At 77.1% G+C, this 55069-nt stretch carries 62 protein-coding genes (2 of these 62 running past the window's edge); 29 read left to right on the top strand and 33 right to left on the bottom strand.

The features are described 5' to 3' along the window. A protein-coding gene (locus BUE37_RS12440; protein WP_083628591.1) for a hypothetical protein crosses the window boundary here: on the top strand, positions 1-689 show its 3' portion. Its footprint begins 283 nt before the window's first position; the window shows 689 of its 972 coding nt (coding positions 284-972); the start codon falls outside the window, past its left edge; its stop codon occupies positions 687-689. Between the two features lie 115 nt (positions 690-804). Continuing rightward, positions 805-1227: a hypothetical protein gene (locus tag BUE37_RS12435; RefSeq protein ID WP_073420416.1), complete on the top strand. Its 423-nt coding sequence runs from the start codon at positions 805-807 to the stop codon at positions 1225-1227. Positions 1228-1303: 76 nt separating this feature from the next. Here BUE37_RS12435 and BUE37_RS12430 read toward each other — a convergent pair whose 3' ends face one another. Then, positions 1304-1585 carry a DUF427 domain-containing protein gene (locus BUE37_RS12430; RefSeq protein WP_073420816.1) on the bottom strand — a complete coding sequence of 94 codons (282 nt, stop codon included), beginning with the start codon at positions 1583-1585 and terminating at the stop codon, positions 1304-1306. 150 nt (positions 1586-1735) lie between these two features. On the opposite strand from BUE37_RS12430, the gene BUE37_RS12425 reads away from it, so the two are divergent. Both BUE37_RS12425 and BUE37_RS23350 read left to right on the top strand, forming a co-directional pair. Continuing rightward, the gene (locus BUE37_RS12425; protein ID WP_073420415.1) at positions 1736-1975 is read left to right on the top strand and encodes a hypothetical protein; all 240 of its coding nucleotides are present in this window, start codon (positions 1736-1738) and stop codon (positions 1973-1975) included. A 112-nt stretch (positions 1976-2087) separates the two neighbouring features. Continuing rightward, entirely contained in the window at positions 2088-2609 is a 522-nt protein-coding gene (locus BUE37_RS23350; RefSeq protein WP_139252935.1) for an LppU/SCO3897 family protein, read from the top strand. A gap of 84 nt (positions 2610-2693) precedes the next feature. On the opposite strand, the gene BUE37_RS12415 is transcribed toward BUE37_RS23350, so the two are convergent. Then, complete coding sequence (locus BUE37_RS12415) at positions 2694-3101, bottom strand: PaaI family thioesterase (RefSeq protein ID WP_083628589.1); 408 nt, start codon at positions 3099-3101, stop codon at positions 2694-2696. 71 nt (positions 3102-3172) lie between these two features. Between BUE37_RS12415 and BUE37_RS12410 the strand changes: the two genes are divergently transcribed. Beyond that, the gene (locus BUE37_RS12410) at positions 3173-3718 is read left to right on the top strand and encodes a DM13 domain-containing protein (protein WP_217651224.1); all 546 of its coding nucleotides are present in this window, start codon (positions 3173-3175) and stop codon (positions 3716-3718) included. Positions 3719-3722: 4 nt separating this feature from the next. Here BUE37_RS12410 and BUE37_RS12405 read toward each other — a convergent pair whose 3' ends face one another. The 3 genes from BUE37_RS12405 to BUE37_RS12395 all read right to left on the bottom strand — a co-directional run bounded on the left by BUE37_RS12405 (position 3723) and on the right by BUE37_RS12395 (position 6016). Next, positions 3723-4160, bottom strand: a complete 438-nt coding sequence (locus tag BUE37_RS12405) for a GNAT family N-acetyltransferase (protein WP_073420413.1) — start codon at positions 4158-4160, stop codon at positions 3723-3725. Between the two features lie 9 nt (positions 4161-4169). Beyond that, positions 4170-5210: an ATP-binding cassette domain-containing protein gene (locus BUE37_RS12400; RefSeq protein ID WP_245794569.1), complete on the bottom strand. Its 1041-nt coding sequence runs from the start codon at positions 5208-5210 to the stop codon at positions 4170-4172. A 245-nt stretch (positions 5211-5455) separates the two neighbouring features. After that, on the bottom strand, positions 5456-6016 hold the full coding sequence (locus tag BUE37_RS12395) for a DUF6328 family protein (RefSeq protein WP_217651223.1): 561 nt from the start codon (positions 6014-6016) through the stop codon (positions 5456-5458). 147 nt (positions 6017-6163) lie between these two features. Here BUE37_RS12395 and BUE37_RS12390 point away from each other — a divergent pair, with 147 nt between their 5' ends. Then, positions 6164-6391, top strand: coding sequence for a hypothetical protein (locus tag BUE37_RS12390; RefSeq protein WP_245794567.1), 228 nt, complete (start codon positions 6164-6166; stop codon positions 6389-6391). A gap of 38 nt (positions 6392-6429) precedes the next feature. Next, entirely contained in the window at positions 6430-7212 is a 783-nt protein-coding gene (gene map, locus BUE37_RS12385; protein WP_245794565.1) for a type I methionyl aminopeptidase, read from the top strand. Positions 7213-7215: 3 nt separating this feature from the next. Here the strand turns inward: map and BUE37_RS12380 are convergent, their stop codons facing one another. From BUE37_RS12380 to BUE37_RS12360, 5 genes are all read right to left on the bottom strand, one after another. After that, positions 7216-8415: an FUSC family protein gene (locus BUE37_RS12380; protein ID WP_073420412.1), complete on the bottom strand. Its 1200-nt coding sequence runs from the start codon at positions 8413-8415 to the stop codon at positions 7216-7218. Positions 8416-8494: 79 nt separating this feature from the next. Next, positions 8495-8995, bottom strand: a complete 501-nt coding sequence (locus tag BUE37_RS12375; RefSeq protein WP_073420411.1) for a PGPGW domain-containing protein — start codon at positions 8993-8995, stop codon at positions 8495-8497. 41 nt (positions 8996-9036) lie between these two features. Beyond that, positions 9037-9567: a hypothetical protein gene (locus tag BUE37_RS12370; protein WP_073420410.1), complete on the bottom strand. Its 531-nt coding sequence runs from the start codon at positions 9565-9567 to the stop codon at positions 9037-9039. 129 nt (positions 9568-9696) lie between these two features. Further along, positions 9697-9966, bottom strand: coding sequence for a DUF2277 domain-containing protein (locus tag BUE37_RS12365; RefSeq protein ID WP_073420409.1), 270 nt, complete (start codon positions 9964-9966; stop codon positions 9697-9699). Between the two features lie 76 nt (positions 9967-10042). Continuing rightward, positions 10043-10663, bottom strand: coding sequence for a hypothetical protein (locus BUE37_RS12360; protein WP_073420408.1), 621 nt, complete (start codon positions 10661-10663; stop codon positions 10043-10045). A gap of 101 nt (positions 10664-10764) precedes the next feature. Here BUE37_RS12360 and BUE37_RS12355 point away from each other — a divergent pair, with 101 nt between their 5' ends. The 5 genes from BUE37_RS12355 (at position 10765) to eutC (ending at position 15806) form a co-directional block, all read left to right on the top strand. Further along, positions 10765-11166, top strand: coding sequence for a hypothetical protein (locus tag BUE37_RS12355; RefSeq protein ID WP_073420407.1), 402 nt, complete (start codon positions 10765-10767; stop codon positions 11164-11166). A 36-nt stretch (positions 11167-11202) separates the two neighbouring features. After that, a complete protein-coding gene (locus BUE37_RS12350) occupies positions 11203-12084 on the top strand; it encodes an SDR family NAD(P)-dependent oxidoreductase (protein ID WP_073420406.1) in 882 nt (293 codons plus the stop codon). Positions 12085-12196: 112 nt separating this feature from the next. Continuing rightward, positions 12197-13666, top strand: a complete 1470-nt coding sequence (gene eat, locus BUE37_RS12345; protein ID WP_175562855.1) for an ethanolamine permease — start codon at positions 12197-12199, stop codon at positions 13664-13666. After that, entirely contained in the window at positions 13663-15075 is a 1413-nt protein-coding gene (locus BUE37_RS12340) for an ethanolamine ammonia-lyase subunit EutB (RefSeq protein WP_073420405.1), read from the top strand. Before eat ends, BUE37_RS12340 begins: the two co-directional genes overlap by 4 nt. Continuing rightward, entirely contained in the window at positions 15072-15806 is a 735-nt protein-coding gene (gene eutC / locus BUE37_RS12335; RefSeq protein WP_073420404.1) for an ethanolamine ammonia-lyase subunit EutC, read from the top strand. Before BUE37_RS12340 ends, eutC begins: the two co-directional genes overlap by 4 nt. Positions 15807-15808: 2 nt before the next feature. Here the strand turns inward: eutC and BUE37_RS12330 are convergent, their stop codons facing one another. From BUE37_RS12330 to BUE37_RS12320, 3 genes are all read right to left on the bottom strand, one after another. After that, entirely contained in the window at positions 15809-16201 is a 393-nt protein-coding gene (locus tag BUE37_RS12330; RefSeq protein ID WP_083628586.1) for a nuclear transport factor 2 family protein, read from the bottom strand. A gap of 133 nt (positions 16202-16334) precedes the next feature. Continuing rightward, entirely contained in the window at positions 16335-17621 is a 1287-nt protein-coding gene (locus BUE37_RS12325; RefSeq protein ID WP_073420403.1) for a PP2C family protein-serine/threonine phosphatase, read from the bottom strand. Positions 17622-17650: 29 nt separating this feature from the next. Continuing rightward, positions 17651-17902 carry a hypothetical protein gene (locus BUE37_RS12320; protein ID WP_073420402.1) on the bottom strand — a complete coding sequence of 84 codons (252 nt, stop codon included), beginning with the start codon at positions 17900-17902 and terminating at the stop codon, positions 17651-17653. 40 nt (positions 17903-17942) lie between these two features. On the opposite strand from BUE37_RS12320, the gene BUE37_RS12315 reads away from it, so the two are divergent. The 5 genes from BUE37_RS12315 (at position 17943) to BUE37_RS12295 (ending at position 22181) form a co-directional block, all read left to right on the top strand. Next, entirely contained in the window at positions 17943-18584 is a 642-nt protein-coding gene (locus BUE37_RS12315; protein WP_073420401.1) for a hypothetical protein, read from the top strand. Between the two features lie 152 nt (positions 18585-18736). Then, a complete protein-coding gene (locus tag BUE37_RS12310; RefSeq protein ID WP_073420400.1) occupies positions 18737-19006 on the top strand; it encodes a hypothetical protein in 270 nt (89 codons plus the stop codon). 120 nt (positions 19007-19126) lie between these two features. Continuing rightward, on the top strand, positions 19127-20302 hold the full coding sequence (locus BUE37_RS12305) for a hypothetical protein (protein WP_139252933.1): 1176 nt from the start codon (positions 19127-19129) through the stop codon (positions 20300-20302). Between the two features lie 26 nt (positions 20303-20328). Next, a complete protein-coding gene (locus tag BUE37_RS12300) occupies positions 20329-21537 on the top strand; it encodes a sensor histidine kinase (RefSeq protein WP_217651222.1) in 1209 nt (402 codons plus the stop codon). Continuing rightward, positions 21534-22181 carry a response regulator gene (locus BUE37_RS12295; RefSeq protein ID WP_073420399.1) on the top strand — a complete coding sequence of 216 codons (648 nt, stop codon included), beginning with the start codon at positions 21534-21536 and terminating at the stop codon, positions 22179-22181. The genes BUE37_RS12300 and BUE37_RS12295 overlap by 4 nt, the downstream gene beginning before the upstream one ends. Here the strand turns inward: BUE37_RS12295 and cydC are convergent. Genes cydC through BUE37_RS12280 form a run of 3 tightly spaced genes read right to left on the bottom strand, consistent with a single transcriptional unit; the run spans position 22174 to position 28166 of the window. Continuing rightward, complete coding sequence (gene cydC / locus BUE37_RS12290; protein ID WP_073420398.1) at positions 22174-25566, bottom strand: thiol reductant ABC exporter subunit CydC; 3393 nt, start codon at positions 25564-25566, stop codon at positions 22174-22176. The two genes, BUE37_RS12295 and cydC, sit on opposite strands and share 8 nt — an antisense overlap. After that, positions 25566-26585 (bottom strand): cytochrome d ubiquinol oxidase subunit II, encoded by a 1020-nt coding sequence (cydB, locus tag BUE37_RS12285; protein WP_073420397.1) that lies wholly within the window; start codon positions 26583-26585, stop codon positions 25566-25568. The genes cydC and cydB overlap by 1 nt, the downstream gene beginning before the upstream one ends. Before the next feature lie 12 nt (positions 26586-26597). Beyond that, positions 26598-28166: a cytochrome ubiquinol oxidase subunit I gene (locus tag BUE37_RS12280; protein ID WP_245794563.1), complete on the bottom strand. Its 1569-nt coding sequence runs from the start codon at positions 28164-28166 to the stop codon at positions 26598-26600. 172 nt (positions 28167-28338) lie between these two features. Here BUE37_RS12280 and BUE37_RS12275 point away from each other — a divergent pair, with 172 nt between their 5' ends. Together BUE37_RS12275 and BUE37_RS12270 are read left to right on the top strand one after the other, a co-directional pair. Then, the gene (locus BUE37_RS12275) at positions 28339-28701 is read left to right on the top strand and encodes a BlaI/MecI/CopY family transcriptional regulator (protein WP_073420396.1); all 363 of its coding nucleotides are present in this window, start codon (positions 28339-28341) and stop codon (positions 28699-28701) included. A gap of 15 nt (positions 28702-28716) precedes the next feature. Beyond that, a complete protein-coding gene (locus tag BUE37_RS12270) occupies positions 28717-29646 on the top strand; it encodes a M56 family metallopeptidase (protein ID WP_073420395.1) in 930 nt (309 codons plus the stop codon). 61 nt (positions 29647-29707) lie between these two features. Here BUE37_RS12270 and BUE37_RS12265 read toward each other — a convergent pair whose 3' ends face one another. Continuing rightward, positions 29708-30598 (bottom strand): oxidoreductase, encoded by an 891-nt coding sequence (locus BUE37_RS12265; protein ID WP_073420394.1) that lies wholly within the window; start codon positions 30596-30598, stop codon positions 29708-29710. Positions 30599-30662: 64 nt separating this feature from the next. Between BUE37_RS12265 and BUE37_RS12260 the strand changes: the two genes are divergently transcribed. Continuing rightward, positions 30663-31244, top strand: coding sequence for a TetR/AcrR family transcriptional regulator (locus BUE37_RS12260; RefSeq protein WP_073420393.1), 582 nt, complete (start codon positions 30663-30665; stop codon positions 31242-31244). A gap of 15 nt (positions 31245-31259) precedes the next feature. Here BUE37_RS12260 and BUE37_RS12255 read toward each other — a convergent pair whose 3' ends face one another. The 6 genes from BUE37_RS12255 to BUE37_RS12230 all read right to left on the bottom strand — a co-directional run bounded on the left by BUE37_RS12255 (position 31260) and on the right by BUE37_RS12230 (position 35990). Then, positions 31260-33470, bottom strand: coding sequence for a heavy metal translocating P-type ATPase (locus BUE37_RS12255; protein WP_073420804.1), 2211 nt, complete (start codon positions 33468-33470; stop codon positions 31260-31262). A 29-nt stretch (positions 33471-33499) separates the two neighbouring features. After that, positions 33500-34387 carry a hypothetical protein gene (locus tag BUE37_RS12250; protein WP_245794561.1) on the bottom strand — a complete coding sequence of 296 codons (888 nt, stop codon included), beginning with the start codon at positions 34385-34387 and terminating at the stop codon, positions 33500-33502. 26 nt (positions 34388-34413) lie between these two features. Next, the gene (locus BUE37_RS12245; protein WP_073420391.1) at positions 34414-34623 is read right to left on the bottom strand and encodes a heavy-metal-associated domain-containing protein; all 210 of its coding nucleotides are present in this window, start codon (positions 34621-34623) and stop codon (positions 34414-34416) included. Between the two features lie 24 nt (positions 34624-34647). Further along, positions 34648-34956: a metal-sensing transcriptional repressor gene (locus BUE37_RS12240; protein WP_175562854.1), complete on the bottom strand. Its 309-nt coding sequence runs from the start codon at positions 34954-34956 to the stop codon at positions 34648-34650. A gap of 32 nt (positions 34957-34988) precedes the next feature. Beyond that, complete coding sequence (locus BUE37_RS12235; RefSeq protein ID WP_083628584.1) at positions 34989-35426, bottom strand: MerR family transcriptional regulator; 438 nt, start codon at positions 35424-35426, stop codon at positions 34989-34991. A 69-nt stretch (positions 35427-35495) separates the two neighbouring features. Then, positions 35496-35990: an Hsp20/alpha crystallin family protein gene (locus BUE37_RS12230; RefSeq protein WP_083628583.1), complete on the bottom strand. Its 495-nt coding sequence runs from the start codon at positions 35988-35990 to the stop codon at positions 35496-35498. Between the two features lie 159 nt (positions 35991-36149). On the opposite strand from BUE37_RS12230, the gene BUE37_RS12225 reads away from it, so the two are divergent. The 4 genes from BUE37_RS12225 to BUE37_RS12210 all read left to right on the top strand — a co-directional run bounded on the left by BUE37_RS12225 (position 36150) and on the right by BUE37_RS12210 (position 38973). Continuing rightward, the gene (locus BUE37_RS12225; RefSeq protein ID WP_073420390.1) at positions 36150-36599 is read left to right on the top strand and encodes an STAS domain-containing protein; all 450 of its coding nucleotides are present in this window, start codon (positions 36150-36152) and stop codon (positions 36597-36599) included. Between the two features lie 109 nt (positions 36600-36708). After that, positions 36709-37977 (top strand): YibE/F family protein, encoded by a 1269-nt coding sequence (locus BUE37_RS12220; RefSeq protein ID WP_073420389.1) that lies wholly within the window; start codon positions 36709-36711, stop codon positions 37975-37977. A gap of 68 nt (positions 37978-38045) precedes the next feature. Then, on the top strand, positions 38046-38654 hold the full coding sequence (locus BUE37_RS12215; RefSeq protein WP_245794559.1) for a class I SAM-dependent methyltransferase: 609 nt from the start codon (positions 38046-38048) through the stop codon (positions 38652-38654). Next, a complete protein-coding gene (locus BUE37_RS12210) occupies positions 38644-38973 on the top strand; it encodes a TraR/DksA family transcriptional regulator (protein WP_073420388.1) in 330 nt (109 codons plus the stop codon). Before BUE37_RS12215 ends, BUE37_RS12210 begins: the two co-directional genes overlap by 11 nt. Here BUE37_RS12210 and yczE read toward each other — a convergent pair. From yczE to BUE37_RS12175, 7 genes are all read right to left on the bottom strand, one after another. Continuing rightward, positions 38957-39598 (bottom strand): membrane protein YczE, encoded by a 642-nt coding sequence (gene yczE, locus BUE37_RS12205; protein ID WP_217651221.1) that lies wholly within the window; start codon positions 39596-39598, stop codon positions 38957-38959. The two genes, BUE37_RS12210 and yczE, sit on opposite strands and share 17 nt — an antisense overlap. A 314-nt stretch (positions 39599-39912) precedes the next feature. Beyond that, positions 39913-40434 carry a DinB family protein gene (locus tag BUE37_RS12200; RefSeq protein ID WP_217651220.1) on the bottom strand — a complete coding sequence of 174 codons (522 nt, stop codon included), beginning with the start codon at positions 40432-40434 and terminating at the stop codon, positions 39913-39915. A 9-nt stretch (positions 40435-40443) separates the two neighbouring features. Continuing rightward, on the bottom strand, positions 40444-41379 hold the full coding sequence (locus BUE37_RS12195) for a glycosyltransferase family 2 protein (protein ID WP_073420387.1): 936 nt from the start codon (positions 41377-41379) through the stop codon (positions 40444-40446). Further along, positions 41376-42194: a glycosyltransferase gene (locus tag BUE37_RS12190; RefSeq protein WP_073420386.1), complete on the bottom strand. Its 819-nt coding sequence runs from the start codon at positions 42192-42194 to the stop codon at positions 41376-41378. The genes BUE37_RS12195 and BUE37_RS12190 overlap by 4 nt, the downstream gene beginning before the upstream one ends. A gap of 74 nt (positions 42195-42268) precedes the next feature. Then, entirely contained in the window at positions 42269-43294 is a 1026-nt protein-coding gene (locus BUE37_RS12185; RefSeq protein ID WP_245794557.1) for a prenyltransferase, read from the bottom strand. 49 nt (positions 43295-43343) lie between these two features. After that, complete coding sequence (locus tag BUE37_RS12180; protein ID WP_073420384.1) at positions 43344-44132, bottom strand: class I SAM-dependent methyltransferase; 789 nt, start codon at positions 44130-44132, stop codon at positions 43344-43346. Next, positions 44126-45379 (bottom strand): glycosyltransferase family 4 protein, encoded by a 1254-nt coding sequence (locus BUE37_RS12175; RefSeq protein WP_083628581.1) that lies wholly within the window; start codon positions 45377-45379, stop codon positions 44126-44128. The genes BUE37_RS12180 and BUE37_RS12175 overlap by 7 nt, the downstream gene beginning before the upstream one ends. 53 nt (positions 45380-45432) lie before the next feature. Here BUE37_RS12175 and BUE37_RS12170 point away from each other — a divergent pair, with 53 nt between their 5' ends. From BUE37_RS12170 to BUE37_RS12160, 3 genes are all read left to right on the top strand, one after another. Then, positions 45433-45726 carry a Dabb family protein gene (locus tag BUE37_RS12170; protein ID WP_073420383.1) on the top strand — a complete coding sequence of 98 codons (294 nt, stop codon included), beginning with the start codon at positions 45433-45435 and terminating at the stop codon, positions 45724-45726. A gap of 55 nt (positions 45727-45781) precedes the next feature. Further along, on the top strand, positions 45782-46561 hold the full coding sequence (locus BUE37_RS12165; RefSeq protein WP_073420382.1) for a hypothetical protein: 780 nt from the start codon (positions 45782-45784) through the stop codon (positions 46559-46561). A 93-nt stretch (positions 46562-46654) separates the two neighbouring features. Continuing rightward, positions 46655-47740 carry a DUF4192 domain-containing protein gene (locus BUE37_RS12160; RefSeq protein ID WP_073420381.1) on the top strand — a complete coding sequence of 362 codons (1086 nt, stop codon included), beginning with the start codon at positions 46655-46657 and terminating at the stop codon, positions 47738-47740. Positions 47741-47810: 70 nt separating this feature from the next. Here BUE37_RS12160 and BUE37_RS12155 read toward each other — a convergent pair whose 3' ends face one another. Both BUE37_RS12155 and BUE37_RS12150 read right to left on the bottom strand, forming a co-directional pair. Further along, on the bottom strand, positions 47811-49904 hold the full coding sequence (locus BUE37_RS12155) for an alpha/beta hydrolase family protein (RefSeq protein ID WP_245794555.1): 2094 nt from the start codon (positions 49902-49904) through the stop codon (positions 47811-47813). A 177-nt stretch (positions 49905-50081) separates the two neighbouring features. Beyond that, entirely contained in the window at positions 50082-50789 is a 708-nt protein-coding gene (locus BUE37_RS12150) for an iron-dependent transcriptional repressor DtxR (protein ID WP_073420380.1), read from the bottom strand. A 240-nt stretch (positions 50790-51029) separates the two neighbouring features. Here BUE37_RS12150 and BUE37_RS12145 point away from each other — a divergent pair, with 240 nt between their 5' ends. Both BUE37_RS12145 and BUE37_RS12140 read left to right on the top strand, forming a co-directional pair. Continuing rightward, a complete protein-coding gene (locus tag BUE37_RS12145; RefSeq protein ID WP_073420379.1) occupies positions 51030-52211 on the top strand; it encodes an acetoin utilization protein AcuC in 1182 nt (393 codons plus the stop codon). A gap of 37 nt (positions 52212-52248) precedes the next feature. Next, a complete protein-coding gene (locus BUE37_RS12140; protein ID WP_083628580.1) occupies positions 52249-54951 on the top strand; it encodes a bifunctional acetate--CoA ligase family protein/GNAT family N-acetyltransferase in 2703 nt (900 codons plus the stop codon). An 18-nt stretch (positions 54952-54969) separates the two neighbouring features. Here BUE37_RS12140 and BUE37_RS12135 read toward each other — a convergent pair whose 3' ends face one another. Beyond that, positions 54970-55069, bottom strand: partial view of a dihydrofolate reductase family protein gene (locus BUE37_RS12135; protein WP_073420378.1) — the 3' portion only. It continues 545 nt past the right edge of the window; only the last 100 of its 645 coding nucleotides appear in the window; its start codon lies off the right edge, out of view; it ends in the stop codon at positions 54970-54972.

The raw sequence follows: 55069 nt of genomic DNA, 5'->3' as shown, positions 1-55069 counted from the left end.
TGCAGGACCTCTCGCTCGAGCACCAGCTGCACGACCGCGCCACCTACCTCAAGGTGCTCGGCCAGGCGGCCGGGCTCGCGAAGGTCGAGCGCCTCGCCGAGGGCCTCGTCGCCGCCCACGAGGCCACCATCGAGTGGCTGACCGTCGTGCTCGCCGAGGAGGCGCTGGGCGGCCCCGCCGCGCTGCAGGCCACCCCGTTCCAGCAGGTCGCCGGTGTCGCCGCCCGCGCCGCCAACGCGCCGTACCGCTTCGTCGCCAACCGGGTGAACGAGGCCCTCGACACCGCCCAGCAGCGCCGCGAGGCCGCGGGCGACCGGCTCGGCGAGGTGGCCGGCAAGGCCTCCACCCTCACCGACGCCGTCCGCGAGACCCTGAGCGTCGGCCGGGCCGCCACGCTGCGCCGCGCCGAGCGGATCGCCCGCCGCGAGGGCAACCGCGAGGCCGCCGACGCCGCCAAGGCCGCCCGCGAGGAGCTGGGCGACGTCACCGCCGACGAGCTGCCGGTGAAGGGCTTCGACTCGCTGTCGACCTCGGACGCCGCCAAGGCCGCCAAGGCCCTGCGCGACCCGCACGCCATCCGCGTGCTGATCCGCTACGAGGAGACCCACAAGAACCGGTCCAGCGTGGTCAGCGCCGCGCAGGTCGCCCTCGCCGAGGTCGCCAAGGAGGCCGTCGGCGTCGACAGCTGACGCCGCCACTCTCCGGAGGGCCCGCACCCACCCCGGGTGCGGGCCCTCCGCGCGTCCGTGAGATCCCGCTCGCAGCGGCTCGCCGCCGTCCGGTACCTCGGGGAAGGTGGGAGGCATGCAGATCACTCCCGAGGCCCTGGAGCAGGAGTTCTCGCTCCAGACCGCCGCCACCCGCCTGGACTTCCTGAGCCGGCGGGACTCCGGGACCACGTCCCTGAACACCGTCGCCGACCGCGACGACGACGACTGGAGCTCGCTGCTCTCCGACGAGACGCAGCTCGACGTGCCCGAGTCCCTCGAGCTGCTCGCCCTCGGCGAGGTCATCGCCCGCAAGGCCCACGACAGCCAGCTGACCGGCTTCCGCGCGGCCCTGCGCGGCGGGGCGAGCTGGGAGCAGATCGCCGCCGCCCTCGACGTGACGCCGGCCGAGGCGTGGGCCAGCTACCACCGCGTCATCGAGCGCCAGGAGCGTTCCGCCGTCCTCGACGCCCCGGCCGCCGCCGCCGCGCGCGAGCTGGCCGGCGCCCGCCCCGCCTGACCGCCCCTCGCACCTCCGCGGTCCTCCCGGGCCCGGCCGCACCCCGCGGCCGGGCCCGCGCCGTGTCCGGGGGCGGTCAGCGCACCTCGACGCCGCGCCAGAAGGCCACCCGGCCGGTGATCTCCTTCGCCGCGTCCTTCGGCTCGGGGTAGTACCAGGCGGCGTCGGGGTTGGTCTGCCCGTCGACCTCGAGGGAGAGGTAGGAGGCCTCGCCCTTCCACGGGCAGGTGGTGTGGGTGGAGGAGGGGCGCAGCACGTCCTCGCGCACGGACTCGCGCGGGAAGTAGGCGTTGCCTTCCACGGTGACGATGTCATCGGACTCGGCGATGACGGTGCCGTTCCAGGTCGCAGTGGTCATGGGGTGATCGTCCTCCGCCACGGCCTGCGGCGTCACCCCGTCGTGCGCGATCCGGGTGCCCGCGACGTGCGTACCGGCAGGGCGGCTGGGCATGTGTCGGGAGAACGGGCCCCGTGCCCCGACCGCCGTCCCCGACCGTGAGGAGCACCCATGTCCCACCCCGCCGCCGCACCCGACCCCGAGGACCCGCGCCGCGGGATGAACCCCCGCCCGAAGCGCGGCCGGGCGCTGTTCCTCGGCACGTTCCTCGGCCTGATCGTGATGGTCTTCGCGATCATCCTGCTGGTCAGCCAGTGCGGCACCGGCGACGACGACGAGGTCTACGACGACGACAACCAGGGCCTCGCGCTCGTCGTCGACGAGGCACTCCCGGCACTCCTGCCCGCCTGACCCCACGGGGGGAGGTCCGGGCGCGTCCTCCTGACCTGCGACGACGCCGCGTGTGATGGTGCCCCGCGGACGGCGCCGCCCGGTGACCGTCAGGCACACCGAGGAGCACGTGATGACCAACCCGGGACAGCCCGGCCAGCCCTTCCCGCCGCAGGGCGGCCCGCAGCAGCCGGGTCAGCCCTTCCCGCCGCAGGGTCAGCCGCAGCCGGGCCAGCCGTACCCGCAGCCGGGCCAGCCCTTCCCGCCGCAGGGCGCGCCGGGCCAGTTCGGCGCCACCCCGTTCGGCGGCCCGGGTCAGCCGGCGCCGAAGTCGGGCAAGGGCAAGCGTATCGGCAGCGTCGCGGCGGCGGTCGCCGTCGCCGGCGGCATCGCCGCGTTCCGGTTCTTCGGCGTGGGCGACCCGGAGGTCGGGGACTGCATCGCGCAGGAGGGCGCCAGCAGCTTCGAGACGGTCGACTGCGACGACGAGTCCGCGCAGGCGCGCGTCGTCGGCGTCGTCGAGGAGAAGGTCACCGAGAGCGAGTTCTACGAGACCAGCTACCAGCCCTGCGGCGAGTGGCCGACGGCCACGCAGGCGCTGTGGAGCGGCGACACCGGTGGCGAGGGCACCGTGTTCTGCGCCGAGGACGTCTGAGTCCCCTGCACCTCCGCGAGCGCCCCGTCGGTCCATCCGGCGGGGCGCTCGTGCGTCGTGGCCCGGCTCAGCGACCCCTCCCGGTCAGTGCTGCAGGACGGCGAAGGTGGCGACGGCGTGCGCCAGCGCCCGGCCCTCCTGCTCGACGTCGGCCTCGCAGATCGTCAGGTGCTCGCCGCGGGTGCGCACGCGGCCGCGCACCTCGAGCGGCCCCGGCTTCCCCGGGCGCAGGTAGGTGACGGTGAGCTGGCTGGTGGCCGGCACCTCGCCCTCGCCGGTGGTGGTGCGCACGGCCTGGCCCATCGCGGTGTCCACCAGCGTCGCCAGCACCCCGCCGTGCAGCGTCCCCGCGGGGTTGAGGTGCTCGTCGCGGACCTCGAAGTCGAGGACGGCCGCGCCGTCGTCGCCCTCCCGCACGCGGGCGCCGAGCCCGCCCGCGAAACCGCCCACCGAGCCGCCCACCGAGCCGCCACCGTCCCCGTCGTCCGCCATGCCGGGCCGGTACCCGGGGCCGCGTCCGGGACACCCCACGGACCGCGCGGTCCGGTCTAGGGTCCGCCGCCGTGACGGTGCGGCTGCGGACGTGGATCCTGCTCGGGGCGGTGGTCGCCGTGGTGCTCGCGGTGGTGACCCTGGTGTGGTTCCAGCCGCAGAAGCTCTTCTACGACAGCCGCGTGGACGAGGCGCCGCCCACCGTCGCGGCGGACGCGCCGTCCCCGTCGGCAGCGGCACCGGGTGCCCCGGTCGCGCCGGCCGGCCCCGTCGACCTGGCCACCGGCACCTTCGTCTCCCGCGAGCACGAGACGGTCGGCACCGCGCGGCTGGTGCAGCTCCCCGACGGTCAGGTGGTCGTGCGGCTCGAGGGCTTCGAGACCTCCAACGGTCCCGCCCTGTTCGTCTACCTCTCGCGGAACCCCGCGGGCGGCGAGGAGGCGGCCTTCGACGACGAGGCCGTCGACCTCGGCGCGCTCAAGGGCAACGTCGGCGACCAGAACTACGCCGTGCCCGCGGGCGTCGACGCCACGGGCTACACCAGCGTGGTGATCTGGTGCGACCGCTTCGACGCCGCGTTCGGCGCCGCGGACCTGATGCCGGCCACCGCAGCCTGAGCGCTCAGGCCGGTTCGCGGCGCATCGGCACGTGCGGGATGCCGTCCTCGACGTAGCCCGGGCCCGACAGCCGGAACCCGAACCGCTCGTACCAGCCCTGCAGGTGCGCCTGGGCGCCGAGCGTCACAGGGAGGCCGTCGCTGAGCGCGACGCCCTCCTCGACCAGCCGCGCGGCCAGGCCCCGGCCGCGGGCGGCGCCGGCGGTGGCCACCCGGCCGATCGCCCGGGTGCCGCCGTCGTCGAGCAGCCGGATGGTGGCGAGGACCGCGCCGTCCTCCTCGAACCACAGGTGCAGCGTCCCGGGCTCGGTGTCGCGGCCGTCGAGCTCGGGATAGGGGCACTCCTGCTCGACGACGAACACGTCGACCCGCAGCCGGCACAGCGCGTAGACCTCGAACGGGGTGAGCTCGGCGAAGCGGGCGGTGCGCAGGGCGGGCGGCATCCGACCGTTCTAGCGCACCGCCGGCCACGGCCCCAGAGGCGGCTCGTCCGCGGCGGGCCGGCCGGTCAGGGCGAGCAGGACCTCGTCGAGGCCCGGCCGGTCGAGCGAGAACTGCGCGAGGTCGATGCCGGCGTCGCCCAGCGCGGCGAGCGCCCGGGTGGCCGGCGCGGACCCGGGGACCCGGGCGGTGAGCGCGGTGAGGTCGGCGTCGGCCTCGACCGGTACGCCGAGCACCCGCTCGAGCAGCTCCCGGGCCTCGGCGCGGCGCTCCCGCTCGCGCACCCGCACGTGCAGCGTGCCCGGTCCCACCGACGCCTTCAGCTGCGCCGGGCTGCCCTCGGCGACGACCCGGCCGGCGTCGAGGACGGAGACGCGGTCGGCGAGCAGGTCGGCCTCGTCCAGGTGGCCGGTCGACAGCAGCACCGTCGTCCCGCCCCGGACCAGCGCGCGGACGACGTCCCACACCTGGTTGCGGCTGCACGGGTCGAGCCCGGCGGTGGGCTCGTCGAGGAGGACGACGTCGGGCCGGACGACGATGCTCGCGGCGATGTCGGCCCGCCGCCGCATGCCGCCGGAGTACCGCCCGACCCGTGTGCCCGCGGCCCCGGTGAGGCCGAAGGCGCTCAGCAGCTGGTCGGTGCGCCGGCGGGCCGCGGCCCGTGAGTAGCCGAGCAGCCGGGCGAGCAGCAGCAGGTTCTCCGCGCCGGTGAGCTCCTCGTCGAGGGAGGCGAACCGGCCGGTGAGGCCGACCCGCGCGCGGACCGCGCCGGGCTCGCGCGCGACGTCGTGACCGAGGACCCGCGCCCACCCGCCGTCGGGCGGGACCACCGCGGCCAGCATGCGGAGGGTGGTGGTCCTGCCCGCGCCGTCGGGCCCGAGGAGGCCGTGGACGCCGCCCTGCGGGACGAGCAGGTCCACCCCCGCGACCGCCGTCGTCGACCCGAACCGCTTGGCCAGGCCCATGGCCTCGACCGCGGGGACGTCGCCGCTCCCGCCCGCCCGCCCGCCGGCCGGCACGGTGTCGCCGAGGTGCGCCGTCACCTGCCCCACCCCCTGCTCCCGCGCCGGGTGCCCGCACGGTGCGCACGGGTCTGACGGGCAGACGGCGCCCGGGGCGCGGACTCATCGCTGTCGGTGCCGGCGGCCAGGATCGCGGGCGTAGGAGGACCGGGCCGGGCGCCGCCGGCTGCACGCGCGCGGCGCTGGGCCGGCCGGCTCCGCGGGACGAGTGAACCCCGGTGGCCCGTTCATGGCGGGGAAGCGGGCCACCGGGGTCCAGTGGTCGCGGCCGGGGGTCACTCGTCGTCGGCGCCCCCGCGGGCCCGCTGCACGGCCGGGCTGCCGATCCACAGCCAGCCGAGCAGCACGGCCACCACGCCGCCGGTGACGAGAGCCTGCGGCAGCGCGAACAGGAAGTCGACCACCAGCACCACGGCCGCGACGATCGCGACGGCGAGCACGCACAGGCCGAGGAAGGCGAACCGGTTGCTGCGCCGCAGCAGGTCCTCCTTGTCGTGCTGGCGGAACAGCGCGCGGTGCTGCGCGGCCGGCGCGATGAGCAGCGCGGTGGCCACGACGACAGCCACCAGGGTCACGAAGTACACGTCGCGCTGGAAGTCCGTGGCCCGCTCGGTCGCCTGCTGGAACGGCACGACCAGCAGGAACGCGAAGAGGAACTGCACGCCCGGCAGCGCTACCCGCAGCTCGTTGAGCAGCTCCATCAGCTCGCGGTCGATCCGTTCCGCGCGGCTCTCGTCCCGCCCGTCGTCCCCCCGGCGGTCGTCGTGACCGTCGCGCTGTGCGGGGACCGGCCGCGTGCCGCGCCGTGCCCGCTGTCCCGATCCCGTGGTGGCCATCGTCGGCTCCTCTGCCGTCCGTGAGCCGGTCCGGTGACCCGGCTCGATCCCGTCCGTATGCCCACTCGCCACCTCCGTGTCACCTGACGTCCACCTCACCCGGCGGCGACGGGGTAGGGGAGGGGCATGACGTCGATGTGGGAACCGATGACCCCGGAGCTGGGCAACCCGGACGACGGGATCCCCGCCGCCGACCCGGGGGCCGGCGCGCCGCCCCCGGCCGAGGGCTTCGGCGTCGGGGGCGAGGAGCCCGACCGTCCCGAGGAGGCCGACCGCCCCAGGGAGACCGGGGAGGACTCGCCGGCCCCCGACGGCGCCGACACCGCCTTCCGGACGCCCGACCCGGCCGACGTCCACCGCGACCCCGCCGGCTGACGTCCGGATGACGTCCCGCGGTCTCGTACCGTCGGGGCGTGGACCTGCACGTGCTGCCTCCCCGGACGACCGCCCAGCTCGACGCGATGCGCGCCGCCGGACGCGCGGTGGCGCTGTCGCTCGCGGCCGTCCGGGCGGCGGCGCGGCCGGGCGTGAAGCTGCGCGAGCTCGACGACCTCGCCAAGACGACGATGTACGAGGCCGGCGCCACGTCGTCGTTCCTCGGCTACAAGCCGGCGTGGGCGCCCACGGCCTACAACGGCGTCACCTGCCTGTCGCCCAACGAGGTCGTCGTCCACGGCCGGCCCAGCGGGCAGCGGCTCAAGGACGGCGACCTGCTGAGCATCGACTGCGGCGCGATCGTCGACGGCTGGAACGGCGACGCGGCGATCACCGTGCAGGTGGGCGACGCCGAGCGCCCCGAGGACGCCCGGCTGGTCACCGCCACCGAGGAGGCGCTGGCCGCGGGGATCGCCGCCGCCGTCCCCGGCGCCACCCTGCTCGACGTCGCGACCGCGATCGACGCCGTCGCCCGGCGGTACGGCTTCGCGCACCTGCCCGACCACGGCGGGCACGGCATCGGCCGGGCCATGCACGAGCCGCCGTTCGTGCCCAACCGGCCGGCCACCGGGCTGGACCGGGTGCGGCTGCACGCCGGCAGCACGCTGGCGATCGAGCCGATGCTGCTGGCCGGCGGCGAGCGCTACCGGCACAAGAAGGACGGCTGGGCGGTGGTCACCGCCGACGGCGCCCGGGCGGCGCACGTCGAGCACACGGTGGCGGTCACCGACGACGGCCCGGTGGTCCTGACCGTCGCCTGACACTCATCCCCGCCGGCGCCGGCGGGTGAGCGCCCGCCGCACCGCCCGCACCTGCGCCTGCGCCAGCGGCGGGGGCGCCCAGGTCGCCGACGGCGGCTGGAGCGCGGCGGCCAGCTCCACCCGCAGCAGGTCGACGGCGTCGAGCAGCGTGCCGTGCTGCGCCCAGGCGGCCGCGTCGTGCGCCGGGTCGACCAGCAGGGCGTCGGCGAGCCGCGCGCGCAGGTCGAGCATCGCCGACAGCCGCCCGGCGTCGACGCCGGTGGGCACCGCGCTGCCGTCGGCCACCGCGCCGGCCTCGCGCAGCGTCCGGGCGACGGTGCGCAGGACGTCGGCCAGCGCCGCCCGGGCGGCCGGCGTCCAGGCGCGGTCGGCCTCGTCCTCGGGCACGAAGTAGGTGCGGTCCAGCAGCACCCGGGTGAGCGTGCGCAGCGTGACGTGGACGCGCTCGAGGGCGGTGAGCGTGTTGCGCAGCCGCGGGCGCGCCTCGCGGGCGGACCGGCCGCGCGGGTTGAGGCGGGCGCTCTCCTCGGTGCGGGCGAGGTGCCGGTCGGCCCGGGCGACCTCCGTCCCCACCCCCCGGGCGCGGTCGAGCAGGTCGTCGGCGAGGCGGCGCGACCACGGCCCGCCGAGTGCGGCCGCGAGGTCCTCGGACAGGGCGGCCATGCGCCCGGCGAGCTCGGCGATCGCCTCCCCGGCGGGCTGCACGTACAGCGGGGGAGCGACGAGCAGGTTGACCAGCACCCCGACGCCGGCGCCGACGAGCGTCTCGGTGATGCGGCCGAGCGCCGCGGTCTCGGCCCCGCCCACGGCCAGCACGAGCATCGCGCTGATCGGCACCTCGGCGAGGTGCGGCCCGAGGCGCAGCAGCCGGCCGACGACGAGCGACAGTCCGACGACGAGGCCGAGGCTCCACCAGGTCAGGCCCACGACCGAGGCGAACAGCACCGCGATGAGCACGCCGGAGGTGACGCTGGCGACCCGCTCCCAGCCGGTGGTCAGCGTCTCGTAGAGGGTGAGCTGGACGACCAGCAGCGCGGTCAGCGGCGCGAGGATCGGGGAGCTGGTGGTGTCCAGCCAGGTGGCCACCTGGAAGGCGACGACCGCGGCCAGCACGGTCTTCGCGGTGCGCAGCCCGGGCGTGCGGCCGCGCCGCAGCAGCCGGGAGGGACGCTGCGGCGCCGGCCGGGGCGGGGGAGTGCTCACGGGCGGGGTCCGGGAGGGGACGGACGCACACCGGCCGCCGTCCGCGGGCGCGGACGGCGGCCGGTGGAGGGCGCCGGGGTCAGCCGAGGCCGAGGGCGCTCGTCGCCCGGTCGACCAGGTCGAAGTGCCCGACCGCCCAGAACACCGCCCCCGCGGCCGCGAGCCCGCCGACGGTGATCGCCGCCGAGCTGACCGGGTGCTGCTTGGCGTGCCGCCAGGCGGCCACCGCCTTGCGGCGGAACGCGGCGAAGAACCGCCGCGCCCAGTCGAACTCCGTCGACCACACCCACAGGCCGACGAGCACCGGCGGGATGGTCAGCGGCCCGGGCAGCACGGTGAGCGCCAGGCCCAGCAGCACGAACAGCAGTCCGACGACGAAGACGCCGACCCGCCACGCGAGGTGCAGCCCCGGGTTGGCCCGGATCCGCCCGCGCCACGAGTCCGGCGGGACCGGCGCCGGGGCGCCGAGGCCGTCGGTGCAGTCGGGACACCGGGTGGCGCCGGGCCCCTCGGGGCCGCGCTCGGCGTGCGGGTCGACGGCGCGGTTGCCGGAGAAGGTGACGCTGCGGGCCTGGGTCACGGGAACCTCCTGGTTCTGCGGTGGTGCGGTCGAGCGGGAGGTCAGCGGCGGACGCCGGAGATGACCTCGCTCGCGCGCTGCTGCTCACCGGCGTAGGAGCTGACCCAGACGAGGGCGCCGGTCAGGGCGGGGATGACCCACTGCAGCGTGTCGAGCTGCTCCTGCGCGGCGGCGACCTCGGCCTTGGTGCGCTTGGTCGGCTTGGTGCCCGACTTCGACGACGGGTTGTCCTGGCTGTTGACGACCATGCCGAGCGAGCGGCTGTAGGCGGTGGCGCCGAGCGCGGCGGCGGTGAGCAGCGTCTTGGCGGCGGACATGCTCGCCACCCCCTGCTGCTGGGCGACGCGGCCGCGGTTGCCGATCAGCTGGCCGACGCTGCCGACCAGGTGCGCCCCGATGGCGACGGCGTTGACCGGCGTCCACCGGTTCCAGCCCTCGTTGGCGACCCGGCCGGTGTCCTTGCCGGCCTCACCCGCGGCGGCGTTGAGCGCGACGGCGTTGGCGAGCGTGCCGCCGAACCAGGCCGACAGGCCGAGGTCGTGCAGCGCGCGGGACAGGGTGTTGCGGGCCATGGCAGGACTCCAGGGGCTCGGGGTTCGGGTTCGTCGTGCGAGTCCCGGACCTACCCGTTCCGCCCCCTGCCATGCCCCCGGGAGCGCCCGACGTGCGCGTTCCGGTCGTGCGCGACCGGAACGCCCAGGTCAGCCCCCGTACCGGAGGGCGGCGCGGGCCCGCGCACGGGCCGCCTCGACCTCGCGGTCCTTCGGCGGCGCGGAGGTGACCAGCGCGTCGAGCAGCCGCGCCGAGGCGGCGGCCACCTCGGCGACGGCGCGGTCGAAGGCGTCGGCGTTGGCCCGCGACGGCTTGGCCGAGCCGCTGATCTTGCGCACGTACTGCAGGGCCGCGGCGTGCACCTCGTCCTCGGTGGCCGGCGGCTCGAAGTTCGACAGCGGGCGGATGTTGCGGCACATGCCCGGCAGCGTATGGCCGCCGGACGACGCCCCGTCCCGCCTCCCGCGCGCGGGAGGCGGGACGGGACCCGGTCTCTCAGAAGCCGGCGCGGTCCACCCGGCGGTGGTAGCGGGTGCCGAGCGCGCCGCCGAGCAGCGCGCCCACCAGCGTGGCCACCAGGATCGCGGCCAGCGTGACCAGGCCGGCGGTGGTCGCCGTGCCCTCGTCGACGGGGATGCGCGGCAGGTCCAGCTGCTGCAGCACGTTGTACTGCGCTCCGAGCACGGCGCCCGCGACGGCGAGCAGCAGCACGACGACCAGGCCGACCAGCCACACCGCCAGGCCCTGGCGGGGACCGTCGAAGCGGGCCATCCGCCCGGCCACGTAGCCCCCGGCGAGGTAGGCGAGGAACAGCACCACCACGACGGCGACCGCGCCGCCCAGGCCGATGCCCGCGGCCTGCTCGGTGGCCTCGTCGACGATGTCGAGACCCTGCGCGAGGCCGAGGCCCACGCCGGCCGCCGACACCAGCGCGACCAGCAGCACCGCCAGGCCGTTGGCCGACAGCCAGCCGAAGAACGCCGCCCCCCACTTGATCCCGCCGAAGCGGTCGCGCTGGGCGGCGACGGCGTCGCGCGCCGCTCCCCGGGTGACGTGCGCCCCCTCGCCGGTCGCCGTCGTGCCCGCCCCGTGCCCGGTACCGTCGGTGCTCGCCATCGGACCTCCCCGTCCCGTGCGCATCCCCGTCTCGTTGCGCTCCTGACCTGCGGATACCCCGCGGATGATCACCGCGAACCGGCTCACCCGATCGGGGGCACGTGACCGTCCTGCTCGTCGACGCGGCCAACGTCGTCGGCGCCCGTCCCGACGGCTGGTGGCGGGACCGGGCCGGCGCGACGGGCCGGCTCCTGGCCCGGCTGGCCCGCGCCGGCCTCCCGTTCGACGTCGAGGGGGTCGGGGTCGAGGAGGTGGTGGTCGTCGTCGAGGGGGCCGCGCGGGGGGTGACGGCACCCGACGGCCTGCGGCTGGTGCGGGCGCCCGGCAGCGGCGACGACGCCCTCGCCGCGGAGGCCGCCGCGCTGGCCGCCACCGGCCGCCGGGTGCTCGCGGTGACCGCCGACCGCGGCCTGCGCGCCCGGCTGCCGGAGGGGACGGAGGTCACCGGCCCGGGCCGGCTGCTCGCGGTGCTCGATCGCATGGCGGGCAACGGACCCGGGTAGGCCGCCCGGGACCCCCGAGCCGAGGAGCGCCCCCGCATGTCCCAGTCCGTGCTCATCACCGGTGCCTCCAGCGGCATCGGCCGCGCCACCGCCCGCCTGTTCGCCCAGCGGGGCGCGTCGCTGGTGCTGCTGGCCCGCGGCCGCGAGGCGCTGGATGAGACCGCCGCCGAGGTGCGCGCGGCCGGCGCCGCCGACGTCGTCGTCTGCCCGGCCGACGTGCTCGACGAGGACGCGCTGCGCACCGCCGTCGACGGCGCCGTGCGCCGGTTCGGCAGCCTCGACGTCGTCGTCCACTCCGCGCAGGTGGTCGCCTACGGCAAGGTCGAGGACGTGCCCAAGGAGGTCTTCGAGCGGGTCGTGGACACCGCGCTGCACGGCACCGCGAACCTGGCCCGGGTGGTGCTGCCGCAGTTCCGCCGCCAGGGCGAGGGCCACCTGGTCATCGTCAGCTCCCTGCTGGCCTCGGTGGCCACCCCGCTCATGGGCAGCTACATCACCGCCAAGTGGGGCCAGCTCGGGATGATCCGGGTGCTGCAGCAGGAGACCCGCGACGTCCCCGGCATCCACGTCTCCGCGGTGGCGCCCGGCGGCGTCAACACCCCCATCTACTCGCAGGCCGGCAGCTACATCGGCCTCAAGGGCCGCCCGCCGATCCCCATCTACTCGCCGGAGCGGGTGGCCCGCTCGGTCGTCGCCCGGCTCGACCGGCCGCGGCGGCTGGTCCAGTCCGGCTTCGCCAACCCCGTCGTCATCCTCGGGTTCCGCCTGTTCCCGGCCGTCTACGACGCGCTCGTCGGCCCGCTGCTGCGGGTCTTCGCCCTCGCCGACGACCAGCGGACGCAGCCCACGCCGGGCAACGTCCTCGAGTCGAAGCCCGCCGGGAACGCCGAGAAGGGGCGCTGGCACGGCATCCCCTAAGTCGGCGGCGTGAACGGTCTGTTGCCGCTGGCGCAGGCCGTTGACCCGGGCGTTCCCGCGGGTCGAGGCTGGCGCCCTCCGCCGTCCGGCGGAGCCGACCGCGGGAGCGCCCATGACCGCCGAACCCACCGCCCGTCCCACGCCCTCGCGGGCCGGGCACCACGCCGGGGTGGAGGCCGAGCGCGTCGACGCCGGCTACCTCGACAAGCGGAGGCTCCGCACCGGCACCGCGGGCTGGCTGCTGCTCGCGGGCCTCGGCGTCTCGGCCGTCATCTCCGGTGACTACGCCGGCTGGAACTTCGGCCTGGCCGAGGGCGGCTTCGGCGGGCTGCTCATCGCCACCGTCCTGATGGCGGTCATGTACACCGCGATGGTGTTCGGCCTGGCCGAGCTCGGCTCCGCGCTGCCGACCGCCGGCGGCGGCTACACCTTCGCGCGCCGCGCCCTGGGCCCGTGGGGCGGCTACGCCACCGGCGTCGCGGTGCTCATCGAGTACGCCATCGCGCCCGCGGCCATCGCCACCTTCATCGGCGCCTACGTCGAGTCGCTCGGCCTGTTCGGCATCACCGACGGCTGGTGGGTCTACCTGGCGGTCTACGCGCTCTTCATCGGCATCCACCTCATGGGCGTCGGCGAGGCGCTCAAGGCGATGTTCGCCGTCACCGTCGTCGCCGTCGCCGGGCTGGTGGTCTTCCTCGTCGGCGCCGTGCCGCAGTTCGACGCGGGGAACCTGCTCGACATCGCGCCCACCGACGCGGCCGGGGCGTCGTCGTTCCTGCCCTACGGCCTGCTCGGCATCTGGGCGGCGTTCCCCTTCGCCATCTGGTTCTTCCTCGCCGTGGAGAGCGTGCCGCTGGCCGCCGAGGAGGCCCGCGACCCCGCCCGCTCGATGCCGCGCGGCATCGTCGCGGCGATGGGCGTGCTCGTCGTGCTCGCCATCCTCATGCTCGTCTTCACCCCCGGAGCGGCCGGCTCGGCGGCGATCGCGGAGTCGGGGAACCCGCCGGTCGACGCGCTCGCCGGCGCCGGCGTCTCCGACGGCCTCACGCGGGTGGTCAACTACGCCGGCCTGTTCGGCCTGGTCGCGAGCTTCTTCTCGATCATCTACGCCTACTCGCGGCAGACCTTCGCGCTGTCCCGCGCCGGCTACCTGCCGCGGGCGCTGTCGGTGACCAACGCCCGGAAGGCCCCGGTGCTCGCGCTGCTGGTGCCCGGCGCGATCGGGTTCGCCCTCTCGCTGACCGGCCAGGGCGCGATGCTGCTCAACATGGCCGTCTTCGGGGCGACGGTCTCCTACGTGCTCATGATGGTCAGCCACATCGTGCTGCGCCGCCGCGAGCCGTCGCTGCCGCGGCCCTACCGCACCCCGGGCGGCACGCTCACCACCGGCGTCGCGCTGGTGCTGGCGGCCGCGGCCGTCGTCGCCACCTTCCTCGTCGACCGCGAGGCGGCGCTGTGGACGCTCGCCGCCTACGTCGTCTTCCTCGCCTGGTTCGCCCTCTACAGCCGCCACCACCTGGTGGCCTCGGCGCCGGAGGAGGAGTTCGAGCTGCTCGCCGAGGCCGAGGACGACGTCCGGTGAGACGCACCGTGACGCTGGGCGGGCACACCTACGAGTTCCCGACCCTGGTCGAGCTGATGGCGAAGGCCACCCCGCCGCGCTCCGGTGACGTGCTCGCCGGCTGCGCGGCGGGGTCGGCCGCCGAGCGGGTGGCCGCGCAGACGGTGCTCGCCGACCTGCCGCTGGCCACCTTCCTCGACGAGCAGGTGGTCGGTTACGACGAGGACGACGTCACCCGGCTCATCCTGGACACCCACGACGCCGCGGCGTTCGCGCCGGTGGCCTCGCTGACCGTCGGGGAGTTCCGCGACCGGCTGCTGGCCTGGACGGCGGCCGGCGACGAGGCGGCGCTCTCCGCGCTGGCGCCCGGGCTGACGCCGGAGATGGTGGCCGCGACGTCGAAGCTGATGCGCAACGCCGACCTGGTCGCCGTCGGCCGCCGGACCCGAGTGGTGACGGCGCTGCGCAGCACGATCGGCCTGCCCGGGCGGCTGGCGTCGCGGCTGCAGCCCAACCACCCCACCGACGACCCGGTCGGCGTCACGGCCTCGATCCTCGACGGGCTGCTGCACGGGTCGGGCGACGCGGTCATCGGGATCAACCCGGCCACCGACTCACCGGCCCGCACGGTGGCGCTGCTCGAGCTGGTCGACGCGGTGATCACCCGCTACGAGATCCCGACGCAGTCGTGCGTGCTCGCGCACGTGACCACCACGCTGCGGGCGCTCGAGCAGGGGGCGCCGGTGGACCTGGTGTTCCAGTCGGTGGCCGGCACGCAGGGCGCCAACCGCGGGTTCGGCGTCACCCTCGGCCTGCTCGCCGAGGCGCGCGCCGGGGCGCTGGAGCTCGGGCGGGGGACCGTCGGCGACAACGTCACCTACTTCGAGACCGGGCAGGGGTCGGCGCTGTCGGCCGGGGCGCACCTCGGCATCGGCGGGCGGCCGGTCGACCAGCAGACACTGGAGGCGCGCGCCTACGCCGTCGCCCGGCACTTCGACCCGCTGCTGGTCAACACCGTCGTCGGGTTCATCGGCCCCGAGTACCTCTACGACGGCAAGCAGGTGCTGCGCGCCGGGCTGGAGGACCACTTCTGCGGCAAGCTGCTCGGCCTGCCCATGGGCGTCGACGTCTGCTACACGAACCACGCCGAGGTCGACGAGGACGACACCGACTCGCTGATGCTGCTGCTCGGCGCGGCCGGCTGCTCGTTCCTCATCGCCGTGCCCGGCGCCGACGACGTGATGCTGCACTACCAGTCGCTGGCCTTCTCCGACGTGCTCACCGCCCGCTCGGTGCTGGGGCTGCGGCCGGCGCCGGAGTTCGAGGCGTGGCTGGCGCGGATGGACCTGCTCGACGACGGCGGCCGGGTGCGCGAGCTGGCCCCCGACGCGCCCGCGGCCCGGGCGCTGCTCGCGGCGGCGTCGTCGTGAGCGCGCCCGAGCGGGTCGGGGACGACCCGTGGGCGGTGCTGCGGTCGGCCACCCGCGCGCGGGTGGCGCTCGGCCGGGCCGGCGACGCGCTGCCGACGTCCCGGGAGCTGGAGTTCCGTGCCGCCCACGCCGCCGCCCGCGACGCCGTGCACTCACCGCTCGACGTCGGCGCGCTGCGGGCCGCGCTCGGCGGCGAGGTGCTGGCCGTGGCGTCGGCCGCGCCCGACCGGGCCACCTACCTGCAGCGCCCCGATCTCGGCCGCGTGCCCGCCGAGGGGACGGCGCTGCCGCACACCGGCGCCGACCTCGCGCTCGTGCTGGCCGACGGGCTCAGCCCGCGCGCGGTGCAGGAGCACGGCCCCGGCCTGGTGGCGGCGCTGCGCGAGCGGCTCGGCGGCTGGTCGGTGGCGCCGCCGGTGGTGGCCACGCAGGCGCGGGTGGCGCTCGGCGACGCGGTGGGGGAGGCGCTCGGCGTCCGCGCGGTGCTCGTGCTGGTCGGCGAGCGGCCGGGCCTGTCGTCGGCGGACTCCCTCGGCGTCTACCTGACCTGGGACCCGCGGCCGGGGCGCGCGGACTCCGAGCGCAACTGCGTGTCCAACGTGCGGCCGCCGCACGGGCTGTCCTACGCGCAGGCCGCCGACACGGTGGCCGCGCTGCTGTCGGCCGCCCGCGAGCTGGGAGCGTCGGGCGTCGCGCTCAAGGACGAGGGCCCGGCGCTCCCGGCCGGCTGAGGTCAGCCGTAGAACGCGTCGACGGCGGCCTGGTCCGTGTGCGCCTCCTGGAACTCCGCGACGAGGCCGTCCTCGTAGCGGAACAGGTGGGCGGCCACCACGTCGATGTCCCGGTCGCCGCGGTGTGCGGTGAGCCGGACGACCGCGACGCCGTCGGTGTCGTCGGCGAACGTCGCCCGCACCTCGGCCCGGAAGCTGCCCTCGGTGAGCTCGAACAGCAGGCCGAAGAGCCCGAAGACCTGGTCCACGCCGGTGTAGTGGCCCGCCAGCGGGTTGCTGCCGGGCTCGTGCCAGCGGATGTCCGGGTGCCACAGCTCCCGGAGACGCTCGAGGTCGCCCTTGCCGAAGGCCTCGTAGCCCTCGCGCATCCGCATGACGTTGGGGTGCTCGGTCACGGTGCTCTCCCTCCCGAGGACGGTTCCCCCGTGGACGGCGGGAGCAGTGTCGACCCGGGCCCGCGGGCGGGGGAGGGGCGGGCGCGCGGCCCGGTGTGGCGGTCGCCGTCCGTCCCGGTGGGGACGTGCGCCGTCAGCGGCTGCCGGACCCCGTGGGCGAGGCCTCGGGGATGTCGGGGGCGAGCTCGTCGTCGCGCGGCGGTGCCTTCCACTCGACCAGCAGCAGCGAGGCGTCGTCGCTCGTGCGGCCCGCCCGCGCGGCCTTCAGCGCGTGCGACAGCCGGCGCACCGTCTCCGCCGCCGACACGCCCTCGGCCGACGTCTCCTCCAGCACCTCGCGCAGCCGGCTCTCGCCGAACTGCTCACCGTCGTCGAGGCGCTCCTCGACGACGCCGTCGGTGAAGAACAGGACCCGGTCGCCGGGCTCGAGCCGGACGGCGTGCTCCTCGGAGACCGCGCCGCCGTAGCCGATGGGGCGGGTCGGCCGGCCGGTGAGCTCGCCGATCACGTGCCCGTCGCGCACCCACAGCGCGGGCGGGTGCCCGGCGTTGACCCAGCACAGCTCCCCGGAGTCGGTGTCGAGCCGGGCGATCTGGCCGGTGGCGAACCGGCCGGGGAAGACCTCGGCGACGACGCGGTCCATCTCGGCGTAGGTCGCGGTCAGCCGCAGGTCGCGGCGCCGCGCGTGCCGGTAGGCGGCCAGCACGAGGGTGGCCATCGACGCCGCCGTCAGCCCGTGACCCATCGCGTCGAAGACGGCCAGGTGCAGGACGTGCTCGTCGAGCGCGTAGTCGAAGCTGTCGCCGCCCACCTCGTAGGCGGGCTCCAGGATGCCGGCCAGTTCGACGTCCGGGGTGGTCATCGACAGCGGCGGCAGGCTCTCCCACTGCAGCTGCGCGGCCAGCTCCATCGGCCGCCGCTCGCGGACCCGGGCGAAGGTGTCGGTGTAGTGGTCCTTCGTCACGACCAGGTCGGCGACGAGCCCGGCGGCGCGCTGGGCGAGCCGGCGGTCGGCCTCGGTGGGGTCGTGCAGCACCAGCGACAGGACGCCGACCCGGTCGGAGCCGTCGAGCATCGGCAGGTGCATCCGCACCCGCCCGCCGTCCAGCGGCTCGTCGACCGCCTCGTCCCGGGCGAAGGCGTCGCCGGCCGGGCTGCCGTCGATGGGCACCTGCGCGCCCGACAGCCCCGGCCCGGTCAGCGGGTGCAGGTCCACCTGGTCGACGTCCTGCAGCAGGATCGCCACCTCGTCGACGCCGGCGTGGCCGAGCTCCTGCGCCACCAGCGGGCCGACGAGGCGGGCCGGGATGAGGTGCGCACGGTCGAGCAGGGAGCCGAGCAGCCGCTCGCCCACGCTCTCGACCGCCGGGAACCTCCCCTCGGGGTCGCCGAACGCGCGGTACGCGTCGTCTCCCGTCACGCCTGTCCCTTAGGCGCACCGGGGTGGGCTCAAACCCCCGGTCGCCGCCGCAGCCGGAGCACCCACCGGCGCCGGGCGGGCACCGGCACCGGGCCGGGCGGCTCGCTCGCCGGACCGTCCCCGGGTGCGTCCTCCGGGGCGGCGGCCGCGGCGGCGTGCCGCTCGTGCAGCCGGGTGCGCACCTCGTCGGGCGTGTGCGCCCGCCGCTGCCGCTCGCCGCGCACCAGCACCGCCCCGGTGGCGGCGACGCCGGCGAGGCCGGCCAGACCGAGCAGCTTCAACGCTCGCGAGGAGGGACGCACGGTCGCCTAACGTAGCCGCGTGACCCCGCCCCGCGCGCTCCCGCTCGACGAGGCGGTCGAGCTCACCCGCACCGGCGACGTCTGGGTGTTCCGCGGCGCGTCGGTGGCCGACCGGGCGATCCGGGCGCTGACCAACGCGCCGGTGAACCACGTCGGCATGGCCGTCGTCCTGGAGGACCTGCCGCCGCTGCTCTGGCACGCCGAGCTCGGCCGCTCGCTGCCCGACGCGTGGACCGGCAGGCACCAGCGCGGCGTGCAGTTGCACGACCTGCGCGACGCCGTCGTCACGTGGCGGCAGCGCTACGGGCAGCGCGCGTGGCTCCGTCAGCTCGTCGGCCCGGCCGACGACGGCGGCGTGACCCGCGAGATGGAGGACGCCGTCCTGCGCACCGTCGCCCGCTTCGACGGCCGGCCCTTCCCGACGACGCCGGGGCTGGTGCGCGGCTGGGTCAACGGGCGGCTGCGCCGGGGCGCCGCCGCGGAGACGGTGTTCTGCGCCGAGCTGGTGGCCGCCACCTACACCGCGATGGGCCTGCTGCCCGCCGACCGCCCGCGCAACTGGTACGACCCGGGCAGCTTCTGGTCCGGCGACGACCTGCGGCTGCTGCAGGGCGCCACGCTCGGGCCCGAGATCCCGGTCGACGTCCCCGTCGCCGGCTGACCGCTCCTCCGGCCGGGTCGTCCCGGGCCGGGTCGTGCTCTGCACGCACCCGTGTGCAGAGCACGAGCGCGCTCCGGTCGGTGCCCCGGGAACCGTCGGACCCCCGGCGTAGGAAGGGCGCAGAGCACGGGGACCCGCCCAGGAGGCCCGACATGGTCACCACCACCCTCCCGACCCGCCCGCTCGCACCCCCGCCCGCCCGGTCGCGCACCGGCGACGACGTCCTCGCCGTCGCGTGGGCGCCCGGCGCCGCGCCGCCCCGGGAGGTCCGCGTCCGGCCCGAGGTGCTCGAGCGCCTGCGCACCGTCCCCGACGCCGCCGGCCGGCCGCTGCTCGGCGACCCGGCCGGCGTGCCCGTCGTCGTCGACCCGGCGCTGCCGCGGCACCCCGGCTTCGAGGTCCGGCGGGTGCCCCCGCGCTGAGGCCGGGCTCCCCTCCGGCGGGGAGCGGGATCCCCCGCGCGGGGGAGCACCGGGGCCGCGCGCGTGCCGAGGCTGGACGGCGTCCGCCCGGAGCACCCGGGCCGTCCCCGGGAGGTCCCCGTGCCCGCCACCGCGTCCCCGCCCCTGGTCCCCGCCGCCCGCACCGGCGGGCCGCCGCGTCCCCTGCTCCTGGCCGCCGCGGCGTGGAGCGTCCTGCACCTGGCCCTCGGCCTGCGGTGGGTGCTCGACCCCGCGAGCCGCCCCGGCCTCGACGGCGACGGCGAGAACGGCGGCGCCGGCCTGCTGACCGTCCTGCCCCCGGACCTCACCGCCTGGCTGGTGCTGGGCCTCGCCGCCGGCGGGCTGGCCGCGACGGCGGTCGCCGCGCGGGGACGCCCGTCGGCCGGCGCCGCGGTGCTGGCCCTCGCCGTCGCCGGCGGGCTGGCCGCGCTCACCGCCGACCTGCGGGTGCTGGTGCTGCTCGGCTACCTGTGCGCGATCGTCGCCCCCGCCGCCTTCCTCGTCGTGTTCACGATCGGCGCCGTGCGCAGCCGGCGGGCGCGGCCGTGGCTGCTCGCCGTCGCCGCCGTGGTGGCCGCGGGCCTGCTCAGCGGCGTGCTCGACCCCGACAGCGTCGCCCGGCTCGCCGGCGAGCTGCGCGACCCGCTGGCCCGCGAGCTGCCCTCGCGCGGGCACCTCGCCCTGCTGCTCGGCGGCACGGTGCTCCTCGCCTGGCTCGGCGTGCGGGTGCTGCGCGCCGCCCGCGGGGTCTGCGGCAGCTGCGGGCGCCCCGGCCCGGCCTGGACCCGGCCGGAGGCCGCCGCGCGCTGGGGGCGCGTCGCGACGCTGGTCGCCGCCGCCTGCCCGCTGCCCTACGGCCTGCTCCGGATGACCTGGCTGACGCCGTGGGGCGTGGGGCTGCCCGACGGCGCGGACCCGGCGCTGCGGCTGTTCGGGCTGGCGCTGGGGATCGCGGCGCTCGGCGGCGCGGTGGCCACCCTCGGGCTGATCCGGCCGTGGGGCGAGGTCTGGCCGTCCTGGGTGCCGGTGCTGCGCGGCCGGCCGGTGCCGGTGCGGGTGCCGGTGCTCGCCGGCGGCACCGTCGCGGTCGTCCTGCTCGCGTCGGGCCCGTCCATGCTGGCCATCGGCATCGCCGGGCTCGGCTCGGGCGACCCGGTCGAGGCATCGTTCCTGCTGCTGTTCCCCACCCTGCTCTGGGGACTGGCGCTGGGGCTGGCGGTCCTCGCCCACGCGCTGCGCCGGCGGGGGACCTGCCCGGTCTGCGGCGTCCGGTGAGCCGCCCGGCCTGCCAGGATGGCGCCGTGGTGCGCGTCCACCCCTCGCCGGCGCTGCGCAGGTCGCTGCACCGCTGGGTGTACCTGCTCCTCGGCGGGGCGCTGGCCCTCGCCGTCGGCGTCGTCCTGGCCTGGCCGGCCCAGCTCCTGCTCACCGCGGGCCTGCCCGGGCCGCTCGCGGTCGTCCTGGCCCTCGTCGTCGTGGCGGTCCCGGTGGCGGCGCTGGGCGCCCTGGCCGAGTCCCGCTCCATCGAGGGCGTGGCGGTCGGGGCGCTGCTCACCGGCCGCGTCGACGACCGGGTGGGGCCCTCGGGGACGGCGGCGCAGCGGGCCCGCACCGCCGTCCTCGTGGTGGGGCACGTCCTGGCCGGCGGGCTCGCCGGCGGCCTGCTCGTGGTCGGGCTGCCGACGGCGGTCGTGCTGGCCGCCGCCCCGGACGATCCGCTCCTCGACGGCCTGCCGGTGCCCGGCGACCCCGCGCTGCGGCTGGCGGCGGCCGCGGCGCTGGCCGTCGCCGCCGTCGTCGCGGGGGACCTGCTCGGCCGCGGGCTGGCCGTCCTCGCGCCGCGGCTGCTGGCCGGCTCCACCGCCGAGCGGCTGGCCGCGGCCGAGGCGGCGGTGGCCGTGCTCGCCGGCCGCGACCGGCTGGCCCGCGAGCTGCACGACAGCGTGGGGCACTCGCTGAGCCTGGTCAGCGTGCAGGCCGGCGCCGCCCGGCGGCTGATGACCCGCGACCCGGCCGCGGCCGAGGCGGCGATCCGGGCGACCGAGGACGCCGCGCGGCGGGCGCTGGTCGACCTCGACCACGTGCTCGGCCTGCTGCGCGAGCACGCCGACGGCCCGGCCGCGCCGGCGCCCGACCTGCGCGACCTCGACGCGCTGCTGGCCACCGCCCGCGACGCCGGCGTCCGGGTGGACGTGTCCGTCGGCGGCGAGCCGGGCGCGCTGCCCGCGGTGGTCTCCCGCGCCGGCTACCGGATCGTGCAGGAGGGGCTGACCAACGTGCTGCGGCACGCGCCCGGCGCGGCCTGCCGGCTGGAGGTCGACGCCGGCGCGGACCTGGCGCTGCGGCTGGTGGACACGACGCCGGGCTCGGTGCCGGGCACCGCGGGGGGCGGGCGCGGGCTGCGCGGGGTGCGCGAGCGGGTGCGCGACCTGCGCGGCACGGTCACGGCCGGCCCCGACGACGACGGGCGGTTCGTGCTCGACGTCCGGCTGCCGGTGCACGCGCGGTGAGCACCGTCCGCGTCGCGCTGGTCGACGACGAGCCGCTGATCCGCAGCGGGCTGGCCGCCGTGATCGGCGCCGAGCCCGACCTGGAGGTGGTCGGCCAGGCCGGCGACGGGTCGGAGGTGCTCGACCTGGTGGGCCGCACCGCCCCCGACGTCGTCCTCATGGACGTGCGCATGCCCGGCCTCGACGGCATCGCCGCCACCAAGGCGCTGGTGCGCGCGGGCTCGGCGGCGCGGGTGCTCGTGCTCACCACGTTCGCCAACGACGCCTCGATCGTCGACGCCCTGGCCGCGGGCGCCGACGGGTACCTGCTCAAGCGGTCGACGCCGGAGGAGGTGCTGCACGGCATCCGCACGGTGGCCCGCGGCGAGTCGCTGCTGTTCCCCGACGCGGTGCGCCGGCTGGTGCGGCGGCAGGCGGGCGCGCCCGACCCGGCGGTCGCGCCGGGGCTGTCCCGGCTCACCGCGCGGGAGGCCGAGGTGCTGCGGCTGGTGGCCGACGGCCGCAGCAACGCCGAGATCGCCGCCGCGCTCGTCGTGGGGGTGGAGACGGTGCGCAGCCACGTGGCCGCGGTGCTGGCCAAGACCGGCGCCCGCGACCGCACCCAGGCGGTGGTGCTGGCCTACCGCTCGGGCTTCGTCAGCTGACCGGCACCGGGGCGGTCGCGCCGAGCCGCAGCACCGTGTCGCCGGGCCGCTCGACGGCGTCGTCGTGGGTCACGCAGACGACCACCCGGCCGGCCAGGGCGCGGCGCAGGTCGGCCAGCAGCGCGGCGGCGGTCGGCGGGTCGAGGTGCGCGGTGGGCTCGTCGAGCAGCACGACGTCGCGGTCGGCGAGCAGCGCCCGCGCCGCGGCCAGCCGCCGCCGCTCGCCGCCGGACAGTGCGGTGCCGCCTGCGCCGACGGGGGTGTCGAGGCCGTCGGGCAGGCCGGCCACCAGCGGGCCGAGGCCGGCGGCGGTGAGCGCCGCGCCCATCCGCCGCTCACCGTCGGGGCCGGCGAGTGCGCCGCGGGGTGCCGCCAGCGCGAGGTTGGCCCGGATGGTGGAGGCGAACACGTGCGACTCCTGCGGCAGCCAGGCCGTCCGCGAGCGCACCGCGTCGCCGGTCAGCCGGGCGGTGTCGGTGCCGCCGAGCGCGTAGCCGCCGGCCCGCGGGCGCAGCGCGGCGAGCAGCACCGCGAGGAACGTCGACTTGCCGGCGCCGGAGGGCCCGCGCACGACCAGCCAGCCGCCGTCCGCGGAGGCCCGCGCGGACAGGTCCCGCAGCACGTCCGGGCCGCCGGGCCAGCCGGCGGTGAGGCCGGTGACGGCGAGATCGCGCACCGGCGCTGGGGCGGGCAGCGGGTCGGCCGGGTCGGTGGGCACCGGGGCGGTGAGGACGGCGTCGAGCCGGGCGCGGGCGTCGGCGAGCGCGCCGCGCCGCTGCAGCGCCGAGACCAGGCCGGTCAGCGGCTCGGCCAGCGCGAGCGGGGCGAGACCGAGCACCGCGACCAGCGGGCCGGTGACCCCGGTCGCCGCGCCGGCCGCGGTGGCGAGCACGGCGGCCAGGCCGGTGCCGAGGACGACGAGGCCGGTGCCGAGCGCGCCGGCCCGCTCGCCGGTGGCCGCGACGGCCGAGCGGCGGCCCGCGACCGCGGCCAGGTCGGCGGCGGTGGCGGCGGCCAGGCCGTGGGCCCGGAGGTCGGGCGCGCCCTCGAGCGCGGTGGTGACGTCGCGCAGCGCGGCCACCCGCAGCGCACCCTCGGCCCGGGCGGCGCCGGCGTCGACCCGCCGGTGCACGGCCAGCACGCCCGCGGCGGTGAGCGCCAGGACGACGGCGACGGCGCCCGCGGCGGCGGGGGACAGCACCGCGAGGACGGCGACGGTGAGCGCCGGGACGGTGACCGCCACCAGCGCCGGCGGCACCACGCGCACCGACAGGTCCTGCACCAGGCCGACGTCGCCGACCACCCGGGCCAGTGCGCTGCCCGGCGTCCGGTCGGCGGCCACGCCCTGCGCGGCCAGCGCCCGCCAGACCCGCACCCGCAGGTCGGCGGCCATGCGCAGGGCGGCGTCGTGGGCGGTGAGCCGCTCGGTCCAGCGCAGCAGCGCCCGGCCGAGACCCGAGGCGCGCACGCCGACGATCGCGACGAGCAGCGTGAGCACGGGCGGCATCTCCGCGGCGCGCACGATCAGCCAGCCGGAGAGGGCGGTGAGCGCGACGCCGGCGCCGGCCGAGGCGGTGCCCGCGGCGACGGCCCGCACCAGGGCGCGGCGCGGCCAGCCCAGCGCGGTGGTGGCGGCTGCGGCGGTGGTGGCTGCGGCGGTGGCGGCCGGCGGGGTGGCGCCCACATCGGCGACGTGGTCGCCTCCGGCCACCGGTGGCGACGGGACCGCCGATGTGGCGGGGAGGACGGGGGAGCCGGGCGCCGCCAGGGTTCCCGTGCGGTCGGCGAGCGCGGCCAGCGCCGGGTCGTGGGTGACCAGCAGGACGGTGACCGTGCCCCGCAGGCCGGCCAGCACGGCGGCCACGCGGGCGGCCGCGGCGTCGTCGAGGTGCGCGGTCGGCTCGTCGAGCAGCAGCAGCCGGGCGCCCCGGCGGACGCGGACCAGAGCGCGGGCCAGCGCCACGCGCTGCAGCTCGCCGGGGGACAGGGTGGTGCAGTCGCGGCCGGCCAGCGCGGTGGCGCCGACCCGGTCCAGCGCCTCCACGACGAAGGCCTCGGCGACGACGGCGTCCACGCCCGGCACCGGCGCGGCGTGCCGGCGCAGCTCGTCGGCGACGGTGGGCGCCGTCGTCCGCGGGTGCTGCGGCACCAGCGCGACCCCGCCGGCCGGGACGCCGGTCACGGTGCCGGCGACCTCCGCGGCCGGGTCGAGGGCGCCGGTCAGCGCGGCCAGCAGCGTCGACTTGCCCGAGCCGCTGGCGCCGCGCAGCACGACGAGCTCGCCGGGCCGCAGCGCCAGGTCGGTCGGCGGCAGGGCGGGCACCGCGCGGCCGGGGTGGCGCACCGTGAGCCCGGTGACGGCGACGTCGGCGCCGCGCGGGTCGCCGTCGCCGGCCGCGCCCTCCGAAGGGGCCGGGGCGGCGAGCACCGCGCGGGCCTCGGCGGCGGCGAGGGTGGCGGCCTCGCCGGCGTGGTGGGCGGTGCCGAGCGCGCGCAGCGGCGCGAAGGCCTCGGGCGCGAGCAGCAGCGCGGTGAGCCCGACGGCGAGGCCGAGGTCGCCGTGCACCAGGCGCAGGCCGACGGTCACCGCGACCAGTGCCACCGACAGCGTGGCGATCAGCTCCAGCACCAGCGCGGAGAGGAAGGCCAGCCGCAGCGTGGCCAGCGTGCGGCGGCGGGAGGCCTCGCCGAGCTCGGCGAGCGCGGCCACCTGCTCGGCGGCGCGGCCGAGGCCCACGAGCACGGGCAAGCCGCGGACCAGCTCGGCGACGTGCGCGGCGAGCCGGTCGAGGGCGCGGGCGGCGTCGGTGGTGCCGTCGCGGGTGGCGAGGCCGACCAGCGCCATGAACAGCGGCACCAGCGGCAGGGTGACCGCGACCAGGCCCGCCGACAGCAGGTCGGTGGCGGCGAGGACGACCAGGAGCACCGGCGGGACGACGGCGGCCTGCGCCAGCGCGGGCAGGTAGCCGGCCAGGCCCGGCGCGAGGTCGGCGAGCCGGGTGGTGGCGAGCACGGCGGCGGGCGCCGGACCGCCGGCGGCGGCGACCGCGGCCGGGGAGGCGGCCAGCCGCTCGAGCAGGGAGCGGCGCAGCGCGTCCTCGGCGCGGCGGGCGTCGCGGGCGGCGGCCCGCTCGCCGAGGGTGCCGGCGACCGCGCGCAGCACCGCGCCGGCGGCGGCCAGCGCGAGCGGCCCGCCCAGCGCGCCGTCGGCGAACCCGGCGGCGCGGGCGAGGGCGTGCGCGAGGCCGGCGGCGAGCAGGACCAGCCCCGCCGTCGACCCCAGGGCCGCGGCGGCCGCCCGGGCCAGGGCGCCGGGCACGCCCGGCACCCCGGCCAGCGGCGCGAGCGGCCCCCGGGCCGGGCCCGCCGCGCGGGGGCGGCCCATCAGGCGGCCACCGGGTCCGCGGCGTCGTCGTGCTGGGGCTCGGCGGTGAGGCGCCGGCGGAACACCCAGTACGTCCACGCCTGGTAGGCCAGCACCACCGGCAGACCGACCGCGGCCACCCACGTCATGATGCCCAGCGTGTAGTCACTGACCGAGGCCTGCGCGACGGTGAGGTCGAAGGCCGGGTCGACGGTCGAGGGGACGACCACCGGGAAGGCGGCGCCGAACAGCGTCGCCGCGGAGGCCAGCAGCACGGTGGCCCAGCCGGCGAAGGCCTGCCCCTCGCGGTCGAGGCGCACCCGGGTCCAGGTGACGACGACGGCCAGCGCGGCGACCAGCCACAGCACGCCGGTGACCACGGTGCCCGAGCGCAGGTGCACGAGCCCCGCCCACGCCAGCAGCGGCAGCGCGCCCACCGGCGCGGAGCGGAGCGCGAACGCGCGCGCCCGCAGCCGCAGCGGGCCGTCGGTCTTGAGCGCGAGGAACAGCGCGCCGTGCACCAGCGAGTACGCCACGACGGCGACCGCGCCGAGCAGCGAGGACCAGCCGAGGCCGGCGAACGCGCCGCCCACCCGGGTCCCGTCGCCGTCGACCGGCAGCCCCAGCGTGGTGGCGCCGAGCGCGGCGCCGATGCCGGCCGCGGCCACCAGCGAGCCGCCGGTGATGACGCGCGTCCAGGTGGCGTCCCACCGCGGGTCGTGCGACTGGTGCCGCCACTCGAAGGCCACCGCCCGCACGATCAGGCCGAGCAGCACCAGGACGAAGGGCAGGTACAGCGCCGGCAGCCAGGTGGCGTACCAGCCGGGGAAGGCGGCGAACACCGCGCCGACGGCGGTGACCAGCCAGACCTCGTTGCCGTCCCAGACGGGGCCGATGGTGCGCAGCATGAGGTGCCGGTCGGCGGTGCGGCGGCCGAGCACCGGCAGCAGCGCCGCGACGCCGAAGTCGAAGCCCTCGAGCAGCAGGAAGCCGGTCCACAGCACCGCGACGGCGGCGAACCACAGGGTCTGCAGGTCCATGGCAGGGAGCTCCTAGTAGGCGAAGGAGAGGACGTCATCGTCGGACCGCGGGCCGCCGTCGGGACGGTCGTCGTCGTCCCGGGACGAGCTGCCCACGGCGGGCGGCGTCGGGGTGGTGTCGCCGGTGGTCACGCCCCGGCGGACCAGCCGGGTGAGCAGGACCAGCTCGACGACGGCGAGCGCGCCGTAGAGGACGCCGAGGCTGACCAGCGAGGTCCAGACCTCCGCGGTGGTGACGCCGGGCGAGACGGCCTGGGCGGTGAAGAAGTAGACCTGCTCGCCGACCGGGACGTCCGGGTTCGGGTAGACGACGAAGGGCTGGCGGCCCATCTCGGTGAACACCCAGCCGGCCGCGTTGGCGACGAAGGGCGCGCCGACGGCGAGCAGCGAGCCGTACACACCGACCCGTGAGGTGGGCACCCGGCCGCCGCGGGTCGACCAGAGCGCGTAGGCCGCGACACCGGCCGACACCGCGCCCATGCCGATCATGAGCCGGAAGCTCCAGTAGGTGACCGCCAGGACCGGGGTGTAGTCGATCTCCTCGCCGGCGCGCTCGCCGAACGACGGGTCGTCGGGGTAGGTCTCGCCGTAGACGTCGGCGTACTGCTCCTGCAGCTCGTTGACCCCGGGGACGGCGGTCTCGAAGTCGCTGTGGGCGAGGAAGGAGAGCAGGCCGGGGACGGTCCAGCTGTGCACGTCGTCGCACTCGTTGGAGCCGAGCTTGGCCCAGGCGAAGATCGAGAAGGGTGCCGGGGCCTCGGTCTCGCAGAGCGCCTCGGCGGAGCTCATCTTGAGCGGCTGCTGCTGGTACATGAGCTTGCCCTGCCAGTCGCCGGTGACGGCGACGAGGACGAACGCGGCCAGCGACACGAAGCCGCCCACCCGCACCGAGCGGCGCCACACCGAGTGGTCGACGTCCGAGGTGGGCGCCTCGGCCAGCTTCCGCTTGCGCAGCTGGTACAGGCCGACGCCGACCAGCAGGGCACCCGCGACCATGAGCGCGGCGACGATCGCGTGGCTGAACGCGGCCAGCGCCGTGTTGTTGGTGAGGACGGCGAGGAAGTCGACGTGCTGCGGCCGGCCGTCGGGCCCGACGGTGACGCCGACCGGGTGCTGCATCCACGAGTTGGCCGCGATGATGAAGTACGCGCTGACGATCGAGCCGATGACCGCCGCCCACAGCGCGGCGAGCTGCAGCCGCTTCGGGATGCGGCCCCAGCCGAAGATCCACAGGCCGAGGAAGGTCGACTCGAGGAAGAAGGCGAGCAGCGCCTCCATCGCCAGCAGCGAGCCGAAGACGTCGCCGACGAAGCGCGAGTACTCGCTCCAGGCGAGGCCGAACTGGAACTCCTGCACGAGACCGGTGGCCACGCCGAGCACGAAGTTGACCAGGTAGACCTTGCCCCAGAAGCGGGTCATCCGGAGCCACTCGGGCCTGCTCGTGCGCACCCACATGGTGTGCATGACGGCGACCAGGATCCCGAGACCGATGGTCAGCGGGACCATGAGGAAGTGGTAGACGGTCGTGATGCCGAACTGCCAGCGGGCGACGTCCAACGTGTCCAGGGCCAGGAGGTCCACGGGGCCTGCTCCTCACGCCGGCTCGACCCTCGTGCCGACACCTCCTTTCTACGCCTCGTAGAACTCTGTTTCTACGTCTCGTAGAACGCGTCGGGGTGAGGTGCGCGACAGGGTCCGTGCGCCCGCCCGGACCGGCGTTCTACGCTGGGTAGAAACGAGGAGGGGAGGCGTCGTGGCGTCGCTGGGTGACCTGGAGCGGACGGTCATGGACGTGCTGTGGGCGGCCGACGGGCCGGTCGCGGCGGCCGAGCTGCGCGACGCGCTCGCCGACCGCGAGCTGGCGCTCACCACCGTGCACACGGTGCTGTCGCGGCTGGAGGCCAAGGGCTTCGTCGAGCACGACGAGGCGCGTCCGCGCCGGTTCCGCCCGCGCGCCACGCGCGAGCAGCACGCCGCCGAGCTCATGCACGAGGTGCTCGGCGCGTCCGCCGACCGGCAGGCCGTGCTCGCCCGCTTCGTCGGCGGGGTCGACCCGGAGGAGGCTCGCCTGCTGCGCGCGCTGCTGGACGGCACCGCGCCGGGCGCCGCCCGCTGAGCCGCGTCTCCTGACGTGCTGCCCGCGACCGCCGCGGCGCTGGCGGTCCTCGCGGCGCTGCTGGCCTGGCCGGTGCCGGCGCTGCTCGGCCGCGCCCGCTGGCCCCGGCGCGACCCGCTCGTGGCGCTGGTCTGCTGGCAGGCGATCGGGCTGGCCGGTGGCCTGTCGATCATCGGTGCGCTGCTCGTGCACGGCCTGGCGCCCTGGGGGCACTCCCTGCCCGAGGCCGGGTGGGCGGTGCTGCGCGGGCACCCCGCCGTCGACCCCGTCCGCGGCGACCACTGGGTCACCCTGACCCTCGCCGCCGTGCTGGCGGCCGAGCTGCTCGGGGTCCTCGCGCTGTCCTGGGCGCGTACCGCCCGCACCCGCCGCCGGCACCGCGAGCTGCTCGAGCTGGTGGTGCGGCCCTCGCCCGCCGCGCCCGACGCCCGGCTGCTCGAGCACCCGGCGCCGGTGGCCTTCTGCATCCCCGGCGCCCGCCCGCTGCTGGTGCTCTCCTCGGGCATGGTCGCCGAGCTCGACGACGACCAGCTCGCCGCCGTCGTCGCGCACGAGCGGGCGCACCTGGCCGAGCACCACCACCTCTACCTGCTGCCGTTCGTGGCGTGGGAGGCGGCGCTGCCGGTGCTGCCTGCGGCCGCCCGGGCGCACGCCGCGGTGCGGGAGCTCGTGGAGATGCGCGCCGACGACCGGGCGCTCGCCTCGCTGCGCGGCCCCGACCCGCGGCGCACGCTGGCCCAGGCGATCGTGGTCGCCGCCGGGGGAGCGGGCGGCGGGGTGCCCAGCGGCGCGCTGTCGGTGGCCGGCGGCGCGCTCGGCGCCCGGGTGCTGCGGCTGGTCGACCCGCCGGCGCCGTTGCCCGCCGCGGCCCGCGCCGCCGCGCTGCTGTGCGCGGGCCTGCTCCTGCTCGTCCCGACGGTCCTGCTCCTGCTCCCCGCCCTCTGAGGGGCCTTTGTAGCGCTTTCGGTCCCCTCCGAGGGGCCGAAAGCGCCACGAAGGCCCCCGGTCAGCGGGTGGGGAGGACCGCCGGGAAGTCGACGCCGGTGAGCTCCGCCGACGCCGCCCACAGCGCCCGGGCGAGCTCCGGGTCGCTGGCGGCGGGCGTGCGGCCGACCAGCGTCGGCGCGCCGCGGGTCTCCATCAGCCGGGACGGGCCGGCGTAGCTGCCGCCGGGGAGGTCGGCGGTGGCGGCGAGCAGCGTCGGCTGCGCGCCCTCGTCGCTCGACGTGGCGACCACCCGGTTGCCCAGCGCCATGACCGCGTCCTTGAGCCGGTTCTCCGTGCGGCTCTGCAGGTTGGTCGCCGCCCAGCCGGGGTGCGCCGCCGTCGCCCGCACCGGGGAGCCCGCGGCGGTGAGCCTGCGCTGCAGCTCGAGGGTGAACAGCAGGTTGGCCAGCTTCGACTGCCCGTATGCCCGCTCGGGCGAGTACGGCCGCCGCTCCCAGTTGAGGTCGGCGAGGTCGATCGCGCCCATCCGGTGGGCCGTCGAGGCGACCGTGACCACCCGGTCGGTGAGGGAGGGCAGGAGGAGGTTGGTCAGCGCGAAGTGGCCGAGGTGGTTGGTGCCGAACTGCAGTTCGAAGCCGTCGGCGGTGCGGCCCTGCGGGACCATCATGATCCCGGCGTTGTTGACCAGGACGTCGAGCGGACCGCTCCAACCGTCGGCGAAGGCGCGCACCGACGCGAGGTCGGCGAGGTCCAGCCGGCGCACCTCCACCCGGCCGGCGAGGCCGGCCGCGGCCCGCTCCCCGCGGGCGACGTCGCGGACGGCGAGCACCACCCGGGCGCCCTTCTCGGCCAGCACGCGCGCGGTGGCCAGGCCCAGCCCGCTGGTGGCGCCGGTGACGACCACGGTGCGGCCGGCCTGGGAGGGGACGGAGAACGAGGGGTTCGTCATGCCGAGTGAATGTAGTCGCCGACAACAATGTTGGCAACGCCTACACGGACTACGCTTCTCCACCGTGCGCGCACCCGAGCAGCCCTACCACCACGGTGACCTCCGGGCCGCCCTGCTGGAGCGGGCGGCGGAGCGGTTGCGGCTCGGCACGGTGGCCGACCTGTCCCTGCGGGCGCTGGCCCGTGACCTCGGGGTGAGCCACGCGGCCCCCAGCCGGCACTTCCCCGACCGGCAGGCGTTCCTGAGCGCGCTGGCCCGTTCGGGCTGGGAGCGCCTCGACGCCGCCCTGGCCGCGGCCGACCCGGGAGCCGACGCCGGGCTGCGCCCCCGGCTGCTCGCGCTCGGTCGCGCCTACGTCCGCTTCGCCACCGCCGAGCCGGCCCTCCTCGAGCTCATGTTCGCCGGGAAGGCCGCCGGGGAGTCGCACGACGGCCCCGGGCTGTCCGGGCCGGACTCCCTGGTCGAGGACGCGCAGGCCCGGGGCGAGGCGCGCGCCGGTGACCCCGGGGAACTGGCGACGGCGCTGTGGGCCGCCCTGCACGGGGTCGCGGCCCTCTCCGTCAGCGGCGTGCTCCGCGGCGCGGACGTCGACGCGCTGCTCGTGCAGACCGTCGACGCGCTGCTCGACGGACTCCGGCCGCGCTGACCGGCCGGCCCCGCGTCACCCGGGGACGGCGGACGTCGCGTTGCCCGGCAGCGGCGCGAAGCGGCGCAGCCGCAGGCTGTTGGTGACGACGAAGACCGAGCTCAGCGCCATCGCGGCGCCGGCGATCATCGGGTTGAGCAGCCCGGCCATCGCCAGCGGGATCGCCGCGACGTTGTAGGCGAACGCCCAGAACAGGTTGCCCTTGATGACCGCGAGCGTGCGGCGGGCCAGCCGGACGGCGTCGGCGGCGGCGCGCAGGTCGCCGCGCACCAGGGTGAGGTCGCTGGCCTGGATCGCCACGTCGGTGCCGGTGCCCATCGCGAGCCCCAGGTCGGCCTGGGCGAGCGCCGCGGCGTCGTTCACGCCGTCGCCGACCATCGCCACCGTCCGCCCCTCCGCCTGCAGCCGGCGGACGGCGTCGACCTTGTCCTGCGGCAGCACCTCGGCCACCACGTCGTCGATGCCCACCTCCGCCGCGACGGCGCGGGCGGCCGCCGACGAGTCGCCGGTGAGCAGCACCGGCCGCAGCCCGAGGTCGCGGAACTGCCGCACGGCGGTCGCCGACGTCTGCTTGACGGTGTCGGCGACGACGAGCACGCCGCGCACCGCGCCGTCCCAGCCGACGGCGACGGCGGTGCGCCCGGCGGCGTCGGCCCGCTGCACCGCGGCGGCCAGCTCCGGCGGCAGCGCGCCGACGAGCGCGGGCCGGCCGACGACGACCGCCGTCCCCTCCACGGTGCCGCGCACCCCGAGGCCGGCCTCGTTCGCGAACCCGGTGACGGCCGGCAGGGCGCCGAGCCGCTCGCGGGCGGCGGTCGCGACGGCCGCGGCGATCGGGTGCTCGGAGGCGTCCTCGAGCGCGCCGGCCCGGCGGAGCACCCCGGCGTCGTCCTCGCCGTCGGCGGCGGCGACGTCGACGAGGCTCATCCGGCCGGTGGTCACCGTGCCGGTCTTGTCGAGCACGACGGTGTCGACCCGGCGGGTGGACTCCAGCACCTCCGGCCCGCGGACCAGGATGCCGAGCTGCGCGCCGCGGCCGGTGCCGACCATGAGCGCGGTCGGCGTGGCCAGCCCCAGCGCGCACGGGCAGGCGATGATCAGCACGGCGACGGCGGCGGGGAACGCCCCGGCCAGGCCCGCGCCGGTGCCCAGCCAGAAGCCGAGCGTGGCCAGCGCCAGGGCCAGCACGACGGGCACGAAGACCGCCGACACCCGGTCGGCGAGCCGCTGCACCTGCGCCTTGCCGTGCTGCGCCTCCTCGACCAGGCGGGCCATCTGCGCGAGCTGGGTGTCCGCGCCGACGCGGGTGGCCCGCACGACCAGCCGCCCGCCGGCGTTCACGGTGGCCCCGACGACGGCGTCGCCCGGGCCCACCTCCACCGGCACCGGCTCGCCGGTGAGCATCGAGGCGTCGACGGCCGAGGAGCCCTCGACCACCTCGCCGTCGGTGGCCACCCGCTCGCCGGGGCGGACGACGAACAGGTCGCCGACGCCGAGCGCGTCCACCGGCACCCGCTGCTCGGCGCCGCCGCGCAGCACCGACACGTCGCGGGCGCCCATCTCCAGCAGGGCGCGCAGCGCCGAGCCCGCCCGCCGCTTGGCGCGCGCCTCGGCGTACCGGCCGGCCAGCAGGAAGGTGGTCACCCCGGCGGCGGCCTCGAGGTAGACGTCACCCGCGCCGTCGGTGCGCGACACCGCGAAGCTGAACGGGTGCGTCATGCCGGGCTCGCCGGCGGTGCCGAGGAACAGCGCGTACAGCGACCAGCCGAGCGCGGCGAGGGTGCCGAGGGAGACCAGGGTGTCCATGGTCGCCGAGCCGTGCCGCAGGTTGGTCCAGGCGGCGCGGTGGAACGGCCAGCCGCCCCACGCGACCACCGGGGCGGCGAGGGTGAGCGAGGCCCACTGCCAGTACTCGAACTGCAGCGCCGGAACCATCCCGAGCAGCACGACCGGCAGGCTGAGGACGGCGGAGACGAGCAGCCGCTGCCGCAGCCCCGCGTCCGGGTCGTCCTCGGGCGCTGCCTCCTCGGACGCCGTCCCGGCGGGCGGGGCGGGCAGCGCGGCGGTGTAGCCGGCCTTCTCCACGGCGGCGACGAGGTCCTCGGGGACGACGCCGTCGGCGTAGTCGACCCGCGCCTTCTCCGTGGCGTAGTTGACGGTGGCGGTGACGCCGTCGAGGCGGTTCAGCTTGCGCTCGATGCGGTTCGCGCACGAGGCGCAGGTCATCCCGCCGATCGAGAGCTCGACCGAGCTGGTCACGGGGTGCTCCTGGCGGTGGCGGTCACGGCGGCGGTGCGGACGACGTCGCCGTGCCGGAAGTCGAAGAACAGCCGGTGGTCCCCGGCCGCGGGCACCACGACGGCGAACCGGACCTCCGCGCCGGAGGCGGCCGTCGGGTGGACGTGCAGGTAGCCGAGGTCGCCGGCGCGCAGCGCGACCAGGTGGCCGTTCGCGCCGAGGTACGGCTGCAGGTCCGTCACCGGCACGCCGTCGCGGGCGACGGTCACCACGACCTCCGACTCGCGCCCGGCGACGAGGTCGCCGGCGAGGGTGACGGTGTAGCCGTCGACCTCCGCGGTCGGCGACGGGGCGGGCAGCGGCACCGGCTCGCTCGCGCCGCCGACGGCGAGGTCGGCGCCCAGGACGAGGCCCTCCCCGTGCGCGGTCGGCGTCGCGTCGGCGAGCACCCGCCACGAGCCCGGCGTCAGCGCGACCGGCGTCGTCCAGGTGCCGTCGGGCGACAGCTCCGGGTGCAGGTGCTGGTAGCCGGTGAGGTCCCGCCGGACGACGACGAGGTGCAGGTCCTGCTCGTGCACCGTGTCGTACGCGGTGACCGGCGCGCCGTCGGGCCCGAGCAGGCGGAACGACAGCGGGACGGCGCCGCCGGCGGGCAGGGCGTCGTCGGCGAGGTCGAGGGTGTGGCCCTCCGCGGAGACGGCGAGCCCGGCGGGGAGGTCGTGCCCCCCGGCCTCGGGCGCCGCGTCGTGCCCGCCCTCGGCGGACCCGTGCTCCCCGGCCGCCGCGTGCTCCTCCGCCGCGGCGGGGCGGTCGACGGGGCCGGCGAGCGCGCCGGCACCCCAGCCGGCACCGAGGACGGCGGCCGCGACGCCCAGCGTCGCGGCGGCCCGGGTGGCGGTGCGCACGGCCATCTCCCCTCGACGCGCCCGCGTCAGCGGGCGGCGACCTCGTAGCCGGCCTCCTCGACGGCGGCGCGCACGGCGGCGTCGTCGACGGGGGCGTCGCTGGTGACGGTCAGGCCGCCGCTGGCGAGGTCGACCTGCACCCCGGTGACGCCGGGGATCTCGCCGACCTCCTCGGTGACCGAGGCGACGCAGTGCTGGCAGGTCATGCCGGTGACGGTGTAGGTGGCGGTGCTCACGGTGGTCTCCTCGCGGGGGTGGGGTCAGGAACGGACGAGGCGGGCGATGGCGGCGGAGGCCTCGCGGACCTTCTCGTCGGCCTCGGGCCCGCCGGCGGCCACGGCCTCGGCGACGCAGTGGCCCAGGTGCTCCTCGAGCAGGCCGAGGGCGACCGACTGCAGGGCCGAGGTCACCGCGGACACCTGCGTGAGGATGTCGATGCAGTACTTCTCGTCCTCGACCATCCGCTGCAGGCCACGGACCTGTCCCTCGATGCGGCGCAGCCGCTTGAGGTGGTCGTCCTTGTGGTGGATGTAGCCGTGGACGCGACCGGGGCTCTGCTCGTCGGGCACGGATGCCACAGTACCCCTACCCCCCAGGGGTGTCACGCGTCGTCGGTCTGGTCCTCCGGGAGCTCGTCGCGGAGGCGGGCGACGGTGTCACGCAGCCGGTCGCCGTCGGCGCGGGCGTCGGCGAGCTGGTCCTGCAGACCGACGATCACCTCGGCCGAGGCGAGTGGGTGCCCCTCGTCGAGCAGGCCGCGCAGGCGGGCGGCGAGGACGAGCTGGTGGCGGGAGTAGCGGCGGTGGCCGCCGGGGGAGCGGTGCGGCGACAGGGCGCCCGAGCCGTCGAGGCTGCGGAGGAAGGCGGCCTGCACGCCGAGGAGGGTGGCGGCCTGGCTCATGGTCAGCGCCGGGTAGTCGGGGTCGTCGAGCCGCCGGACGGCGTCCGCGGCCGAGGGGGCCGCGGACGCGGGAGCCGTGGCGCCTGCCGGGTCCCCGGGCGCGCCGTCGTCGCGGCCTGGCCTGTCGCTCGTCGCCATGGGGGACTCCTCGGGAACGGCACGGGGCCGGGCCCCCGCGGGCCCGGCCCCGTGTGCGGGACGCGCCGGTCAGCTCTCGACGGCGCGCTGCTCGCGCCCGGCCGACTCGTGCTCGATGGTGCGGCTCTCCACCGCGGCCGGCACGTCGGCCCGGGTCACGGTGATCTTGCGGGCCCGCGCCTTCTCGGCCACGGGGATGCTCACGGTGAGCACGCCGTCGTGGTAGCTCGCCTCGAGCCGGTCGGTGTCGAGGCTGCGGCCGAGGACCAGCTGCCGCGTGTAGGAGCCGTACGGGCGCTCGGCGACGGCCCACTCGGCGTTCTCCAGCTGCGGCACCGAGCGCTCGGCGGTCACGGTGAGCGTGGTGCCCTCGATCGAGAGGTCGATCGAGCCGGGGTCGACGCCGGGCAGGTCGAAGTGGGCGACGAACTTGTCGCCGACCCGGTAGGCGTCCATCGGCATGCCCGACAGGGCGCGGGCGGTGCCGGTGCGGCCGGCGAGCTGGTCCAGCGCGCGGAAGGCGGCGGACGTGGCGGCGAACGGGTCGTAGGCGGTCAGCATCATGCTGGTGCACCTCCTGGGTCGTGCTGGTCGGTCGCTGCCGTGGAGTGAACCTCCATCGGCGACTGCAGATTACCTTGACCGACGGCCGCTGTAAACATCCATCGGCGCATGTCGTCCGGGTCGCGCATGGGATCGCGCGGCAGCGGGCAGTGCCCGGGCATGGACGAGTCCGTACCGCCCGGCGAGGGGCACGCCGACGACGCCGCCGCCCCCGAGGTGACCGCCGCCCTCGACGGCGACGTCAGCCGCGTCACCGTCACCGGCGAGCTCACCGAGGCCGCCCGCCGGCCCCTGGTCCGCGCGGTCACCGACCAGCTGCTGTCGGTGCCCACGCTGTCCCGGCTGGAGCTGCACCTCGACCGGGTGACGTTCATGAACTCGGCCGGGATGGCCGTGCTGGTGCAGCTGCAGCGGATGACGCAGCCCCGGGCCGTCACCGTCGCCCTGGTCTCGCCGCCGGCCGCCGTCGCCCGGCCGCTGCAGCTGACCGGGCTGTGGCGGCGCTTCGAGGTGGTCGACGACGAGGCCGGCCCGGCCGACGCCGGGGGCTCCCCGGTGTCGGGCGCGCAGGCGCCGCGGCCCGACGGGCCCGACGGACGCAGCGCCTGACTCCCAGCGCCTGACTCCCAGCGCCTGACTCCCAGCGCCTGACTCCCGGCGCCCGACCCGCCCCTGTGTCGGGCGGTCCGGGGCGGGCCGCTGCTCCTAGCCTGACCGGGTGCCGCCCTCCTCCCACTCCCACGGCCCGGACCCCGACGCGCCGCCGCCGAGCGCGGAGACGCTCGCCCGGCGGCGCCGCGCCGTCTGGCTGATGCTGCTGCTGCTCGTCCCGGCGGCGCTGGCCACCGTGGTCGGGCTGGTCGTGCTCTGGCCGGGCGACGAGCCGACCCGCGCCCAGCAGGCGGCCGAGCAGTTCCTGCCGCCGGGCACCACCTACCCCGAGGGGCGGATCGTCTCGCTGCAGACGCTGCCGTGCGGGGAGACCGGTGGGGTGCAGGCCACGTGCGCGACCGCCGTCGTCGAGGTGCTCGACGGCGAGGGCACCGGGGAGTACCAGCAGGTCGACCTCGCCGCCGACGTCGTCGCCAACGGGATCGGCGAGGGCGACACCGTGGTGCTCACCCGCGACGCCGGCGCCGAGGGCAGCCCGGCCTACCAGTTCTTCGACTTCGAGCGGACGACGCCGATGCTCGTGCTCGGCGTCGCCTTCGCCGTCGTGGTCGCGGCGGTGGCCCGGCTGCGCGGGGTCGCGGCGCTGGTCGGGCTCGCGTTCGCCTTCCTCGTCCTGCTGCAGTTCGTCATGCCGGGCCTGCTGTCCGGGGACTCGCCGACGCTGGTCAGCCTCGTCGGCTCGGCGGCGATCATGTTCGTCGTCCTCTACCTGGCGCACGGCCTGTCGGCCCGGACGACGACGGCGCTCATCGGCACCCTGTTCGGCCTGGCGCTGGTCACCGGGCTCGGGGCGCTGGCGGTCGGCGTCGCCCGGCTCACCGGCCTCACCAGCGAGGAGACCGTCCAGCTGCAGACCTTCGACGCCGGCCTGAGCTTCTCGGGGCTCGTGATCGCCGGGACCGTCGTCGCCGGGCTCGGCGTGCTCAACGACGTCACGATCACCCAGGCCTCGGCCATCTGGCAGCTGCACGAGGTCGACCCGGCGATGGGGTCCCGCGAGCTCTACCGGCGCGGCATGGCCGTGGGCCGCGACCACATCGCCTCGACCGTCTACACGATCGTCTTCGCCTACGCCGGGGCCGCGCTACCGCTGCTGCTCCTGTTCACCGTCTACTCGCAGCCGGCCGGGGTGATCCTGACCAGCTCGGCGATGGCCGAGGAGGTGGTCCGCACGCTGGTGGGCGCGATCGCGCTCGTCCTCGCCGTGCCGGTGACCACCGCGGTCGGCGCGTTCTTCGCCACCGCGGCCGGCACCGAGGCGGGGGCGGCCCCGGAGAAGCGGATGTCGGCACTGCGTGCGAGGTTCGCCCGATGAAGGACCCCACTGCCCCCCACCACTCGCAGGCTCGCGGCGGGTCCCTGCAGCGGGGCCGTTCCAGTCCCTTGCTGGCCGCCGCGGAGGCCGCCCCGGGCTTCATGCCCGACGACGAGGGCCGCGCCCTGTACGAGGCCGCGCGGTCGGTCGCGGTGCCGGGGCCGCTGCTGGAGATCGGCTCGTGGATGGGGAAGTCGGCGCTCTACCTCGCCGCGGCCGCCCGCGAGACCGGCCGGCAGGTGGTCACCGTCGACCACCACCGCGGCTCCGAGGAGCACCAGCCCGGCTGGGAGTACCACGACCCGTCGCTGGTCGACCCCGCCGTCGGCCGGATCGACACCCTCCCGCGGTTCCGCCGCACGATCGCCGACGCCGGCGCGGAGGACGTCGTCGTCGCCGTCGTGGCCCGCTCGGAGGTGCTCGCCCCGCTGTGGACGGCGCCGCTCGCGCTGCTGTTCCTCGACGGCAGCCACACCGAGGAGTCCGCGCGCCGCGACCAGGACGCCTGGGTGGCGAAGCTCGCCGTCGGCGGCACCCTGGCGATCCACGACGTCTTCCCCGACCCCGCCGACGGCGGCCAGGCGCCCTTCGGCGTCTACACGCGGGTGCTCGCGTCCGGGGACTTCACCGAGCTGCCCGGCACGGGCTCGCTGCGGGTGCTGCGTCGTGAGCGCTGACGCGCTCGGCGCTGAGCGGGCGGCCGCGCAGGCGCAGATCGAGGCGCTGACCCGCCAGTTCGACGAGATCGTCGCCGCGTCGCGGGCGTCCAACGCCGACGACGAGCACGACCCGGAGGGCGCCACGATCGCCTTCGAGCGCCAGCAGGTCGCGGCGCTGCTGGAGCAGGCACGCCGCCGGCTGGCCGACGTCGACGCCGCCGTCACCGCCGTCGAGTCCGGCACCTACGGCCGGTGCGAGACCTGCGGCTCGGCGATCGCGCCCGAGCGGCTGGCCGCCCGGCCCACCGCGCGCACCTGCATCAGCTGCGCGCGCTGACCGCAGGCCGCTCGGGCAGGCGCACCGACAGGCGGGGCAGCAGCAGCTGGGTCAGCGGGCCGATGAGCAGGGCGTAGGCCACGGTCGCGACGCCGAGTGTGCCGCCGAGCAGCCAGCCGGTGGCCACGACGGTGGCCTCGATCGCGGTGCGCACGGCCCGCACCGACCCGCCGGTGCGCCGCACCAGCCCGGTCATCAGGCCGTCGCGCGGTCCGGGCCCGAGGTGCACGCCGACGTAGGCGGCCGTGGCGACGGCGTTGAGCGCGATGCCCGCCGCGGCGAACGCGACCTGCACGGCGAGGTGCGACGGCGCGGGCAGCACGGCGAGCGTGCCGTCGACGGCGACCCCGATGACGACGACGTTGCTGACCGTGCCCAGGCCCGGCCGCTCGCGCAGCGGGATCCAGGCCAGCAGGACCAGCGCGCCCACGACGGCGGTGACCAGCCCGAGCGACCAGCCCAGCCGGTGCGCGAGGCCCTGGTGCAGCACGTCCCACGGCGTGACCCCGAGCGAGGACCGCACCAGCAGGGCCATCGAGGCGCCGTAGAGCGTGAGTCCGGCGTAGAGCTGGACGAGGCGGCGCGGCAGGCGCGGGGGCAGGCGGACAGGGCGGGGCTGGAGCACGGCGTCCACCCTGCCGTGGGAGTGGCCCGGTCACTGCGGGCCAATCAGAGGGATTGGCCTGGTCCCGCTCGGGGTCGGCCTCCCGAGATGCGCCCCGCGGTCGTCATCCGGCAGCGGATGACGACCACCGCCCGCATCTCGGCGCAGCCGCCAGGACGCCCGTGAGCGTGTGCGCTCACTCCGCACTCCAGGTGGGAGAAGGCGGCTCGGGCGCACACGCTCGCCGGGCGCACGCCGAGCGGCTGTCCCGTGTCGACCTGCTGTCGCCTCAGGGGCGTCGAGGCGGCCACAGCTCGACGCGGGACCTGCTCGGCTCACTCGCCGGTGACGCCGTCCAGGGCCTCGCGGATCAGGTCGGCGTGGCCGTTGTGCCGGGCGTACTCCTCGACCAGGTGCACCAGGATCCAGCGCAGGGAGTACACGTCGTCACGGCCCCACGGCCGGTCCGAGGCGTCCAGCGACACGCGGGCGACCACCCGGTGCACGCCGGCGGCCGCCGCCCGCCAGGTCGCCCATGCCGACGCGACGTCGGCCGCGGTCACGGTGCCCGGGTCCACCCGGAACTGCTCGTCACGGTCGCGGACGACGTCCGGCCAGATGTCCGGCGGGATGTCGCAGAACCCGACGAGCCAGCCCACCTCCACCGCGGCCAGGTGGCGGATCATCCCGAGCAGCGTCAGCTCGGACGTCGGCACCGCCCGGGTGGCCAGCTGCCAGGGCTCGAGGTCCGCGCACTTCCACTCCAGCGTCTGCCGCTGGAAGTCCAGGAAGCCCAGGAGGGTCGCCGTCTCAGGAGCCATGTGCGGCGGCTCGGTGCGGTGGTCCGGTGGCGCCACGGAGGCCTCCTAGCTGACGTACTTCCGGGCGGTCGAGCGGCGCTGGACGGCGTCGAGCGCGGCGAAGCGGGCCTCCGCGTGGGCGGGCAGCACCCGCCGCTCGCGGAGCACCCACGGGAGCCCGCGGACGGCGTTCCACAGGCCCTGCGCGGTCACCCGGTCGCGCGGCAGCGTGCGCAGCAGGTGCACGGTGCGGCGCAGGGCCGGGCGCAGCGGGCGGCGCAGCCACGTCGTCCAGAGGGTGTTGCGGATGCCGTCGCGCCGGCGGCGGTGGGAGTCCCTCGCCCTGGACGCCTGGTGGTGCACGGTGAGCGCCGGGAGGTAGCACAGCTCCCAGCCGGCGGCGGCGAGGTCGCCGGCCATCAGCTCCTCCTCGCCGCCCAGCCACAGCCGCTCGCTGAAGCCGCCGACCTCGAGGAACGCCTCCCGCCGCACCACGCTCGCCCCGGCCAGGAACGAGCCCAGGGCCGGCCCGGGCAGCCACTCGGCGCCGGGCACGGGGGAGTCGCGCAGCTCCGGCACGATCGGGTCCTCGCGGCCGCCGGGCTCGACGAGGATCCGCGCGGTCACCACGGCCAGCCGCGGGTGGGCGTCGAGCACGTCGGCCGCCGTCCGCAGGGAGCCCGGGTCCCACCACGTGTCGTCGTCGCAGAAGGCGACGTAGGGGGTGTCGAGCCGCGCGATCCCGACGTTGCGGCCGACGGCGCCGAGGTTCTCCGGGCTGGCGACCAGCTCGACGGCCGGGAAGCGCTCGCGCACCGCCTCCGCCGTGCCGTCGGTGGAGCCGTTGTCGACCAGCACGACGTGCGGCTGCTCGGGCAGCGCCAGCAGCCGCGACAGCGCGAGCAGCACCTCGTCGCGCCGCTGGTGGGTGATGACGACGACGGCGACCCGCGGGTCCGGCGCGAGCCCGGCGCCCTCGGGTCGGGCCTCCGTGGCGGTCACGCCGGGTCCCCGGCGAGCAGCCGCCGGTCGGCCAGCACGGACGCCGGCAGCCGGCGGCGGCGGCGCAGCGCGGCGGGCAGGTCGGGCAGCGCCCGCAGGAGTCCCCGCCGGCCGGGTGCGCCGGCGCGCAGCGCCTCGGCCACCGTGGCGGCGACGTCGCGCACCGGCAGCCGCAGCACCGCGGTGAGCACCCGGGAGCGCAGGACCGCCGCCTGCCGCGCGGCGCGGTCGTGCCGGCGGGACGAGGGGTGGTGGTGCACGGTCACCGCGTCGACGTAGGCGATGTCCCAGCCGGCCGCGGCGAGGTCGAGGGAGAGCCGCTCCTCCTCGCCGGGGAAGCGCACCACGGAGTCGAAGCCGCCGACGGCGAGGAAGGCCTCCGTGCGCACCATCGCGGCGCACGCGATGAAGCCGAGCAGCCGCGGCCCGGGCAGGTGCGCCGGCGTGCCGAGCGGGCTGGCCGCCAGCTCCGGGCACAGCGGGTCCAGCCGCTCCTCGGGGCCGACCAGCACCCGCGCGTTGAGCACCGCCAGCCGCGGGTGCACACGCATGACCTCCGCGGCGCGGGCGAGGTCGCCGGGCGCCCACCAGGAGTCGTCGTCGGCGAACGCCACGAACTCCGTGCCCGCGTACCCGGCGCCGATCGTGCGCGCCCGCGCGCCGGCGTTCTCCGCCAGCGGCAGCACGGTCACCTGCGGCAGGGCCGCGCGGACGGCGTCCACGGTCCCGTCGCCGGACCCGTTGTCCACCAGCACCACCGGCGCCTCGTGCCGGGGGAGCGAGGCGAGCAGGTCCTCGCGCCGGTCGCGGCTCATGACGACGACCGTGACGCCGTCGGGGGCAGGTGGGGAGGGGGCCGGGGAGGGCGCCGGGGCGGGGGAGGAACGGGTCACGGTTGCGCCCTGCCCGGCAGCGGCGCGGCCGAACCCGTGGGTTCCGCCGCACCGGGCGCGGGCAGTGCGGTGGGGTCGGCGAACAGCGTGGACGCCGGCGTGCCGCCCGCCAGGGCCTCGACGGCGAGCACCACCGCGGCCGCCGTCCAGGTGGTGCGCTCGACCGGCCAGCGGGCGTCGTCGGCGTAGACCAGCCCGGTCCAGTACGAGCCGTCGTCGTCGCGCAGGTGCTGCATGGCGGCCACCTGCTCGCGGGCCGCCTCCGGCTGCCCGGCCGCGACGAGGGCGAGCGCCAGCTCGCAGGTCTCCGCGCCGGTCACCCACGGGCGGTCGGCCACGCAGCGGGCGCCGAGGCCCGGGACGACGAAGCGGTCCCAGCCGGCGGCCAGGCGGGCGCGGGCCGCCTCGCCGGTGACCGCCCCGGCGAGCACCGGGTAGTACCAGTCCATCGACCAGCGGGAGCGGTCGGCGAACGCTCCCGGGTCGGTGCGCAGGGCCTCGCCGAGGTCGGTGACGGCCAGCTCCCAGTCCGGCTGCGGCTCCCCGACGAGCCCGGCCAGCGCGATGCCGCAGCGCAGCGCCTGGAACAGGCTGGCGTTGCCGGTGAGCAGCGCCGTGTCGTCGGGGGTGCCGTCGGGGCGCAGCGCCCAGCTGACCGCGCCGCTCCCCAGCTGCATGCGCACCACGAGGTCCAGGCCGCGGCGCACCACCGGCCAGAGCTCGGCGACCAGCGCCTCGTCCGGGCGGGACAGCCAGCCGTGCCACAGCCCGACGGCGAGGTAGCCGGCGTGGTTGCTCTCGACGCCGGGCTGCGTCTCGACGCCGCCCCGGTACTCGGCGGCGAGGGAGCCGTCGGGCCGCTGCCGGGCGGCCAGCCAGCGGTACGCGGCCGCGGCGCGCCCGTGTTCCCCGCCGACCTGGAGCGCCATCGCGGCCTCGACGGAGTCCCACGGGTCGAGCTGGCCGCCGCGGAACCACGGCAGCGCGCCGTCGGGGGCCTGCTCGGCGGCGATCGCCGCCACCGTGCGGGCGACGTCCGCCGCGTCGAGGACCCCCGGCAGCTCCGGCAGGTCAGCCCGCGGCAGCGGTCTTCTCCCGCTCCTGGGCGGCCGCGACGTCCGCCGTGCCGTCCGCCGTACCGTCCGCCGGAACCGCCGGCCGGTCGGCGTAGACGACGAGGCTCTTGCCGATCAGCGGGTCGAGCACGCGCTCGGCGGTGCGGGTCAGCCACGGCCGCTTCGTGAGGTCCCACACCAGCAGCCGGTGGTAGGCGCGGACGACGGCGGCGTCGCGATCGACCCCGACGGCGCACTTGAGCCACCAGTAGGGCGCGTGCAGCGCGTGCGCGTGGTGCGTGGCGCCGGGCACGAGGCCCGCCACCGACAGCCGCGCCCGCAGCACGTCGCCGCGGTAGATGCGGATGTGGCCGCCCTCGTTCGCGTGGTAGGCGTCCGACAGCGCCCAGCAGACCCGCTCGGGCCCCCAGCGCGGCACGGTGACCGCCACCCGGCCGCCCGGCTTGAGCACGCGGGCGATCTCGGCCATCGCGCGGCCGTCGTCGGGGATGTGCTCGAGCACTTCGGAGGCGATCACCCGGTCGACGCCGGCGTCGGGGAAGGGCAGGTGCAGCAGGTCGCCGCGCACCACCTCGAAGTGCGCCCCGGCGGGGGCCTCGCCGGCCTCGGCGATGGCGCCGAGCCAGCGCTTGGTCGTCTCCACCTCGGACACGCCCCAGTCGACGGCGACCACCCGCGCGCCGCGGCGGTAGGCCTCGAACGCGTGCCGGCCCTCGCCGCAGCCGAGGTCGAGCACGGTCATGCCCGGCCGGAGGTCGAGCAGGTCGTAGTCGACGGTCAGCACGGGCGCCCCTTGTCCTCCAGCACGCGCGCGTACCAGTCGGCGGTGCGCTCGGCGGTCCGCCGCCACGTGTAGTTCGCGAGCACCCGCCGGCGCCCGGCGCGGCCCAGCTGCTCCTGCAGCGATGGCTTCTCCAGCACCAGCCGCAGCGCCGCCGTCAGCTCCCCGACGTCGCCCGCCGGCACCCGCAGGCCCGCCTGCGTGCCGACCACCTCCGGCAGCGCACCGGCGTCGGTGGTCACCAGCGGCGTGCCGCAGGCCATGGCCTCGACCGCCGGCAGCGAGAAGCCCTCGTACAGCGACGGGATGGCGGCCACGGTGGCGGTCTGCAGCAGGGTGACCAGGTGGGCCTCGGGCAGCGGCCCGGTGAACCGGACGGCGTCGCGGATGCCGAGCCGGTCCAGCGCGGTCTCGGCCGGCCCGCCGGGCCGGGCGGTGCCGACGACGGTCAGCCGCACGGGCCGCTCGGTGCGCAGCTTGGCCACGGCCTCGAGCAGGTGCACCAGGCCCTTGAGCGGGACGTCGGCGCTGGTGGTGACGACGATCGAGTCGGTCTCCCGCGGGCGGCCGGCCGGCGGCGGGGTGAAGACGTCGGGGTCGATGCCGACCGGGACCACCTCGATGCCGGTGGCCGGGACGTGCAGGTGCGTCTCGATGTCGCGGCGCGAGCTCTCCGACACGGTGGTGACCGCGTCGAGCCGCGGCGCGACCCGGGCCTGCATCGCGGTGAACCCGTACCAGCGGGTGAGCGTCAGCCGGCGGCGCAGGGTGGGCGCGGCGGCGAGGTCGAGCTGCCGGTCGATGGCCACCGGGTGGTGCACGGTGGCCACGGTCGGGACGCCGGCCCGCACCAGCCGCAGCAGCCCGTAGCCCAGCGACTGGTTGTCGTGGACGACGTCGTAGTCGGCGGCGCGGGGGAGCAGCGCGCGGGCGGCCCGCAGGGAGAAGGTGAGCGGCTCGGGGAAGCCGGCCGTGCACATCGCGGCGAACTCGGCGACGTCGATCCAGTCGCGGAACTCCGAGGGCCGCGGCGTGCGGAACGGGTCGGGCTCGCGGTAGAGGTCCAGGCTCGGCAGCCGGACCAGCGGGACGCCGTCGTCGAGCTCGGGATAGGGCTGCCCGCTCCACACGTCGACGGCGTGGCCGAGCGCGGTGAGCTCGCGGGACAGCGCCCGGACGTAGATGCCCTGACCGCCGCTGTGCGGCTTGCTCCGGTACGACAGCAGTGCGATCCGCAGCCGTCGTCCCATGCGCCGGACACTACCGACCCCGTACCGTCCGGCCGCCTGACAGGGTGGGGCCCGTGATCCGACACGTCGTGCACTTCACCTGGTCCGACGCCGCCGACGCCGACCGCCGCGCGCGGACCGTCGCCGCCCTGCGCCGCCTGCCCGAGCAGGTGCCGGGGTCGCTGGCCTTCACCGTCGCGCCCGACGCCGGCCTGGTCGAGGGCAACGCGCAGACGATCCTCGTCGCCGACTTCCCCGACGCCGAGGCGTTCCGCCGCTACGCGACCGACCCGGTGCACCTCGAGGTCATCGCCGAGCACGTCCGCCCGTTCCTCGCCGCGCGCAGCGCCGTCCAGTACGAGGTCTGACCCGTACGGGCGGGGTGACCTGCGCGTCTGCCGGGCCGCGGTTAGCGTCCGGCCCATGCGCGCACGCCGTCCTCCCGTCCTCGCCGGAGCCGCCCTCACCGCCCTGCTGCTGGCCGGGTGCGGGGGGCAGGACGTCGCGGGCACCGCGTCACCGGCCTCGGGCGCAGGCCCCTCGTCGTCCGCGTCGCCGTCCTCCTCGGCGCCCTCGTCGTCCGGGTCGGCGGGCTCCTCCGACCCGGGCGGCGCCGACCTCGCCGCGGGCCTGCTGCCGGCCGAGGCGTTCGGCCCGGGCGCGCAGGTCGTCCCGGTCGGGCAGGAGCAGCTCGAGCAGGGCGCCGCGCTGTCGGCGGGTTCCCTGGAGGGGCTGCAGGTGACCCCGCCGGAGTGCGCCGAGGCGTTCCAGCAGAGCCAGCCGTCCTTCGACGCCTACGACGACGTCGCCGCGCAGGTCGCCACGGTGGGCACGACGACCACGGTGGAGGCGCTGGTGACCGGCGGCCCGGCCGCGGACGCGCTGTCCGGCTTCCAGGGGCCGCCCGCGGGCTGCGAGGCGATCCAGGCGACGTCGCCGCAGATCGGCACGGTCTCCGTGCAGTACGCCGCGCTCGACGTGCCCGACCTCGGCGACGGCGCCGCCGGCTTCTCCGTCACCACGACCGTCGCCGGCCCGGACGGCCAGCAGATCACCGTCCCCGCGCTGATCGGGGCGGCCCAGGACGGCGAGCGGGCCCTGGTGCTGGTGAGCACGAGCGTCGCCGGCGGGCCCCTGGACCAGGCCGGCTTCGCGGGCCTGCTCGAGGAGGCCTTCCGGGTCCAGGCCGACGCATTGGACTGACGGTCCGCGGCCGGGCCGTCCACAGGGGCCGCCCGGTCCACAGCTCGGCCGGGCCGGGCCCGCGTGCACTGCCCGCGCCCCAGGGTCGGCCGGGTGGACGAACCCCCGATCCCCGTCATCCGGCTCGGCGACACCGGTGAGGTCGCCGCGGCCCTCCCGCACCTGCTGGGCTTCCGCCCCGCCGAGTCGCTCGTGCTGGTCAGCCTCCGCGGGCCCGGCGGCAGCCGCGTCGGCCTGACCGTGCGCGCCGACCTCCCGCCGCCGTACGCCGCGGCGTCCCTGGCCCGCACCCTGGCCACCAAGGTCGTCACCGACGACCCTGCCGCGGTGCTGCTCGCCGTCGTGTCCGAGGCCCCCGACGTCGGCGCGCTGCCCGTCCCGCCCGCGGACGACGGCTCCCTCGAGGCCTGGCCCGAGCTGCCGCACCGCGACGTCGTGCACGAGGTGGTGCTGGCCCTCGACGCGCGCGACGTGCCCGTGCGCGAGGCGCTGCTGGTCCGCGGCGGCCGGTGGTGGGACTACGACTGCCCGTACCCCTGCTGCGCGCCGGGCGCCGGCACCCCGGTCCCCGACGGCGACAGCCCGCTCGCCGCCGCCGCGGTCGCCGGTGGCGCGGTGCTCGCCGCCGATCGCGCCGCCCTGGCCGCCCGGATCGTCGCCCCCGACGGCCCTGCCGCCGCGGCCATGGCCGACGCCTGCCTGAGCGCCGGGCGAGCGCACGCGCAGCGGCTGCGCGCCCGGGGCATCGCCGCGGTCGCCGCGGAGGGCGACGCCGCCGTGGCCGGGGCAGCGGCCGCCTGCCGGCCCGGACCCGACACCGCCGGCACCCGGCTGCCCGACGCGCAGGTGGCCGCCGTGCTGTGGGCGCTGACCGTCCCCGCCGTCCGCGACCGGGCGCTGGCCCTCGCGCTCGGCGACGACGCCGCGGCCGCCGAGGTGCTGTGGACCGAGTGCACCCGCCGCGCGCCCGTGCCGCTCGACGGCGCTCCGGCCACGCTGCTGGCCGTCAGCGCCTGGTTGCGCGGCGACGGCGCGATGGCCAACGTGGCGCTGGAGCGGGCGATCTCAGCCGACCCGGACGCGCACCTGCCCCAGCTCCTCGCCGAGGGACTCGACAACTGCCTCCCGCCGGCCGACCTGCGGGCGCTGATCACCCGCACGGTCGCGGCCTGCTGGTGACGTGCTGGAACGGCCGCCCTCAGGGGCCCCGGCCGAGCGGAGCGAGGTCGGGGGAGAGGGGGGTCCTTCGTCAGACCAGCTCGGGCCGGCGCCACTCCTCGCCGAGGACGTGCTCGGCCAGGAAGGCGATCACCGTCTCGTACCAGACCGTCGCGTTGCCGGGGGTGAGCACCCAGTGGTTCTCGTCGGGGAAGTACAGGAACCGCGAGGGCACGCCGCGCTTCTGCAGGTCGTACCAGAGGCGCAGCCCCTCGCCGATCGGCACGCGGTAGTCCTTGTCGCCGTGGATGACCAGCATGGGCGTCCGGATGGCGTCGGCGAAGCGGTGCGGCGAGTTCTGCTCGTAGCGCTTGGGGGTGGCCAGCGGGTCGCCCCACTCCCGCTCCCAGTAGTAGGCGGCGTCGGTGGTGCCCACGAAGCTGTCGAGGTCCCACAGGCTGGCGTGGGTGACGATCGCCCGGAACCGGTCGGTCTGGGTGGCCACCCAGTTGGCCATGTAGCCGCCGAACGAGCCGCCCATCGCCGCGGTGCGGTCGGCGTCGAGGTCCGGGCGCTCGAGCGCGGCGTCCACCGCGGCCATGAGGTCGGTGTAGGGCGCGCCGCCCCACTCGCCCCAGCCGCGGCGGACGAAGTCCTGGCCGAAGCCCTGCGACAGCGCCGGGTTCGGCAGCAGCACGGCGTAGCCGCGGGCGGCGAGCACCCACGGGCACCAGCGCCACGACCACGAGTTCCAGCTCATCAGCGGGCCGCCGTGGATCCACAGCAGCAGCGGCGCCGGGTCCTCGGCGGAGGCGCCCTCGGGGAGCACCAGCCAGGACTGGACCTCGGCCCCGTCGGCGGCGGTGGTGCGGACCTCGGTCAGGGTGCCCGGCAGCGGGCCGACGGCGCCCGGGGCGGGCAGCGGGTCGGGGTGCTGCCCGGTCGCCACGGGGTCCAGGCGCACGGGCACCGGCGGCTCGTCGTAGGCCGAGCGCAGGGCGTAGAGGGCGCTGCCGTCGCGGGCCACCTGCAGGTCGCTGTAGGCGCCGTCGGTGGTCAGCCGCACCGGGGCCCCTCCGCCGACCTCGACGCGGAACAGCGCGTGCCGGCCGTCGTCGTCGGCGAGGAAGTAGACGGCGGTGCCGTCGGCGGCGAACTGCGGTGCGCTGGGCCAGCGGTCGAAGCCCCCGGTCAGCTCGCGGGCCGAGCCGGTGGCGGCCTCGACGAGGAGCAGTGTGTAGTCCGGTGGCTCGGCGTAGGTGGTCAGCGACTCGCGCACGCAGACCACACTGGTGCCGTCGGGGGAGAAGGCACCGGAGTAGACGTCGGCGAGCGGGTCGTCGACCAGCACCCGGCTCTCCCCGGTGGCGGTGTCGACGGCCACCAGGCGGGTGCGCCGGCCGGCCGGGCCGTCGGGCACCTGCTCGTGCCGGAGCGCCAGCGTCCCGTCGGGGGACAGGGTCACCGACTCGCCGGCGCCGATCGGCGGGGCGGCGTCGGGCGTCAGGTCGCGCAGCTCGACCGGGGCGGGCGTCTCGCCGGCGGCGTCCTCCGCCGGCAGCGCGCCGGCCCAGAACAGGTGCGGCGCGGCCGGGCCGAGGTCGGCGTCCCAGTACCGCACCGGGTAGCTGTCGTGCAGGATCGCCGACACCCCGGCGTCGCGCCGGGCCTTGCGCCGGGCCTCGTCGTCCTCCGCGTCCGCGGCCCCGGGCGAGGTGGAGGACACGACGACGACGTCGCCGCTGTCGGCGGCGACGGCGAAACCGCTCACGCCGCCGGGCCGGGTCACCACCGGGCGGGCCTCCCCGCCGCCGGGGGGCAGCGCCCACAGCGCCGGCTTCGGGTCACCGGCGTCCGGGCCGGCGGCGGGGTCGGGGCGGGCGGAGACGAACAGCAGCGTGCCGTCGGGCGCGAAGGCGGGCGCGGACTCCCCGGGCGCGCTGCGGGTCAGCCGCCGCGGGGCGCGCTGCCCGGCCGGGTCGACCTCCCACAGCGCCGACTGCCACTTCTTCCGCTCGGGGTCCAGGGTCTGCACCGACACCGCGAGGCGCGTGCCGTCGGCCGACAGTGCCAGGCCGCCGACCCGCGGGATCGCCATGAAGTCGGCGAGCCGCTCGAACGGGGTCGCGGGCTGGTGCTCCGCGGTGGCGCCGGGCTCGTCGGTCGGGGGTTCGGGCTGGCTCACCGGGGCTCCTCGCGGGGGTGGTCGCGGACGCTGGCGGACGCGGTGCCCCACCGTAACGAGCAGCGCCCGGCCCCTCCGCCGGAGCGGAGGGACCGGGCGCTGGTGAGGTGCTGGAACGGCCGCGCTGCAGGGACCCGTGCCGAGCGTGCGAGGCGTGGGGGGCAGCGGGGTCCTTGCTCAGAGCTGGGCCGCGGCCTCCGCCGGGGTCAGGTCCTCGTCGAGCGCGGCGACGAACAGGTGCTGCGCGACGCCGTGCGGCAGCGGGTGGTCGTCGACGGTGACCGTGCCGTTCGCCGAGCGGGCGACCACCGTGGCGCCCGGGCGTACGCCGAGGTCGGCCAGCCGGCGCAGCATCTCGCCGTCCTCCTGCAGCTGCTCGCTGATCCGCCGGATGGTCACCCGGCGGCCGTCGGCCGTGGCCGTCGTGGACAGCAGCGTGAGGGCGTCGAGCACGGCGGAGGTCTCCCCGCCCAGCGCGTCGAGGCCGGGGATCGGGTTGCCGAAGGGCGAGACCGTCGGGTTGCCGAGCAGGCTGAGCAGCTTGCGCTCCACCGCCTCGCTCATGACGTGCTCCCAGCGGCAGGCCTCCTCGTGGACGTCGGCGTAGTCCAGGCCGATGACGTCGACGAGCAGGCACTCGGCCAGCCGGTGCTTGCGCATGACCGCGGTGGCCAGCGCCCGCCCGGTCTCCGAGAGCTGCAGGTGGCGGTCGCCCTCCACGGTGAGCAGCCCGTCGCGCTCCATGCGCGCGACCGTCTGGCTGACCGTGGGTCCGCTCTGGTGGAGGCGCTCGGCGATGCGGGCCCGCAGCGGGACGATCCCCTCCTCCTCCAGCTCGAAGATCGTGCGGAGGTACATCTCCGTGGTGTCGATGAGGTCGTTCACAGGCACTCCTCCGTGTCGGTGCCGATCCTACGGGCCCCGTGCCACCCCGCCCGGGTCCTCCGCGGTGGTGCCGCGGGCGACGCGGCGCAGGTCACGGCGGAGGCGGCCGGTCCCACACCCGGGGCCGCGGGGGAGGCGCGGGGAGCGCGGCCCCCGGGCACCGGCGGTAGCGTCCGGACCGGGGACGACCCCGGGACGACGGCGTCCCGGCGGCGGGTCCCGACGTCGACAGGAGGGCCCGTGAGCGACTCGGTGGCCGTCGTCTGGGACGACGCGCTGCTCGGCTACACCATGGGCGGCGACCACCCGCTGCACCCGGTGCGGCTGGACCTGACCATGCGCCTGGCCGACGGCCTCGGCGTGCTCTCCACCCCGCGGGTGGAGGTGGTGCGGCCGCAGCCCGCGGGGGAGGACCTGCTCACCCTGGTCCACGACGCCGACTTCCTCGAGGCGGTGCGGCGCGCGCCCACCGACCCCGACGAGCGCTACGGCCTGGGCACCACCGACAACCCCGTCTTCGAGGGCATGTACGAGGCCGCGGCGCTCATCGCCGGCGGCAGCGTGCAGGCCGCCGAGCTGGTGCACACCGGCCGGGCGCAGCACGCGGTCAACATCGCCGGCGGCCTGCACCACGCCATGCGCGACCGGGCGTCGGGCTTCTGCGTCTTCAACGACGCCGCGATCGCCATCGCCTGGCTGCTCGGCCAGGGCTACGAGCGGATCGCCTACGTCGACCTCGACGTGCACCACGGCGACGGCGTCCAGGCGGCGTTCTACGACGACCCGCGGGTGCTGACCGTGAGCATCCACCAGACCCCGCTCACCCTCTGGCCGGGTACCGGCTACCCCGAGGAGACCGGCGACCCCGACAAGGCGCTGGGCAGCGCGGTGAACATCGCGGTCCCCAACGGCACCGACGACTCCTCCTGGCTGCGCGCCTTCCACGCCGTCGTCCCGGGGGTGCTGCGCGCCTTCGCGCCGCAGATCCTGGTCACCCAGTGCGGCTGCGACGCCCACCACGAGGACCCGCTCGCCGACCTCGCGCTCACCGTCGACGGCCAGCGCGCCAGCTACCGGGCCGTGCACGACCTCGCCCACGAGCTCTGCGACGGCCGCTGGATCGCCCTCGGCGGGGGCGGCTACGGGCTGGTGCGCTGCGTGCCGCGGGCCTGGACGCACCTGCTCGCGGAGGCGGCGGGGGAGCGGCTGGACCCGGTCACGGCGATCCCGCAGTCCTGGCGCGACGACGTCGTCGCCCGCGGGCTGCGCGCCCGGCCGCCCACGCACATGACCGAGGGCGGCTACACCGGCTTCTCCGCCTGGGACCCGTTCACCGAGTCCCGCGTCGACCGCGCCATCGCCCGCAGCCGCAAGGCGTCCTACCCGCTGTTCGGCCTCGACCCGGACGACCCCCGTGACTGAGCCGCGGACGACGGGGGATGCCGCGACGGGGACCGCGGTGACGGGGACGGGGCCCGCGCCGGAGCAGGAGCGGCCCGCGCCGCTGCCCCCGGCGCACTGGGAGGCCGACATCATCGCCGCCGACGGCGGCACGGTGCACCTGCGCCCGATCTGCCCGGAGGACGCCGAGGGGCTGACCGGGCTGATGGACCGCAGCTCCGACCAGACCCGCTACTACCGGTTCTTCGGGCCGATGAAGCGGCTGTCGGAGAAGGACCTGCACCGCTTCACCCACGTCGACCACGTCGACCGGGTGGCCTTCGTCCTGCTGCTCGGCGACGCGCTCGTCGGCGTCGGCCGCTACGACCGGTACCCGGGCACCACAGAGGCCGAGGTCGCCTTCCTCATCGAGGACGCCCACCAGGGCCGCGGGCTCGGGTCGGTGCTGCTCGAGCACCTGGCCGCCGCCGCCCGCGAGCGCGGGATCACCACCTTCGTCGCCGAGGTGCTCGCGCAGAACAGCCGGATGGTGCGGGTCTTCCTCGACGCCGGCTACCAGCCCCGCCGCTCCTACGAGGACGGCGTCGTGCACCTGACCTTCCCGATCGCGCCCACCGAGACCTCGCTCGCGGTGGCCTACGAGCGCGAGCAGCGCAGCGAGTCCCGCTCGATCGCCCGGCTGCTCACGCCGCGGTCGGTCGCCGTCGTGGGCGCCAGCAACGACGAGGCCAAGATCGGCAACCTCGTCCTGCGCAACCTGCTCGACTACCGCTTCGACGGGCCGGTCTACCCGGTCAACCCGAACGCCCGGCACGTCCGCGGCGTCCCGGCCTACGCGTCCATCGAGGCCATCCCCGGCGACGTCGACCTCGCCGTCGTCGCCGTCCCCGCCGACGAGGTCGCGGGCGTGGTCGAGGCCTGCCGGCGCAAGCGGGTCCGCGGGCTGGTGGTCATCTCCGGCGGGTTCGGCGAGACCGGGCCGGAGGGGCGGGCGGCGGAGCGGGCGCTGGTGGCCGCGGCGCGCGCCTCGGGCATGCGCGTCGTCGGCCCCAACTGCCTGGGCATCGTCAACACCGACCCGGCGATCCGGCTCGACGCGAGCCTCGCCCCGCAGGTGCCCGGCCGCGGCCGGGTCGGGTTCTTCGCCCAGTCCGGCGCGCTCGGCGTGGCCCTGCTCGAGCGGGCGCGCAGCCGCAACATCGGCCTGTCCAGCTTCATCTCGGCGGGCAACCGCGCCGACGTCAGCGGCAACGACCTGCTGCAGTACTGGGCCACCGACCCCGGCACCGAGGTGGTGCTGCTGCACCTGGAGAGCTTCGGCAACCCGCGCAAGTTCGCCCGGCTCGCGCGCAGCGTCGGCCGCACCAAGCCGGTGGTCGCGGTGAAGAGCGGCCGGCACGGCGGGCTCACGCCGGGCCTGGCCGGCACCTCGGTGTCGGTGCCCGAGCAGTCGGTGGCCGCCCTGTTCGCCTCGGCCGGCGTCATCCGCGTGGAGACCGTCGCCCAGCTGTTCGAGGTCGGCATGCTGCTGGCCCACCAGCCGCTGCCGCCCGGCGACCGGGTCGCCGTCGTCGGCAACTCCACCGCCCTGGGCGTGCTCGTGGCCGACGCCGTCCTCGACCAAGGGCTGGCGCTCGCCCACGAGGCGCCGGTCGACATCGGCACCGCGGGCAGCCCCGAGGCGTTCCGCGCCGCCCTGCAGGAGGCCGTCGACGACGACGGGGTCGACGCCGTCGTCGCGGTGTTCCTCCCGCCGCTGGTGCGCACGTCGCCGGAGGCCTACGGCCGGGCGCTGCGCGAGGTCTCCCTCGGCTCGGACAAGCCGGTGCTCGGCACCTTCCTCTCCGCCGAGGGCCTGCTCCCCGAGCTCACCGTCCCCGACGCCGACGGCATGCCCGCCCGCGGCTCGGTGCCGTCCTACGCGACGCCCGAGCGGGCGGTCATCGCCCTGGCCCGCGTCGCCGAGTACGCCCGCTGGCGGCGCCGCCCGGTGGGCACGGTGCCCGACCTGCCCGAGGTCGACGTCGACCGGGCGCGCTCGGTGGTGCGCGGCGCGCTCGCCGAGTCACCGGGCGGGCGCCCGCTCACCGACGACGAGGTGCTCGCGCTGCTGGCCGCCTACGGGGTGCCGCTGCTGGGCACCCGCACCGCCACGACCGCGGACGAGGCGGCGGCCGCCGCCGACGCGATCGGCTACCCGGTGGTGCTCAAGTCGACGGCGCCGTGGTTGCGGCACCGCACCGACCTCGGCGGGGTGCGCCTCGACCTCGGCGACGCCGCCGCCGTGCGGGCCGCGTTCGACGCCATCCCCGCCGGCGACCCGGTGATCGTGCAGGAGATGGCCGCCCCCGGGGTGGCCACGGTGGTGGAGATCGTCGACGACCCGTCGTTCGGCGCCCTGGTCAGCTTCGGTCTCGGCGGCGTGGCCACGGAGCTGCTCGGCGACCGCGCCTACCGCACCTTGCCGCTCACCGACCTCGACGCCGCCGAGCTGGTCCGCGCGCCACGGGCGTGGCCGCTGCTCGACGGCTGGCGCGGCGCGGAGCCGGTCGACGTCGCCGCGCTGGAGGACCTGCTGCTGCGGGTGGCCCGGCTGGCCGACGACCTGCCCGAGGTGCTGGGCCTGACGCTGTCGCCGGTGATCGCCGGGCCGGCCAACCCCTGGCACGGCGGCCGGTCACTGGTCGTCGCCGGCGGCACCGTGCGCGTCGGCCCGCCGACCGCCCGCGTCGAGCCCGGCCCCCGCCGCATGCGCGACTGAGCTGTCGACTCCGCGGGATCACCTCCGCCAGAAGAGGTGGTGGATGACGCCGCTGGGGCTCGGCACGACGTCGCGGTGGAAGCGGTCGAGCAGCTCGTCGGGGGAGGCCCACAGCCGG

This window comes from Geodermatophilus nigrescens, from assembly GCF_900129495.1.
GTDB lineage: Bacteria > Actinomycetota > Actinomycetes > Mycobacteriales > Geodermatophilaceae > Geodermatophilus > Geodermatophilus nigrescens.
This window is presented reverse-complemented; position numbering and strand designations above follow the sequence as displayed.

Excerpts from the sequence above, each read along its gene's own strand:
- cydB (WP_073420397.1), bottom strand. The coding sequence starts at position 26,585 with ATGGACCTGCAGACCCTGTGGTTCGCCGCCGTCGCGGTGCTGTGGACC.
- BUE37_RS12360 (WP_073420408.1), bottom strand. The coding sequence starts at position 10,663 with ATGGCGAGCACCGACGGTACCGGGCACGGGGCGGGCACGACGGCGACC.
- BUE37_RS12350 (WP_073420406.1), top strand. The coding sequence starts at position 11,203 with ATGTCCCAGTCCGTGCTCATCACCGGTGCCTCCAGCGGCATCGGCCGC.
- BUE37_RS12405 (WP_073420413.1), bottom strand. The coding sequence starts at position 4,160 with ATGCCGCCCGCCCTGCGCACCGCCCGCTTCGCCGAGCTCACCCCGTTC.
- BUE37_RS12265 (WP_073420394.1), bottom strand. The coding sequence starts at position 30,598 with ATGACGAACCCCTCGTTCTCCGTCCCCTCCCAGGCCGGCCGCACCGTG.
- BUE37_RS12390 (WP_245794567.1), top strand. The coding sequence starts at position 6,164 with ATGACCCCGGAGCTGGGCAACCCGGACGACGGGATCCCCGCCGCCGAC.
- eat (WP_175562855.1), top strand. The coding sequence starts at position 12,197 with ATGACCGCCGAACCCACCGCCCGTCCCACGCCCTCGCGGGCCGGGCAC.
- BUE37_RS12190 (WP_073420386.1), bottom strand. The coding sequence starts at position 42,194 with ATGAGCCGCGACCGGCGCGAGGACCTGCTCGCCTCGCTCCCCCGGCAC.
- BUE37_RS23350 (WP_139252935.1), top strand. The coding sequence starts at position 2,088 with ATGACCAACCCGGGACAGCCCGGCCAGCCCTTCCCGCCGCAGGGCGGC.
- BUE37_RS12435 (WP_073420416.1), top strand. The coding sequence starts at position 805 with ATGCAGATCACTCCCGAGGCCCTGGAGCAGGAGTTCTCGCTCCAGACC.
- BUE37_RS12230 (WP_083628583.1), bottom strand. The coding sequence starts at position 35,990 with ATGATGCTGACCGCCTACGACCCGTTCGCCGCCACGTCCGCCGCCTTC.
- BUE37_RS12365 (WP_073420409.1), bottom strand. The coding sequence starts at position 9,966 with ATGTGCCGCAACATCCGCCCGCTGTCGAACTTCGAGCCGCCGGCCACC.
- BUE37_RS12430 (WP_073420816.1), bottom strand. The coding sequence starts at position 1,585 with ATGACCACTGCGACCTGGAACGGCACCGTCATCGCCGAGTCCGATGAC.
- BUE37_RS12415 (WP_083628589.1), bottom strand. The coding sequence starts at position 3,101 with ATGGCGGACGACGGGGACGGTGGCGGCTCGGTGGGCGGCTCGGTGGGC.
- BUE37_RS12370 (WP_073420410.1), bottom strand. The coding sequence starts at position 9,567 with ATGGCCCGCAACACCCTGTCCCGCGCGCTGCACGACCTCGGCCTGTCG.
- BUE37_RS12395 (WP_217651223.1), bottom strand. The coding sequence starts at position 6,016 with ATGGCCACCACGGGATCGGGACAGCGGGCACGGCGCGGCACGCGGCCG.
- cydC (WP_073420398.1), bottom strand. The coding sequence starts at position 25,566 with ATGGGCCGCCCCCGCGCGGCGGGCCCGGCCCGGGGGCCGCTCGCGCCG.
- BUE37_RS12255 (WP_073420804.1), bottom strand. The coding sequence starts at position 33,470 with ATGACCTGCGCCTCGTGCGCGAACCGCATCGAGCGCAAGCTGAACCGC.
- BUE37_RS12175 (WP_083628581.1), bottom strand. The coding sequence starts at position 45,379 with ATGGGACGACGGCTGCGGATCGCACTGCTGTCGTACCGGAGCAAGCCG.
- BUE37_RS12165 (WP_073420382.1), top strand. The coding sequence starts at position 45,782 with ATGCGCGCACGCCGTCCTCCCGTCCTCGCCGGAGCCGCCCTCACCGCC.
- BUE37_RS12310 (WP_073420400.1), top strand. The coding sequence starts at position 18,737 with ATGGTCACCACCACCCTCCCGACCCGCCCGCTCGCACCCCCGCCCGCC.
- BUE37_RS12225 (WP_073420390.1), top strand. The coding sequence starts at position 36,150 with ATGGACGAGTCCGTACCGCCCGGCGAGGGGCACGCCGACGACGCCGCC.
- BUE37_RS12235 (WP_083628584.1), bottom strand. The coding sequence starts at position 35,426 with ATGGCGACGAGCGACAGGCCAGGCCGCGACGACGGCGCGCCCGGGGAC.
- BUE37_RS12425 (WP_073420415.1), top strand. The coding sequence starts at position 1,736 with ATGTCCCACCCCGCCGCCGCACCCGACCCCGAGGACCCGCGCCGCGGG.